Raw genomic sequence first — 57,671 nt, 5'->3', positions numbered from 1 at the left:
AAGCTGATAAGCCCCCGGCCCGACCTGGGTGAGGCCGGCGAAGGGCGGACGATGCTTGGTGACATCCGGTGCCGCCAGACTCAGGCCTCCCACCGGACGATGTCTCATTTCGAGGGCGTACGGCCACGGTCCGGGTCGACCGTCCGCGGCAATGACCCGGATGTCCGGGAAATCTGCGGTCCCTCCCACCGGAATGCCTGTGTAACAGTATATTTCCTCGCCGCTGAGATCGGCCAAGGCCTGCGCCAGGGTCTTTCCCGGAGGGAGCGCGATCGGACCGATGCCCGCCATCCGTGAACTGCGCCGCACCGTCTCGGGCAGCAGGGAACGCAGCCGATGGATCTCTTCCAGAGGAAGTGGACGGGCGCCCGGCAGGCCCAGCACCAGGGTCGGGAAGGCCCGGCGCATCGGCATCGCGGCCAGGAGCCGGTTCCGGATCGCCCGGACCCCGGCATCATCGGTCTCGGGACGGATCCAGGCTCCGGCCGGCAGCGGCTCGCAGGCCACTCCGGGTCCGGAGCCGGCGATCAGCGCCGTGAGTTCGTCGTCCCAGATCGGACGGGGAAAGCGGCGCGGACCAGGACGGGACTGATGACCGGGCACGTAGTCGCGCCACCGATGATCATGACGATCACCGACCAGCAGGACGCCCGGCCCGGCCACCACGGGACCGTCGGCCAGGGTGACCGGCCGGTCGAGTCGCTCGCTCAGCCAGCCGGCGGCCAGCGTCATGAGATCGCGGGAACGACCGTCGATGATCAGGCGGATCCCTCGCGGTCCGGGACCGATCGCAGCTGCCACCGACTCCCAGACGGCGATCGAGACACGACGGGGAAGATCCAGTACCACCATCGTGTTCTCGTGATCCTCAGGAGCCCGCGAGGCGATCATCCGGGCAGTGTCACCGGGCTCCGCGCGGGTCGAGATGACCACGGCGTGCCTGATCACCTGCAACGTGACCGGATCGGTCGGGGCGCTGTCCGGATCGGCGAACCGGGCGGGATCGATCCGGGGGGCGGTCGCGCTCATCAGTGATCTCCGGCGGTGGATCTGAGGGCTACTGCCGCGGGCCCGGACGTCGCCGGCCGGTCGACGTGCCCACCGGCGGGAGACCCCTGAGGGGACGACGAGGAGGGAACCGCGGTCGGTGAGGCCGTGGCGGTGACGGTGGACGTCGGCGTGGGCTCCTGCTTCGAACCGACCTGGCCGCGGATCAGACCCACCAGGAAGAAGCCGACCGCGATCAGCACCATCAGGCCGACGCCGACCATGAGCCCCAGTTTCGCCCGGCGGGCCGGTGGCTCGAGGAAGGCAGCCTCACCGGTGAGGAGGGCCGATGACAGACGACCCGCCTGAAAGCCGTACGCCTGAACATGATCTCGTTGTGTCTGCATTTCTCATCTCACCCGGAAAGACCTGAGGCCCAGCCGTACAGGTCAAATAGCTGCGCCAGCAGCGGAATCGTCGCCAGGGCGGTGAGCAGTTCCAGCCACTGATGGAGATATCCCCAGATCGGCGTCATCCGGCGACCGGCCGGGCGCAGGACGGCCGCCCCGACCGGCACCGTGACGACCATCAGGGCCACGACGACCACCACCAGCCAACTGTCGCCGATCCGGCCGGGAAGCCACAGCACCAATGCCGCGGACGCCCACATGCCACCGGCGACCAGGGCCAGCCGGGCCCAGACGCCACGGGTGGCCCCGGCCCGCACGAACATCGCCAGCACCACGAGAGCACCGAGAGCGTAGGCAAATCCGTCACCCCCGGAAATCAGTACCGGGACCGAACCGGCCAGAAGCAGAGCGGCCGCGACGAAGCCGGCGATCAACGTCTGATCGGCGACGAACGTACGCCGGATCATCTCCGGCGAACTCATCGGGGTGATGTCGTACTGCAGCTCGGCCGCTTTCCTGGGCAGTTGCGGAACCCGGACCCCCGACAGGCGGATGGCGATGCGAGCCGCATACGCCAGGGTCAGGGCTGTGAACACCGCAACCGTTCCGGCGGCCTGGACGGCCGTCATGAACCAGAACTGGTCGGCCGACACCGCCAGCAGAAGCACCAGACCCACGAGAATCTGAGCCAGCGCGGGGAACAGGGGATTTCGCGAATCGACACGACGATGGGCGAAAGTGAGCACCGCGCCGACGACACTCAGCGCCGCACCACCGGCCATCCATGGACCGGCCTGGAACGAGGTCAGTTCGGCTATACCGTGCGTCGTACCGGCCACCGCCGTTCCGGCCGCGATCGCGGCAGCCAGGCCCGAGGCAGTCGTCGCGATGATCACCGGCCCCGGAGCCGGTCGTTGAATCAGGGCGACGGAGACCGACAGCAGCAGTACCGCCGCTATCGGCGCGAGGAACGGTGTCGTTCCTTCCATCCGGTCGTCCAGCAGGAGCCGGCCCAGCAGACCGATCAACACGACCGCGACCGCCTGGAACAGCGGCGCGTTGTACTCCGCCTGCCAGCGCCCGGGTGAGGTACCGACAACCGTGGCCATACCGTCCGCGAGATCGTCGAAGACCATGGACGGCAGTACCTCGTCGGCCCGGCGCAGGTACAGCCGATCGCCCTCGCGCCAGTTCAGTTCTTCGGGAGTGTCACCCACCGACATCGGGCTCTCCCCCAGCCGCTGGAGTATCCATCCCTCGTCAGCGGCCCGTGCATCCCGTGCATCCCGTGCATCAGGAGAGGTGACGTGCTGCACCAGCGACGGCAGCAGCCCTCCCAGAGGTAGCGCCAGCGGAACCGCCAGATCGACCTGCCGATCTGGACCGACAATCGTCACCCGGCAGAGGTGATCGGTGCTCACAGTCCCATTCCCGTCATTTTCAGTTCTGATTCGGGTTCGCGCTCCTGAGGCGGCACGAATCCCGTCTGGATCAGGCGAACACCGCGACGGGTGACCAGCTGGGCCCGGCCCGGGGGCAGTTTTCGGGGCACTGCCTCACCGAGGAACTTGCCCTCTTCCTTCGGATACCCGAAGACCACACCGGGGGTGCCGAGTTCCCACAGGCGCCGCAGGGTCGAATCCATCATCGCCCGCATGGCGCCGGAGGTGCTGCGGGCCACGATGATGTGCAGTCCGATGTGCGCGCCCTGCGGCATCAACGGGAGGAGCGCCTCCAACGGCGACCCTCCGGAGCCGGACATCAGCTGGTAGTCGTCCAGCACGATGTACAGCTGCGGCCCTGTCCACCAGTCGCGGCGAGCCAGCCGATCGGCGGTGATCGCCTGATCGGGCACCCGGGCGCTGAGCGTCCCGAGAACCTGCTGGGTCAGGCTCCGCAGGGCGGATTCATCCACCACGTACCCCGACCGCAGGTTCTCCGGAACCTCCTGATCGAGCTGACGACTGGGGTCTCCGAGAATGAACCGTACGTCGGCGGCGGGATTGCCCGCCACGATCGACCGCAGGATCATCCGCAGCAGGTTCGTCTTCCCGGTCTCGTCATCGCCGAAGATCATCAGATGTCCGGTGGTGTCGAAATCGTGCCAGACCGGAGCCAGACGCTGCTCGTCCAGCCCGAGGGCGTACCGCTGCCCGGTGCCTGATCTCGGAGGCAGCTCGTGCATGGGTAGCGTGCTCGGCAGGAGACGTACCTGCGGTGCCCTGCTCCCGGGCCAGAACAGGGCGATCTCCTCGGCCACCGACCGGGTGGCCGAGGCCAGCTCGGCGGTCCGCGCCTCACCGTCCAGCCTCGGCAGGGCGGCGAGGAAGGGCAAGGCCTTCGCGGTGATACCGTGCCCCGCCCGGTTCGGCACCCGGGCCGCCTTGCGCGAACCCACCTCCGACTCCATCGAGTCGCCGAGCCGCAGTTCGAACCGCGTCGTGATGAGATCTCGCAGCCAGGGGCGGATCTCCGACCAGCGAGTGGCTGCGATTACCACGTGGATCCCGAAAGACAATCCACGCGAGGCCAGCTCACCGATCCTGGTCTCCAGGTCGGGATAGTCGTTCTTGATCGTGTACCAGCCGTCGATGACCAGGAAGACGTCACCGTAGACATCATCCATCTCACCGGCCGCGCGCATCTTCCGGTACGTCGACATGGAGTCGACACCCCGCTCGGTGAAGAGCGTCTCGCGGCGCTCCATCAGCTGGAGCAGTTCCTCCACCGTCCGGACCACCCGGTCGCGTTCGCGGCGCCCGGCCACTGAGCCGACGTGCGGCAGCATGCTGATCGAGGTGAGGCCACCGCCTCCGAAATCCATACCGTAGAACTGCACCTCGTCCGGGGTGTGCGTCAGGGCCAGTGCAATCAGGAGGGTGCGCAGGAGAGTCGACTTGCCCATCTGAGGCGCCCCGACGACGGCCACGTGTCCGGCGCCGGCCGACAGATCGGCGGTCAGCAGATCTCTGGACTGGTCGTACGGACGGTCGACCAGTCCCAGCGGAACCCTCAGCCGCCCGTGCAGAGCCCGGTCGGGAATGCTCATACCCCGCACCGGATCGGGAAGGACGCCGGGCAGCAGGGCATCCAGTGGAACCGGCGTCGTCATCGGCGGCAGCCAAACCTGCCGGGCGGCCGGTCCGGCCCCGCGCAGCCGGTGGATGAATACCTCGGCCAACGTCGCTTCGCTGCCTTCCCCGGCCTTCACCGGCTCCGCGTCCGTGGCGTCCGTGGCGTCCGTGGCGTCCGTCGGGTGGGTCGCGTCCATCAGGACGCCGGCATCCGGTTCCGTGCGGATGTCCAGCAACGAAGGACGATTCAGGTCGGGCCGGTCGAACGTGTAATACGGCTGCACCTCGGCCACCGGAGCCGATGCGTTCACCTCGTCCCGCACCGCCAGGTTCTCCGGGGCCGGACCCGAGACATAGGCCGCCTTGAACCGGACCAGGGTCGTCGTGTCCATCTTGAGATAGCCGTGCCCGGGTTCATTCGGCAGTTCGTAGGCGCCGGAGGCTCCGATCACCGACCTCGACTCCATCGACGAGAACGTCCGCAGGGCGATGCGGTACGACAGGTGCCCCTCGACCCGGTTGATCCGGCCCTCGTCCAGGCGCTGGGAAGCCAGCAGCAGGTGAACGCCGAGGCTGCGGCCGACCCTGCCGATCGAGACGAACAGGTCCATGAACTCGGGCTTACTGGCGAGCAGTTCACTGAACTCGTCCACCACGACCAGCAACGTCGGCAGGGGCGCCAGCTGCTTGCCCGCCAGGCGGGCCTTCTCGTAGTCGAACAGGGAGGGGTGACCACTACTGCGCAGCAGCTCCTGTCGCCGGTTGAGTTCCCCGTTCAGGGAGTCCTGCATCCGGTCGACCAGCGGCAGCTCGTCCGCCAGGTTCGTGATGACCGCTGAGGTGTGCGGAAGCGCGTCCATGCCGATGAAGGTCGCGCCGCCCTTGAAGTCGACCAGGACGAGGTTGAGGATCTCGGAGGAGTGGGTGGCGGCCAGACCGAGCACGAGTGTGCGGAGCAGTTCACTCTTGCCCGAACCGGTGGCCCCGATCAGCAGACCGTGCGGTCCCATACCTCCCTGAGCCGACTCCTTCAGGTCCAGCTCGACAACCTCACCCCCCTCGGTCACCCCGATCGGGACGCTGAGGCGGGCGCGCTGCGGCGTCCGAGGACGCCACTGGGCACCGACGTCGAACCGGCGCGCATCGGGAATGCCCAGCAGCGTGGTCAGCCCGAAATCCTGCTCCAGCGGCTGATCGACCAGGTCGACCACCCCGCTGACGCGTTGTGGAGCCAGTACCCGGGCCAGCTCCTCCACCGCGGGGGCCGTCAGGCCGTCGGCCCGGGCCACCTGCGGGGAGGCCGGGTCGCCGTACTCCACCTGGTCACCGGTCACGGTCAGGCGCAGCACCTTCGGCCCGCCCGGAAGCCGGCCGGTCACGTCGATCATCAGGACGTTGCGGATACCCTCGCCGTACAGGCGTGAGGTCTCCGGCACCTGGGCCCGGTCGGTCACCAGCACGATGAACGGCTCGTTCTGGTGGGGGCCGGCCTCCGGATCGTGGTCGGGACGATCCAGTACCTCGGCCCCGAGCAGATCGATCATCTCACCGTAGTCGCAGGAGAGGAGCCGTTGTGGCCCGGTCTCGGTCTGACGATCCGGATGTGCATTATGCGGAACCCATTTCACCCAGTCCCAGTCCGGCCGCTCAGCCTCGGCGCTGAGAACGGCCAGCTTGAGATCGTCGGGGCCGTGAAAGGTGAGGAGCTGGCCCAGGATCGCGCGCACCAGACCGAGCGCCTCCGGAAGGTCACCGGCCAGTTCGATGCTCGTGTAATGGCGCAGCTGAACGACCATGGGTACATCGGGAACCGTGCGGTAGGCCTCGACGAACCGGCGCAACGAGATCGCCGACAGCGGCTCGAGACTCTCGATCGGCTTGGTCGAGGGCGGCTCGAGGATCAGCGCCGCCGATCGGCGACCCACCCCGATCCGAACGGCGGCGAAGTCGTCGTGGTTGGCCCGTCGTTCCCACAACCGCGCACCGCAGGCGTGGCTCCACAACAGCTGCGGATCGGGGTTGTTCCACTGCAGGGCCTGGCGTTGCCGATCGGCCGCCTGCCGGGTCTGGGCCCTGGTCTGGGCGATATAACGCAGATAGTCGCGGCGTTCGAGATGCAGCTTGCGCCGCCGCTCGGCCGGGGCCCGGAGCATCTGGCCGATCGACATCGCCGCCATCGACACCCCCATGCCGCCACCGAGGAGGTACGTCATGGGAGAGGTGCCGGCCACCCCGGAGAACGAGATGCTCATCAGCACCGCGCCGATACCCATCGGCAGCATGGTCACCATCGAGTTCATGTCCGCCGGAGCCTGTTCCGGCAGCACCGGGGGTTCCTGGAGGGGAAGGACCCCCTCCAGCATCTCCGGACCGGGTTCACGGGGCCTGCGCCGCACGACCTCGGTGCTCATCGCCCCGCACCACCGAACTGATCGACGCCCCAGTCACTGTCGTTCCCGCTCAGCAGGTCCGAGATCGTGGGCTGTTTCTTCCCGTCGGCATCCCCCGGACCCGGAGCGGAATCGGCGTCATCCGCATCCTCGTCCTCCGGCGGAGGACCGTCGTCACCGCAGCCCAGTGCTCGTGGTGGGGCGATGTGCACCACCCCGACCTTCGAGCGGCCCATCTGAAACGTCGGGGCGGCCGTGCCCGGCGCGTCCGGCGCCGCAACGGACCCGTCCGGTCCACCGGCCTCCGGCACCGGGGTGCCCGAAGGGTTCGATTCTGTTCCCCAGGCCTGAGGATCCAGCCCCCAGGTGACACCCTCGCCCCGGAGGAAGGCTGACATCAATCCGGGATCGGTAGCTCCCCAACGGGAGAAGTCCACATCCGAGGCGTCGTCGTCCTGGTCCTGATCTTCGTCCTGGGAGACCCACAGGGGCTCGTCACCCAGTTCGACCGACGAGTGCGGGGCCTTCTCCCGCTCGTCCGGGCGGGAGGCCAGGGCGTACGCGGCCGCCGCAGCCCCGGCCGCCAGTTCCGCCCGACCGGGATCGAACGGCTGTTCAGCCGCCGGCCACGGCTCCACCACCGGTTCGTTCGTGGGATCGCTCAGCAGGTCGAACCAGTCGTCCGGCTGAGTCTCCCCCGCCGTCGGGACGGCAACACCGCCCTGGAGACGGTCGCCCCCCGACGGGGTGAGGGGTGCGACCGCAGGATCGTGCACGCCCTCGTCCACGGTTGACTGCTGCCGAACGGGATACCGATCGCTGTCGGACGATTCGGTGACCCCGGTCCGCAGCGGGGACGAGATCGGCCGGGTCGGGCCGGTCAAGCCGGTCGAGCCGGTCAGGCCTGCTGTGGCGACCGCTGCCGTCGCGGTAGCTCCGACCGTGGCCTCCTCACCGGAAACCGTGGACTCCTCACCGGAACCAGGATCTGTCGGTGCCAGACCGGCCCACACATCGTCCGGATTCTCCGCCAGCAGGGCGAAGGCGTCAGACGACTTCGCCGTATCGTCCGAGCCTCGGCCCGGGACGCCGGCCCCTGGCGCCCAACCGGCCGAGACCCCGGCTGCGACAGCGGTCGTCGGGTCAGCGGTCTGCTCGACGTCTGACGTGTCGTCCCAGGGATCGGACCCCGCGGAGAGCAGCGCCGAGGCATCGGACGGATCCGTGCTCTCCTGCTGGCCCGGTGCAGCCCCCGGAGGCATCATCGGCATCTGCGGGACGCTCGATCCCGTACCTCCCGAGGTCTCGTGCACACCCGTCCCGGGAGAGGAAGCATCTTCCGCGGTTGCGCCCTGGCCGCCGGCCGACCAGTCGGCCGGTATCGCGGCGTCGATCGGCCCACCCGATCCCTGAAGATCCGACACCGGATCCGTCGCGGCCCACGGATCAGGAGACTCACTCAGCAGAGCCGAAGCGTCCGACGGATCCGTCGAGGCCGCGTCCGACGCCCCGGCACCGGTCCCCGGCATCATCGGCATCCCCGAACCCAGACCCGAACCCAGACCGGAACCCAGACTCGAACCCGACCCGTCGTCGGACACCAGCCCGGAACCACCGCCCGCAGCGTCTTCGGCACCAGCATCCGTCGACCAGTCCGCCGGGGTCCCCGCATCCATCGACCCACCCGACCCCTGAAGATCCGACACCGGATCCGTCGCGGCCCACGGATCAGGAGACTCACTCAGCAGAGCCGAAGCGTCCGACGGATCCGTCGAGGCCCCCTCCGACGCCCCCGCACCGGTCCCCGGCATCATCGGCATCCCCGAACCCAGACCCGCGCCGTTCCCGTCATCCGTCGAGAGGTCTGAGGGAGCGAGTCCATCCGTGTCCTGACTGTCACCACCACTGTCACCACCGATGCCACCACCGATACTGTCCGGCGAACCGACGTCCAGACCGGCGGGTGAGCCCGCGGAAAGACCCGACTCATCCAGACCGCCGGAGTCGGCCCCCGAACCCGCATCCCATCCACTTCCGCTGCTCGGATCGCCGAGATCGGCGTTTGCGGGCAGCAGATCCTCCAGCCCGGACGAGGAACCGGAAGGCTTGTCCTTGTCCGCCGTATTACCGGTGTACGTCGGTAGCGTGCCGGGCGTGAAGGGCGCCGGTGTGGAGGTGCCCGGATCGGATCCGAAGGGGTCGTCCGCGGTCAGACCGCTGGAATCGGCGACCGGAAGTTCCGAGTTCGAGAGCCCGTCGGTCGGGAACGTGTCCGGTGACGCATCGGAATTTTCGCTCAGGTCGCCGGGCTCAACATTGATCGGGTTGTCACCGGATACGCCGTCGCCCGTGAAATTGGCGGGGGTGCCATCAGACATCCCGTCGTCCGTGAAACCGGCCGGGGCACTCTCGGACGAATCGTCGGCCGTGTCGAACGTGGGAGACGTATTATCGGTCGACGAGTCCTCGCCGTCACCATAGTCGGCAGGCGCGGATTCCTTGTCGTAATCGCCGTAATCGCGGTCTACGGTGTCATCGGTGCTGCCCGGTTCATCATTGACGTCATAGTCGGGATCGTCACTGGTCGGGTCAGTGGTGTCTCCGGTATCCGGTGAATCCATGAGCTTGACGACCTGGAAGGAGTCGATCGTCACCACGTTGCCCGCGGACAGCTTTTTGGCGACCACGCGCATGTCCTGGTTCATCTGCTCGACGGCCGCCGGAAATTTCGAGATCGGCACCAGACCGTTGTCCATGGCGGTGAGCCCTTGCTTGAGCGCCCAACCGGCATAGTAGCGGTCGATCTCCTGGACCGCCTTCTTGGCCCAGGCCAGCTCTAATCCGCGATTATACAGCTGATAAGGCATGTTATTGATGGCGGCGCTGTTGCCCCAGACCTGGTTCGCGTGCGCCCGGACACTGAGGCTCAACTGGTCCATGGACTTCTTGAAACTCTTGGCCGCGGTTCCCTGCCAGGGGCCGTCCGAGCCGGCCAAGGCAGTGGTCCAGATCGACAGATTATCGGCGACTTCCTTCAGCCTCAGGGCCGTACGCTGGAAGTTCTCCGCCGCGGTCTTCAGGCTCTGCGGGTCCGAGACACCGTCCGCCTGAGTCCTCATGTCAGCGGTGACCATCATGGAGCCACCGGCGATGGCCGCCTCGATGGCTTTCCATTCCATCGAGTCGAAATGGTCGTCACCGGCGGAGATCTCGCTCGGGTTACCGATCCAGCCGTTGTCGGAACTTTCCACCCCGGTGGGGGTATCTTCGTCACTCACGGGTTGTGTCGATCCTCCAGACGGAATAGATAGGAATCAGCTGAACGAGACGAGAGCCACCCGGGAGCCGAACCGGAAATCGGACTTCCCGGGAAACGCTATTTCCCGTCGACCGAACTCACGAGCGGCTCGTATGTGTTCAACGTCGACATGAGCTCGGTGAACTGGGTGGCAGCTTTTTGGTTCATTTCTTCAATAGTTTTGTAATCCTCGCCGATCTTGGTCATCTTGGCCGACAGATCGGTGAATGCACCGATCATGACGACCAGCGATGCCAGCAGAGCTTCTCTCGTTTCCTCCACCTTGGTGGAGAGCGCCACCGCCGTCGGGAACGCGCCGGCGGCAACCTTCTTCTGGTCGGTGAGTTCCTTGTGGGCGGCCGTCAGAATGGTGACGTACTCCTTCATCTGACTGGCAAATTGTTTGATCGCCGAGGTATCGACGGAAGTTCCCGACCCGGGCGAACCGAAGGTTTTCTTGCCACTCACGTAAGAATCTTCATAGTCCGCCTTGACTTTTTCTATACTATTGGTATCACTCTTTGAATCGAGCTTCGCCGGCTCATTGCCGACCTTTTCGTTCTGGAGTTTTTTGTATTCGTCGCTATTTTCGTCGGGCTTGAGATGCTTATCGCCCTTCGGGTAGTACGGGACCCAGGCATTCTTCTCCTTGTCCCAGATCTCATGATTAGCGGCATGCTTCAGTTCATTACGTTCCTGCAGGGACATCGTGTCTTCGTAAACCATCACCACTCCATTTCGATCGAGAGCTCGCGCCGGAGAATCGTGAACATTGCTGACCGCCGGAACGGCGGGACCACCACAGCGGCCCCGCCGAGCGGAACGACCGAGCGGAACTACTTGCCGAACGCCCCGGCCACCGATGCCTCGGCCGACTGATAGCCGTTCATGATCGACACCAGCGTGGCGCGCGCGTTCTCCAACGTCGCCGGCATGGCCTCAGCCTGCGCCATGCAGGCCTGATAGGCCTGCTGATAGGCGATCCGGGCGTCACCGGTCCAGCTGTCCAGACTGGCTCGGGTCGAAGCATCCATGCTCTCGAGGAGGTCCTTGACCCGCGCGGCCCGGACCTTCGCATCGGTGATCGCGTCTTCCATCAAGGCGAAGTTCACCGCATAGGTGACATCTCCCATGAGAAAAATCCTTTCAGGTTGATTCTGAGACCTGCCCCGGTCGGTGACACCGACCGGTCCCGTTCTAGAAGTTGGGGAGCAGCGGTGGAGCCTTGGGCAGACTCATGTGTGAAAGAAAGGCCGTGGCCTCGCCCGTGGCCGAGTCGTGAGTCTGCTGATAGGCGTCGGCAGAACCCTTGATGATGCTCGAAAGCGCTTCCAGGGTTTGGACGATGCTGTTGCACTCGCCATAGAAGTCTCCCATCGCGCCATCGAAGGTCCTGGCGCTGGTGCCCGTCCAGGTCGTCATCAGCTGTGAGACGGACGCCTGGACGCCGTTGCCCTCGGCCTTGACGTGGCCGGCCACGTCATTCACATTGCCTGCTGCCGTGCGCATCCCGCTGACATCGATCTGTGCCTGACTCATGGTGCTCCTCTCGTGACGATGAACTTCCCGACCCGGCTCTCTGTGAACGACACCGGGAAACCTGCTGCCACCGAGAATATCTTTGGCCGAGCCGAAAAGACATGACTGCCAGGTAAATACAAAAGCACCTGACTCGAACAACACCTGGCCATCGGCCAGACATCGTGGGAAATCCTTGTACAGAAGGCAATCTCAGAGACCCGAGGGAATTCGGCGACGCCCCGGAGAGGACCGGTTCAGGCAGTTGTGCCCGTCTGGCCACATAGCCGAGGGACATCAGTGAACTGCCGGCACCGACCCACCCGTCGAGCTCTCCAGAAAGACGGTCCGCGGTTCGGCCGCGCACACCTCACGGAGGATTCCCCAAAGGAGAGTCTGATGCCTCATGAATTCTTTATCCGCAAGAGCTTCCATCTCACCCAGACCATCCACCAGGAGGAGCGGCCCGGCCGGATCCATCGGTCGATGCCCGGTGGATCCGCCGTTGACCCTGCGCAGTAGCACGCCTCCCGGAACCGCCTCGAAAGCCCAATCCGCGTCCAGCGGTTCCATCTGGACGGACTCCTCACCCGTGACCCCGTCGTCGTCCAACCGCTCTTTCAGTCGACCGAGTCCGCGGTTGGCAACAACTTTCGCCGGTTGCCCGGACTCTCCGAGAGCCGGACACCAGCGCAGATGGGTCGCCACCGGCTGCCACCGCACCTCGATCTGACCGTCGCTGCCGAGCGCCACCACGCTGACGGTACGTTCCTGGTCGAACAGCAGCGGAAGACCGGTCAGCGCGACGACCTCCTCCTCCAGTACATCGACGATCTCCTGCCAGATCTGACCGGTCGGAGGCAGTCCGGCGGGGGCCAGGCGCAACTGCTGACGAAGTTCGGCCGGCAGTAGTGCCAGGTAACCAGCCACCTGATCCGCCTCGATCCCGGGCCCGAGCAGCCAGTGCACCACGACCAGAGGATGCTGCGGATCAACCGGCACGCTGTACACGACGTCATCCACGGGCAGGCTGTCGATTCCGTCGGGAACCAGCACGACCCCCGAAGGCACCGGCAGAACGCGCAGTCCGGGGATCAGGCCGGCCGGCGGGAGCAGGGCCGGCGCCGACCGCCAGCGCGCGGTGAAGAACCACGGACCCGTCGAGATGGGCTGCGGATGGCCGGGAACGAACTGCTGCCAGGTCGTGTGCCCGGTACCGTCCAGAGGAAAGAGAGTGCGGCCCGGGACGTGGAGCAGTCGCCCGGGCGAAATGACGACCCGGAGGCCGCGGCCGTCGGCCAGTCGATGTGCAGCGGCCCGGAGCTCGCCCTGGATCGTCGTTCCGGTCTCGACGATGATCCGTAGCTCCGCGACGACTTCGGCCGGGGGGAATTCCTCGGGTCGCCCCGCCAGATCCTCGAGCAGCAGTCGCGTCGCAAGGACCGACGGGGTGACGATCAGAACGGTCGGAGTCTGATCACTGCTGGCCAGATGCTCCGCCACCTGGCGAAGTTCGATGATGCGGGTAGCGATGGAGGGCGACGACTCCCCGTCCGTCGCCAGCAGGACGTTCTCGTATCGTTCGACCCGGAGACCGCCCAACGGGGCCACGTCGGTCCAGGTCGGCTGCTCGGATGTGGGTCTGGGGCCCCGGCCCCACGGCCTACCGATCATGTGAGATCACACGACACCTTGGAACCGGCGAAGGACCAGACCTGGTCGCTCCCGTCCTGACTGGCCAGCGACAAGGTGTACGAGCCGCTGTAGGTCGTGGTCCCGTCGACCACGATCAAGGACGAGAGTGACCAGCTCTGTCCGACCGGAGTGGACGCCGGCGGTGAGATGAGCTGGTGATGCAGCCGTCCCCCGTCCGTCGCGACGGACTGGTCCGGAGCGGACTCCGAGGCGCTCCAGGCACCGTCATGGCCCTGCGCGTACACCGCGGCGCTCGAGCCGGACACATCCGAGTAGACCGCGGTGAGCACGCAGCGATTCGGGTGGGCCGAGTACCAGGCGGCAGCGGTGTTGAAGGTCACGGAACCGGCCAGCGAACTCGTGACCGATTGCAGACGGCCGAAGTACGCCTTCACGGTCATCCCACCGCTGACGGGCACCCTGACGGAGACCACCTTCGGGACGACGGCCTGGGTGACCACCTTTTTCGTGGTTCTGGTGGCCTTCGGAACCTTCGTGGTCTCGACCGGGCGCTTCTTCGGCGTACGGGCCGGGGTCGACGTGGTCTCGGTCCGAACGACCACGGGCGCGGGCGCGACCCGGTTGCTCTTCGGTGTCTTCTCCGGCTCAGGCTTTTTGGTGGGGGCGGCAGTTCGCGTCTTCGAGACGGTGACCGACGGGGTCGGGCTCATCAGCACAGGCGCCAGCGCCAGCGGCGCGGCACCTGCCCCGGGGCCGCCTCCATCGCCGTCGCCGGGCCTGATCGTCATCCCGATCACCCCGGTGGCCAGGACGGCAGCGACGGTGCCGACCGCAACCAGCCCCAGCCGACCCGACCGTCGGGAGGCGGCGGGCCCGGCCGACGTCGCCGGGCCGGCGGACGACGCCGCGACATCGGCTGCCCCGGAGGCAGCCGCAACCCGGGGGGCACTCACAACAGCGGCCGGACCGTCGGTGCCCCTCCGCTCCGGACCTGCCGACCATGGTTCCGCTGCGGCCCCCGGAGCGACACCGCTGACTTTCTGCGGCTCGGTTCCCCCGTCCGGCCCGGTCGGAGCAGCCTCTACGGGCATCGCGGCCGGGCGCGCCGGGGTGACGTCCACAGTCGTGCCGGGCGCGTGGGACGGGCCGGCCGGGAGCGGCCGGGCTCGACTGAACCGCTTCACCACGACGGCATTTTCAGGAGCTCCAGCGGTCCGGTCAGATGCTTCTCCGGCCATCGATGTGTGCTCCCTCGCCGACCTACCAGGTGACTGCCGTACCGAGCCAACGCCGCTGGGTACCGACACGAGACCGTAGGGGTGCGAGGTTGCCGCCGCTCGGGTCAGCTTGATCTTCTATCCGAAAAAACGCTCTTTTCTGCCCAATCGACGCTCAACCCCCAGAAACGCGCCAAGCGGGCACGTGCCCGGCCACCGTCCCGTCGATCAGCGCGATCAGCGCGATCAGCGCGATCAGCGCGATCAGCGCGATCAGCGCGATCAGCGCGATCAGCGCGATCAGCGCGATCAGCGACCCGAGGGTCGGCCCCCACGCCCGGAGCGGCCTTCCCGGTGTTGCTGCCGGTACCGGCCGGCGGAGATCCCGTACTCACGTTTGAAGGCGTTGGCGAAGGCGTATGCAGATCCGTAACCGCTGCGCTGGGCGACCACGGAGAGCGGAGCATCGGTCGTCTGAAGCATGCGGGCCGCCGTGGTGAGCCGCCACCACGTCAGATAGGTGAGTGGAGGCTGCCCGACCATGGTGGTGAACCTGCGGGCGAAGGCGGCGCGGGACAGGCCCGCGTGGGCTCCCAGCGACTCCACGGTCCAAGGATCGGCGGGACGTTCGTGAACGGCCCGTAGTGATCGTGAGACCGCCTCGTCGTCGAGAGCGACGCACCAGCCGGTGCCCTGCCGACCCGCCCGTTCGCTGAGGCACGCGCGGATCAGCTGCACGAGGAGCACATCGAGCAGAGCCGGCAGCACCAGATCCCGGCCGTACATCTCTTCGTCGAGTTCGCTGCGCGCCAGGTCGATCGAGGCCCGAAGGCTCGGGAAGCGGCCCGCCCGCGCGAACAGGACGACCAGATCGGGAAGATCCTGGAACAGCGGGTGCGGACGCGCCTGATCGAGCCGGTAGGCACCGGACAGGAAGTGGGCCCTTTCGTCGGTGGCATTCACCAGTTCGTGCGCAGCGCCGTGCGGGAACAGAACGGCGTCGCCCGGTTCCAGGGTCACGGGCGGTTCGCCGGATCTCGTCACCTGGACGCTTCCCGCCGTGACCACGTAGAACCGGGCACCCTCCAGGACTCCGACCTTCATCTCCCCGGAGGGGTCCGCCGCCGACAGCGACATCGATGGGCGGCCCGCCCGCATGGCACCGATGGCGTCGCTGAGCACGTCCATCGCAGGATCCTCCTCTATCCGATCAGGCGTCCGCGAGCGCGGCCCATCCCCGGATCGAGAACGTCCCGTCCGACTGCGTCACCTCGGCGGCACCCGCCCCACCCAGGTGAGCCGGCACCACCAGGCTGTTCGTCGCGGCCGCCTGCTCCAGGACACGACGTCGCGACCGGGCTGCCCGGACCTGGTCCTCACTCGTGCAGATCTCGTGATCGGGTTCGATCAGCTGAAGGGGGGTGTGCACGAGATCGCCGACGAACAGGGCCCGGTCGGTGCCGGATTCGAGCCGCAGCACAGCCGATCCGGGCGTGTGCCCAGGAGCCAATTCCAGCACCAGGTCTTCGTCGATGCGGTGACTGTCGCCCTCCCACAGCACTGCCTGACCGGCCTGATGGATGGGCAGGATGCGGTGGTTGAACGCCGCCCTGATGTCGTCGGCCGACTGGAACACCGAGGCCGGGGTATGACCGTTGACGGGGTTCCAGAAATCGAAGTCAGCACGGCTGATCAGGTACTGCGCGTTGGGGAACGTCGGAACCCACTCGCCGTCGGCCAGCCGGGTGTTCCACCCCACGTGGTCGCTGTGCAGATGGGTGTTGATGACGAGGTCGACGTCCTGCGCCCGCACCCCGGCCTGCGCCAGCCGGTCGAGGAAGTCGCCGCCCCGTTCTTCGAGTACCCCGGCCTCACGTGGTTCCTCACTACCCAGGCCGGTATCGATCAGAACGGTACGACCCGCGCTGCGCAGCACCCAGGTCTGGGCGTTGGTCTGCCACTCACCCGTTGCCGCGTTCAGGAAGTCCGGTTCCAGCCAGGATTCGTGCTGGCGCCACAGGTCGCCGGGTACCGACGGGAACAGGACATCGACGGTGCCGAGCGCTCCGCTCCATTCGATCACTCGCGAGATTTCGACATTGCCAAGAGTGAATTTCTGCACTCACCGACCGTAGGCAGAAAGAACGAGACGCGAAATGCTCCGTCGTCTTCCCTGATTAAGGCAGCGTCTTGCCGCAGCCAGGCCGAACGGATCAAGGAGGCCGTCTCAGCGCCTGCGCCTTCGTCCGTGAGTCCGGGTCGAGCCGTCTGGATCTTCGACACTGGCTGACCGGGACGGTCCGTCCCTGGACCTCGTGCGGCGAGTCCCACGGGACCAGGGAATCCGCCAGTAGCCACGTACCCGCCCGTCGCCTGTGCACAGTCCGGTGGTCAGGGTGCAGCCACCCGTGGGTGGTTGCACCAGGCTGTGCCCTTCGGGGAGAGCCTGCCGCCGATCTTCCCCCCTGACGTCACCGGTCGGGCCGGTTCGACGTCGGTGCCCTGGACGACCTGCCGTTGCTCACGCTCGAGTCCTCCTCCCAGATGTCAGAAGTGTGCCATCGTCGCCACCCTCTATCGGAGGGTGGCAGAACTCTGACACCGCTAGCCCCACGATATCTGCGGAATCAAAGGCGCCTGCGCCCCAAATCGGGCAGTGGTTACAGAGTTGGAACGGTCAGGAAATGTCAGAGCAATGACACTTGATCAATCTTGCTCTCACCTGCAGCAGCCGACTGCACCTTGACGGCGACACCGGGCGGGGCGCTCGGGACGTCGGCGGTTCGGCGCGGGACATGCACATCCGCACCATCCGCTGTGCCGCGACCCCGGCGTCACGCTCCTTACCAGGAACGGAGTTCCGACATATGTCCACCACCAGGAACCGGCTGCGCACGCTTGTGGTCACGGGCGCCATCGTGACGACCGTCGCTCTCGTGCTCGCCGGCTGTGGCTCCCGCGCCGGCGACGTCGAGCCGGGCGGCGAGTCGGCCGGACCTAGCTGCGTCGACACCTCCGGCAGCACCGTCAAGCTCGGCTTCCTCAACTCCCTCACCGGCGGCATGGCGATCTCTGAGAAGACCGTCTCCAACGTGCTGCACATGGCCGCCGACGAGATCAACGCCGACGGAGGCATTCTCGGAAAGCAGATCGAGTACGTTCAGGAAGACGGCGCCACCGACTGGCCCACCTTCGCGGAGAAGACCGAGAAGTTGCTCACCCAGGACTGCGTCGCCGCGATCTTCGGCGGCTGGACCTCGTCTTCCCGCAAGGCCGTCAAGCCGGTGGTCGAGGCCAACAACGGCCTGTTCTTCTATCCGGTGCAGTACGAGGGCCTCGAGGCTTCGCCGAACATCTATTACACCGGTGCGACCACCAACCAGCAGATCATCCCGGCGATGGACTTCCTCGCCTCCAAGGGGGTGAAGAGGCTGTTCCTGGCCGGCAGCGACTACGTCTTCCCGCGCACCGCGAATGCGATCATCAAACTCTACGCGGCCGAGCTCGGCATCGAGATCGTCGGCGAGGAGTACGTGCCCCTCGACCAGGATGACTGGACCAGCCAGGTGGCGAAAATCGTGGCGGCCAAGCCCGATTTCATTTTCAACACCATCAACGGCTCGTCGAACGTCGGCTTCGTCAAGGCCTACTACGACGCCGGCCTCAAGGCGGCGACGACGCCGATCATCTCGGTGTCGATCGCCGAGGAGGAGGCGCCGGCCATGGGCCACGAGATCACCGGACAATACGCGTCCTGGAACTACTTCCAGTCGCTCAAGACCCCTACCAACCCGAAGTTCATCAAGGACTGGAAGGCATACCCCGGCAGCAGCGGCGTCACCTCCGACCCGATGGAAGCCGCGTACGACTCGATGTACCTGTACAAGGCCCTCGTTGAGGCGGCCGGCTCATTCGACGTCGACAAGGTGAACGCCGCGGCCAAGACGAAGGACATCACCTTCGACGCACCGGAGGGCACGATCACGCTCGACGGCGAGAACCACCACATCTCGAAACCGGGCCACATCGGCCAGATCAACGCTCAGAACCAGTTCGACATCGTCTGGTCCTCCGACGAGTTCATCGAGCCCGATCCGTTCCTCAAGAACTACGACTGGTTCCCGGAGACCGTCCGCGACCAGCTCGTCAGTTCCGCGGGCTGATCACACCACACCCACCCGAACGCGGGGTTGCGTGTCGCCTGCGGCAGGCAACCCCGCGTGCCCGGACCCCCTTTCCGTCCCCCGCACAGAGAGGAAGAGCACGTGGACGCACTAATCCCACCGCTGCTGAACGGCAGCGCACAGGGTGCGCTGCTCCTGCTCGCCGCGCTTGGCCTCTCGCTCACCTTCGGCCAGATGGGCGTGATCAATATGGCCCACGGCGAGTTCCTCATGATCGGTGCCTTCACCGCCTACCTCGTCCAGCAGGCCATCGGTTCCGGCGACCTGTCGATCCCGGTCGCGCTGCCGGTCGCGTTCATCGTCGCCGGCCTGCTCGGCCTGCTGCTGGAGGCCAGCCTCATCCAATGGATGTACCGCAGGCCCCTCGACACCCTGCTCGTCACGGTCGGTGTCAGCCTGATCCTGCGGCAGGCCGCACTGCAGCTCTTCCCGGCCCAGGGCGTCCCGGTGAAGACGCCCGACTGGCTCGACGGGCAGGTGAACATCCTCGGCTACCACTGGCCGATGCGGCAGTTGTTCACCGTCCTGCTCGCGATCGCCTGCGTCGCCGCACTGGCGGCTTGGCTCAAGTACACCTCGTTCGGCCGCCGCATCCGGGCGACCGTGCAGAACCGGGACCTCGCCGAGACCGCGGGGATCCCCACCCGCACCGTCGACCGCCTGACCTTCTTCGTCGGGTCGGGTCTGGCCGGGGTCGCCGGAGTGGCCGCCTCGCTCATCGGAGGTACGAACTCCCAGATGGGCACGCAGTACATCATCCCGGCCTTTCTCGTCGTCGTCGCCGGCGGCATCGGCCAGCTCAAGGGCACCGTCATCGCCGCGTGGGTGGTCGGCGTCGCGCTCTCGTGCTTCGCCTACTGGACGACCGGCAGCCTCGCGCAGGTGCTCGCCTTCATCCTCGTGATCGTCTTCCTGCAACTGCGGCCCCAGGGCTTGTTCACGGTGCGATCCAGGAGCCTGGTATGACCAAGCTGAAGCCATGGCTCTCCCTCATCGGCATCGCGGTGTTCGCCGTCCTGCTCCTCGGGGTCGCTCCCCTCGTGCTCACCGATCACTGGCTCAGCAACCTCGGAAAGTACTGCTGCTGGGCGATCGTCGCCGTCGGCATCGGACTGGCGTGGGGCCGGGGCGGGATGCTCGTGATGGGGCAGGGGGTGTTCTTCGCCCTCGGCGCCTACTCGATGGCCATGCACCTCACGCTGGAGACCGCCGGCGACGGGGTACCGGGGTTCATGGTGCTCTATGACCCACTCGCGCCGCTCCCGGCGTTCTGGGAGCCGTTCCGCAGCGCGGCGTTCACCCTGCTGGCCATCGTGGTGCTCCCGGTGATCGTGGCCGGCCTCCTCGGCTACGCGCTGTTCAAGCGCCGCGTCAAGGGCGCGTACCTCGCGATCCTGACGCAGGCGCTCGCCGTCGCGCTCGCCACCCTGATCAGCTCCACCATCCGCGAGACCGGCGGCGACACCGGGCTCAGCGACTTCAAGTACTTCTTCGGTTTCGTGCTCAGGGACCCGGCGAACCGGCAGATGGTGTACCTCATCGCGGCCGCGCTGCTCGTCGTGTGTCTCCTCGTGGTGTGGCAGCTCTATCGCAGCCGCTTCGGTGAACTCCTCGTCGCCACCCGGGACGCCGAGGAGCGCGTACGCTTCCTCGGCTACGACCCGGCCAACATCAAGCTCGTCGCCTTCGTCGGGTCCGCGCTGATGGCCAGCATCGGCGGAGCGATGTTCGTGCCCATCGTCGGCATCATCACCCCGGCCGAGATCGGCGCCGCCGCATCGATTCTCATGATCGCGGGGGTTGCCTTCGGCGGCCGCGCCTCGCTCTTCGGCCCCGTGCTCGGCGCGATGGCGGTCGGATGGGGACAGTCGAGCCTCGGCTCGACCTGGCCCGACGGCTGGACCTACATCATCGGCCTGCTGTTCATCGTCGTCATTCTCTTCCTGCCGCAAGGACTTTCGTCGGCACTCGCCAGGTTGACGTCAGCGATCCGGAGCACTGGCGAACGGCCCGCCGCGGCGACCGCCGCCCCGGAGCTCGAGGAGGCGAAGTCATGACCGACGCTTCACTCGTCGTCACGGACCTGCACGTCGAGTTCGCGGGCTTCGTCGCAGTCGGCGGCGTCTCCTTCGACGCGCACCCCGGCGAGGTCCGGTTCCTCATCGGCCCGAACGGCGCCGGCAAGACGACCTGCATCGACGCCATCACGGGGCTCTCCCGGGCCACCGGGTCGGCGAGGCTCGGCCAGCAGGAACTGCTCGGCCGGCCGGTGCACAAGATCGTCCGGCTCGGGGTCGGCCGCACGTTCCAGACCGCGAGCGTCTTCGACGAGCTCTCGGTGCTGCAGAACCTCGACATCGCCGCCGGACGCCATCGCCCCTGGACCTCGCTGCTGCGGACCCGGCGGGGCGTCGACCCCTCGATCGTGCAGGCGGTGGAGGAGACCGGGCTCGCCGACGAACTCGCCACGCCGGCCGGCATTCTGTCGCACGGCCAGAAGCAGTGGCTGGAGATCGCGATGCTTCTCGTGCAGGACGCGAGGGTGCTGCTGCTCGACGAGCCGGTCGCCGGCATGAGCCAGGACGAGCGCACCGCGACCGGCGAGCTTCTGCAGCGCGTCGCGGCGAAGCGGGTTGTGCTCGTGGTCGAGCACGACATGGACTTCATGCGCCGCTTCGCCACGCGAGTGACGGTGCTGCACCAGGGCAAGGTGCTCTCGCACGGCACGGTGGCCGAGGTGCAGGCTGACTCCAAGGTGCAGGAGGTCTACCTCGGCACTGCGGGAGCCGCGACCACGGCTGCCATGTCGGTCGTGCCCGACGTGCCGGCGGTCCGGCTCGCCAGCTCGCCGGACGGGGCAGCCGGGATACAGGAGGAGGACTGACATGCTCGAGCTCACCGACATCGAGGCCGGCTACGGGCGCACGCGGGTGCTGCACGGCGTGACGGTGCCGACCGGGAAGGTCGTGGCCGTGCTCGGCCACAACGGCGCCGGCAAGACGACGCTGCTGCGTGTCGCGATCGGGCTGATCAAGCCGTCGAAGGGGCGCGTGGTGTTCGACGGCGAAGACATCGCCTCGCTTCCCCCCAACAAGCGCGTCGCTCGCGGTATGGCGTACGTGCCGCAAGGTCAGCAGGCGTTCGGCCAGCTCACGACGCTCGAGAATCTGCAGCTCGTCGCCGACGGGCGCCGGCGCGGCAAGGCCCTCATCGATGCACAGATGGCTCGCTTCCCCGCCCTGGAGACGTTCGCGGCCCGGAGGGCGGGCCTGCTCTCCGGCGGGCAGCGGCAGCAGCTCGCGATCGCCCGCGCCCTCATCACCGAGCCGAAGCTGCTCATCCTCGACGAGCCCACCGAGGGCATCCAGCCCACGATCGTCGCCGAGATCGAGCACACCATCAAGCAGCTGGCCGAGGAGGGCATCCATGTGTTGCTCGTCGAGCAGCACATCGGCTTCGCCCTCGAGGCCGCCGAGCGCTACGTCGTGCTCGCCTCGGGCTTCGTCACCCAGACCGACGAGGGTGGCTCGGCTGCCACCTCCACCGTGCGAGCCGCCATGGCGATCTGAGCCGAGACCACCGACGTCCGGGTCCGCAATGCGGCCGTAACACCGGACCAGGAGGATTCCCCTGTGAGCTGCGTCTGGGGATGAGGCCGTTGTGAGGAGAATGGACAACGCGCGCGAGGCCGCGGAGGACAGCCTCGAGGACTATGCCTTCCGCTATGTGCCGCGCACCTTTCGGCGCTGGAGCGCAGCCTCCGTCGGCGCGACCGCTCTCGGGTCCATCGCGTTCCTCGCCGATTTCTCGATCGGCGCGAGCATCGGCATCGACCACGGCACCGGGAACGCCGTGCTCGGCATCCTGTTCGCGTCGGTCATCATCGTCCTGGTGGGTGTGCCCGTCGCCTACTACGCCGCCCGCTACAACCTCGACCTCGACCTCGTCGCCCGTGGCTCGGGATTCGGCTACTACGGCTCGATCTTCACGACCGTGATCTTCGCGGGCTTCACCTGCATCTTCTTCGCCCTGGAGGGCGCCATCATGGCGCAGGGGCTGCAGGTGGCGACGGGGATGCCGTTGTGGCTCGGCTATCTCATCTCGACGGTGATCGTGATCCCGATCGTCATCTACGGCATGCGTGCGCTGGAGCGCCTGCAGTTCTGGACCACGCCCCTGTGGCTCGCCCTCGCTCTGCTGCCGCTGCTCTGGATTTTCGTCTCCGACGCCGTGGCGGTGCGCGCCTTCACCTCATTCACCGGTAACTCCGACGGCTCGATCAGCTTCGGCGCCATTGCCTCGAGCGCGGCCGTGTGTTTCGCCCTCGCCCCGCAGCTGGCCGAGCAGATCGACTACATCCGCGCCATGCCGCCGCGTACGCCGTCGAACGCCCGCTCGTGGTGGACGTGGTTCGCCTTCTCCGGTCCGGGCTGGGTCATCTTCAGCGGCGCCAAGCAGGTGATCGGGGTGTTTCTCGCTGTCTACCTCCTCGTGAAGGTGGACAGCACCCTCGGACACCGCGCGACCGAACCGGTCAAGCAGTTCGTCGGTATGTACCAGACCCTTGTCCCCGACTGGCTCGCCATCATCCTCGCCCTCGGGCTCATCGTGATCGCGCAGGTGAAGATCAACGTGACGAACGCGTATTCGGGCTCGCTCGCGTGGTCAAACGTGTTCACCCGGGTGGTGAAGCACTACCCGGGTCGCACGATCTTCGTACTGCTCAACCTCGTGTGCTCGTACGTGCTCATGCTGCTGGACGTCTACACGTTCATCTCCTTCGTGTTGAGCCTTTACGCGAACGTCGTCATGGCGTGGCTGGTGACGATCGCCACCGATATCGCGATCAACAAGTGGGTGCTGCGCATCTCGCCGCGTTTTCCCGAATTCCGCCGCGGCATGCTGTACGACTGGAACCCGGTGGGGCTCGTGTCGGTGGGGCTCGCCTCGGCGCTGTCGCTGCTCGCGTTCGCCGGGTTGCTCGGTGCCGCCGTCAAGCCGTTCTCGGTGCTCATCGCGATCGGCGTCGCGTTCGTCGCTACGCCGGTCACGGCCCTCGCCACGCGGGGGCGCTACTACCTCCGCCGCCGCTCCGACGGCATCGACTCCCCCCTGTTCGACGAGAACGGCAACCCCTCGGGCGAGCGGCTCCGATGCCACGTCACCGGCTATACGTTCGAGCGGCCGGATATGCTGGCATCAGCCCAGCGAGGACCGAACGGCGAGGTTCAGTACGTCTCGTCGCTGGCGCTCACGCTCGACGGTTCCGATCTCTATGTGCTTCCGCCGGAAGACACCGGCCCCCCGCGCTGGGCGGCCACGCGAGGCAGGGAAATATGAAGCAGGAGCCAGTCGACACCGCGACTGCAATCCTCGCGAGCGCCGCAGTTCTGCTGCGCCAGCACACGTTCGACGACATCTCCTATCGTGCGCTCGCCGACGAGGTTGGCATCTCGGAGCGCACGATCTACCGCCAGTACCCCACGCGCGCGCACCTGCTTGCCGCTCTCTCGAACTGGATTGAGCAGGCCCACTTCCCGCTGCCGCCGTTCGTGACCCTGGCCGACTTCCGCGCCGCTGTGCACGAGCGCTTCCGCGCCTTCGACGCGTCACCCGCCTACGCGTACGTCAGCGCACGGGCGTCCGCGATCTCGCCGACGCTCGACGCTGAGCCTGCCTACATCACGCGTGCGATCAAGGCGATGCTCGATGTGGCGGCGCCGACGCTCAACCGACGGGATCGGCAGCGGGTCGCGGCATCCCTGCGATACTTCTCCTCGGCGATGTTCTGGGCGCGACTTCGCACGGGCTTCGACCTGGATGCCGACGAGATTTGCGACGCGTTCGACCGCGCCGTGGGCACCGTGCTCGCGAGGCTGCCCGACCCGACGTGGGCGGAGCTGTGACCGAGTCGATGGCCGTCCCGGCGCTGAGCGGCACGCAAGTGGCGGTCCTCGCCGCCTACGCCGAGCTGATCGAGGAGGTCGGCAGCGACGACGTGTCGTTTCGGCTCGTTGCGCGGCGGGCCGGCATCGCCGAGCGCACGGTGTTCCGTAATTATCCCACGCGTGTCGATCTGCTGCTGGCGACCGCATCGTGGATCGACGCGACAGTGTTCGCCCGCGAGCAGTCGCACTCGATCTTCGACATCCCCCTCGCGATCGGCGACGCGATGCGGCGGTACGACGCGCGGCCGGAGCTCGCGCACGTCGTCGCCGAGGCCGCAATGCGCGGCGTGAGCGGCGCGGCGCCGGCCGCCGGCCGGGCGCAGCTCGAGCGGCTGCTGGATGCCGAGGTGCCATCCCTCGACGCGGCGCAGCGCAGGGCAGTCATCGTGGCGCTGTCCCACCTCGACTCGGCCGGGACCTGGGTGACGTTTCGCCGCGAGTTCGCCATGGGCGGGCGTGACATCGCCGACGCCGCCGCGTGGGCGGCGGAGGCGGTGCTCGACAGCATCCGCAACCGCGTCGCCCGCCAGGGGTATGAGGGTTAGAGACGTTCACGCTGCTCCTGCTCGGGATGGTCCGGGGCCGGTCGACCCCTGGGCCCTCCCCGAACGAGACATCGAGGTTGTCGCCGATACGACCTACCACCACCGGGATGTCGCCACCCTGACCGGCCGGAGGCCCGAACGGGAGCCCGGCCGCAGATGTCGCAAACGTCGGCCTCAGCCTGCGGGTCCAGGACCATCTCGAGCAGAGTCATGGGCATGCAGAGACGCTGGAGGCTGAACGCTGCTCCTCACGGGACCAGCCGGCCCGGTCCCTCCAGCTCACGTCGAGGAGCCAGCTGATCTCAGGCTCCGCCCATCACCGAGAACCGGGTTTTGTCAGGCCGAACGAGCAGATTTTCTGACAGCGGACCCGACAGAACTGCTCAGACCGAGCCGCCGGAACCCGAACCCGAGTTCGGGCCCATTCAACATCTGACAGAATCAAACACCGCAGGTCAGATCCTGATCGACGGACTTGAACAGGGCACCTAAGGTGTCCCTCAAGTGGACCTGCTGGGACGTTATTCGAACTTTGTGCCCTGGTCAGAAGGGGTGCAACGTATCGGCCACCTATCTCAGAGTAACGAAGTTGACGTTGAGCTACTGCCCAGCCCGAAGCCGCCGCTGAGGCGGCTCAACGCCGAGCAGGTCCGCGTACTTGTGGACGGCTACCAGCAGGGGCAGACGACGTACGAGCTCGCCCAGCAGTTCGGCATCCACCGAGTGACCGTTTCTCAACACTTGCAGCGCAGCGGGGTCGCCATGCGACGCCAGGGCTTGAGCGACGGCGCTCTCCACGAAGCGGCGCGCCTTTACACAAGCGGTGAGTCTCTGGCCCGCGTTGCGGACCGATTCGGCGTCGACTCCAAGACCATCTGGTCTGGCCTCACCCGGATGGGGCTGACGATGCGAGACAGCCACGGCCGAGTCCGATAGCAACAGGCCGTAGGAACGCCAGCCTGGCTGCATCTGTTGGAGGTTCACTCCGTTCGAGGGACGGGCAACCATTGCAGCTCTTCTGCTGGCGATCACTCGGTGACGCTAAAAGCCTCTGCCGCCTGGGATTTTACCGCGGCGTCGTCCCCCATTCGGCCCACGAGCGCCTCGAGCAGAGTGCGGGCGGCCGCCTCTGCTGCCTGGTGAGTCGGTTGCGGCTGAGTGACCGCTCACCGGGAGCCGCACACGTGGATTTCGCCTCTGAATTGGCCACAAGTGATCGACTCAGTAAATGCTTGTGTGCCCCGAACCTTCTCATGCCACACGGCAAAGGGGCCCTCGCCCGCTCGGGGAGAGCGGGCGAGGGCTCTTCGAGTGCTGGTCCCTCGACAGCCTTCCCGGTAGCCGACCGGGTGTTTTCGTGTCTGGCTGAACCGTTTCGCTTTCGGCCGTCTTCAGAGCTCAGCTTGGTGGTCCGCTTGAGGCGTGAACTCAGCTGACGAGGGGCCACCGCTCCCCTGTGCGTGGGCGCAGGAGATGGTGCCCGCTGGACTCCAGCTCGTCCAGGCGTGCGGCGCTGATGTCGGGCTGCAGCTCGACGACCATGATGGCGGCCCACGTCCTGGCCTTGAGCGGGTTGCGCAGGTGCCCGGCCAGCCGGGCGCGCAGTGTCTGTCGGGTCTGCCCGACGTAGGTCCAGCCGTTGCCCGGCACCGCGTAGATGAGCGGCATGCTGGTGTGCGGCACATTCACGAGCGCTTGGGGCGCGAGCCCGATCGGGTACAGCTGCCATGGCTTGGCCTCGGGGTGCAAGTCTTCCCCCGCCACCTCCAGCAGCGCGCGCCAGCTGAACGCCAGGGGATGCTCAGCTTTGAGGATCATTCGACGTTCCCCTCGGCGGCGTCCTCGTCGAAGTCATCGAGTTCCTCGGGCTCGTCCTCGTCGAAGTCGATCAGGGACGGGGCCGGCGGCTGGGCCACGTACAGCTGCCCCATGATCTCCTGGACGGCGGACATCAGGCCCTGCCACAGCTCGTGGTCGCCCAGGACCGGCTGGACAGTGGGATCGGCGCCCAGCGCGATGAGCGCCCTGAGGTCTTCCTGGGAGCCCCGCACCTGCTGTGCGAGCGAGGCCCGCAGTCGCCGGACCTTCGCCGCAGTGGTCTCAGCCGGCTTCGGCTGCTTGGTCGTCTTGTCCTTCTTGGCCTTCTCGTCCTCGGCGCGCTGAGGGTTGGAGGTGTAGAGCAGCTCGAATGGGGTCAGCGCGACCGGCTGCTGAGCGTTGTCGAGCACGAGCTCGGACGGCCTACTCCGCTTGACCTGGGGGACGGTGTAGTTGTCCGGGCCGGGCGGGGTCCGCAGAACTTCCTGCCGGGTGAAGGAGTTGCTCGCGCGCCGGTCAGCCCGGAACGCGTTCGCGGCCCGAGCCAGCTGCCACAGGCCCGCCTCGTTGCTGGCCCTGCCCAGCTCGGCCACCACGTCGTTGACGTTCGAGCGGAACGGCGCCTGCCCGGAGTCGAAGGCGCTACCAGTGTTGGACATCAGGACCTTGTCGGCGACCAGCGCGATGCCACCGGCCACCTGCAGTGTGAAGCGCGCGTGGTCGTCCCCGGCCATGGCCTTGGGCACCAGGGTCGTGAAGTCGTCCGTTGCGACCGGTTCCCAGTTCAAGCCGATTGCCTCGTGCGGGATCGGACCGCCGTTGCCCCAGGCCCGGGTCGCCTGCTGACGGTTGGCGACCTTGGCGTAGCGCCAGGGCAGGTCGATCAGCGTCATCAGGTGCTCGGTGTAGAACAGACCATGAGAAGGGAGACCCGTTCCAGGAGGTAGACGAAAGGGCCGGCTGCGTGAGCGGTCGGCCCTTTCCCTGTTGCCCAGATCTGACCGCCGTGCCGTTGCGGAACAGAAAGCGATGCTCATGGCGAAGATTCGTGGGATCAGTCTGGACGGCAACGCCACGCTCCCGACGACACGACCCCGCCAACCCAGCAGCACCGGACAAGCAAGGTCACCGCAGTTCATCGGACCAGGGAACGCCTACCCTAGTTCCGGCCGTCACGATGCGAACGTTCCGCGCCCCATACGCGGGAGCGTCCTCCAAACTAGCCGGACAGTCACCCGTCACGGCAGCCCCTTTCCTGTCACGCGTCGACCGCACCCAGAAGACCACTTCCGCTGCGGTGAAAGGCGCCTACTGCCAGACTATGCTTCCAGCCCACATCCCGGCGAGAGCGGTTCTGCTGCAACGATAGTTGCCGGACTATGACTAGCTGCTCTCGCCACTGGACCGGGGCGCCAAAGTCCGCGGCGGGTATTTGGCGCATAACTCGGACTCCTCGCACCTGCGAAGGGCGGCGGCGCACGCCGAGCAGCCCAGGGAGGCGGGGTGGAGATACAGAACTCTATCGACAGGTAGCAACGCCAAGGACTAAGCCGCAGCTCGCATGGTCATTGCTGGTTCGCTGCTCACCATGGTTCAGCGCCCAAGTAGTCGGCGCCGGGACCGCCCGAAGATGCCCATGCGGGCTGCCCCAGAGGTTGCCGTACCAGCAGGCCCCAGAACTGCCGCACGTTCGGTACGCCGGAGGTTCTCAAGCCTCCCGTTCAGACCCGACAGAACCCCCAATATCAGATTTTTGGACGCTGCAGCAACCCTGTGTGCGCCCTCGACGAAACCATTGCCAGAGAAGCAAGATCAAGTCCACTGCCGTGCCATATGGGGTACTTCACCCACCGATTTGGTGGGATGAAGCCTTTCGTACCATTTCTATGTGCAGACTGTGAGGGCTTGTTACAGGGGCCCATCCGGTCCCGAACCCCATTCCTCACAAGGGATCCTGCATGCTCAGATGGTCGCACCATGCCTTTTTCCGTTTACTGCGTGTCCGTGTTGTGGACGGGTCGGTAGTGAAGGCGTCCACGCCCAGAGAACCTTCCCCGGGCGGTGGCGCCCTGGGCCCTCGGCCGTTGACATTCATGGCAGCCGGCGTCGGCGTCGCGGTGGCTTGCTCGCTGGTGCCAGTGCAAAGCGCCATGGCAGCCACCAACTCCTCTGCCGCAACATCGGCTGCCGCAGACCAGCGGCCCTCCAAGCCACCGACGTCCTACACGCCGATGAGCTCTGCCGATGAGGCAAAGCTGAAGGCCAAGGCACTTTCTGCCGCCAAACCCGACACAGGCAAGCAGGAACTGGTGGGTGACCGGACGCGGATGTCGCGCACGTTCGCGGATCCGGTGACGGGCACCCGCGTGACGCAGTTGTCGGCCGCGCCGATCAACTTCCAGAACGCTGGCGGTGACTGGCAGCCGATCGACAACACGCTGAAGGCTGACAAGCCAGCGGTGGGTGGACGAACGGGGCGAACGACTACGCCCTGGAGCTGCCGAAGTCACTGGTGGAGCCGGTAAAGATCGTGGACGGCAGCGACAAGGACGCGTTTGTGTCCTTGGAGTTGGCGCCGGACAAGACCCCGGTGGAGGACCTGGAAACTACTCCTGCGCAGCGTGGCGCAGCAGCGACCGAGCTGCCGGATGCTCCGAAGGTGTCCGACCAGGCCGCGACGGTGAAGAAGGCCGAGGCCTCCTATGCCGATGCGCTCCCGGGTGTCGACTTCTCCTATGTAGCCATGGGGGATGCGGTCAAGGAGACCGCGTACGTGGGTTCGCTGGCTGATGTGGATGCTCTGCCGGGTGGTTCGCTGAGTTTCACGGTGAAGACCGGCGCCGGGATGACGCTGAAGGTCAAGGAGTTCGGGGCGGTTGACGTCCTGGGCGCTGATGGCAAGGTCGCGTTCGAGATCCCGCGTCCGGTCATGAACGATGCCCACGGTGAGCCCTCAACGGCGATCACGACGCTGGTGAGCAAGGACTCCGGCGGTGATTCGTGGACGTTGACGCTGACCCCGGATCGGGAGTGGCTGGCGGCCAAGGACCGGGCGTGGCCGGTGGCGATCGACCCGACGATCGGGGTCGGGGCGCCGATGGCGGCGTGCACGCTGCAGTCCAACCGGCCCGAGGCTGAGGGCCCGTTGTGCTCGGGCTCGGAGATCCTGACGCAGTGGACGGCTGACTCGGGCAACGAGCGGCGGGCGCTGGTGCGTTTCGACCAGCTCCTGGACGTGGTTCCGGCTGATGCGCAGATCGCGACCGCGCGTCTGAACCTGTTCGTGGTCAACGATTCTGCCTACGCGGCCAGCACGGTTGATGTTCGGGCGCTCACCAGTGCGTTTACGACGTCGGCGACGTGGGCCACCCGCAATGGCTCGGCGAAGTGGAGCACGGCCGGTGGTGGCGGTGACGCCTCCGCGGATGTGTATGAGCGCAAGGCGCTGACGCCCAACGGGACCTCCCAGTACTTCGACGTTTCGCGTCTGGTGCAGGAATGGACCGAAGGCGGTTCGAAGTACAACGGTTTCATCCTGAGCAAGCAGGCCAAGAGCGATGACGGCGGGCTGCTGCGGTTCAGTTCGGCGCAGTCGAGCGTTCCGCCCTCGATGTATGTGGAGTGGGAGCCGCGTACCGGTGTGCGTAAGGGCAACACCGCGATCGTGACCGAGCAGCTGTCCGACCGCACCAGCATCAGCATCAACCCGGCCACCGGTAACGCCACGCTGACCACGAAGGAACTGTCGATCACCGGTTCCGGGATCGACCTGAACGTGGCCCACACGTCCCAGTCGCTGGACACCGACGGGATCGGTGTCAACGGCTACGGATGGACGTCCTCGCTGACCGGGACCCGCCTGTGGCCCTACGCCGGTGGCACCACGGGCGCGGCGCAGACGATGTTCTACCGCGACGGCGCCGGCGCCCAGCACACCTACCTGCGTAACCAGGCCGTCAACACCCGCTGGATCCGGCCGATGGGCCTGGACAAGGACCTTTCGGTTCCTGACACCAGTCACTACGAGCTGACCGACCGCAAATCTCAGACGGTCGAGCGGTTCAAGAACATCGGCACCACTGCGGACCAGATCTATGGTCTGGAGTCGGTGGCCGACAAGAACGGCAACAAGATCACCTTCAACTACGACGCCTCGGCGCGGTCGCAGATCGATGGCACGCTGATCCTGCGCTCGGTCACCGACACGCGGGGCCGGAACCTGGAGGTGACGAACTTCTCGGGGTACTTCAACGACTTCATCACCGATTCCTCGGGCCGTCAGGTCATCTACAACGGCTCGGACAACCAGCTGGACTCCATCACCGACGCCGCCGGCGGCACCGTGGCGTACGAGTACGACGCCGCGCACCGGGTCACCGCGGTCGTGACACCGGAGAACCTGCGCACCGAGATGACATACGACGGCAGGGGCCGGATCACGCAGCTGAAGCGGAAGAACTCTGCTGCTGCCGGGGACTCGGTCTGGACGTTCGACTACGGAACGTTCACCCGCAACGCCGACGGCAAGCCCACCATCAAGAACACGGTCACCGACCCCAACGGTCACACGACCGAATACACGGCCAACGGCCGCGGTCTGGTCTCCTCGACCAAGAATGCCCTGGGCAAGAGCGAGGCCAAGACATACTCACCCAACGACGACGTCGCCTCCACCACCGGGGCCACAGGTGGCGGTTCGCAGACCAGTACCAACACATTCGAGGCCGACACTGCCGGTGACACCTACCGGATGACGTCCACCAAGACCCCGACCGGCGCCGGGTACACCCTCGGCTACGGCACCGGGGCCGAGACGTACGACCTGAAGACGAGCACCGACTCCAAGGGCAACGCCACCGAGTACACGTACAACACCGCGCACAACCCGACCAGCGAGAAGAAGACCAACAGCACCAAGACCGAGAGCGCCACCACGGTCAGCGTCTACGAGGGTGACACCGATCCCTTGTACGGCGATGTGGTGCACTGCGGTCCCGGCACCACGCCGGCCGCGACGAAGTCCGGTGCGCTGTGCGAGGTCCGGGATGCCGAGTACGCCAAGGGCACGTCCCGGGCAGCCACGGGAGCGCACCGTACGGCTTACCGGTACAACGACAAGGGCGAGCAGGTCACGATGATCCCGCCCACGGGCGGATCATTGGCCAACCAGACGTACACCTACGACAGCCTCTCGCGGCTGCAGACCCTGACCGACGGCAAGGGCCAGCAGACGTACTACGGCTACGACGCCATGGACCGCGTCACCTACGTCCAGCACGCCGACGGATCCATCGAGTCCTCGTACTTCGGCGGTGGTACCACCGGTATTAATAACGGCTGGCTGCGCTCGATGACCGAGTACCCGGCCACCGGCGCCACCGCGAGCCGGGTCACGAACTATGGCCGCGACGACCTGGGCCGCTTGACGGCCACCACCGCTCCTGAGGGCACCGCGTCCCTGACCTATGACAAGGCCTCCAACCTCAAGGTGTACGACGACAACGGCGGCACCGTCGCTTACGGGTACAACGACGCTGACCAGCTCACTTCTGTCCAGTTGCCCGGCGGCACCTGCACCGGCCTGACCTATGCCTCACCCGGCACGGCTGCCAGCAAGTGCATCCTGCTGCAGGTCGATGACGACGGGCGCCGTACCGGGACTAAGTACCCCGGCGGCACGAACGTCCAGACCAACACCCTGGATGACTCCGGGCGGATCAAAAAGATCGTCGCCAAGGCCGGCGCGGCTGCGGCCACTCGCCTGGACCTGACCTACTCCTACATCGACACCAAGACCGACGGGACCAGCACCGACACCGGACTGGTCACCTCCGTCACCGACGCCCTCACCAGCAAGAAGACGACCTACACCCACGACAGCCAGAACCGCCTGACGGTGGCCTCCACCGCCCCCACGGCCGGTGGGACCGCCAGCACGTACGAGGCGTTCTGCTACACCGCAGCCGGGAACCGCACCAAGTACTACACCGCTGCCGGCGCCACCTGCTCCACCGCCAGCCCGGCCGCCAGCTACACCTACAACACCGCCAACCAGCTCACCGACGCTACCGGCAAGACTCCTACCGGCGACACCATTGCCGGGACCGGGTTCACCTACGACGCCAACGGGAACGAAACCACCGCCAAGAGTGCGACCGGCCGCACTACTACCTACGGTGACCGCGACCAGGCCACCAGCTTCACCCCCACCGGCGGCACCAAGACTGACCAGACCTACGCCGCCTCCGGCAACGGCAACCGCCTGACCTCCGGCGCCACCAGCTTCATGGCCTCACCGTTCTCACCCGCACCCGCATGGTCCAAGACCGGTACCACCACCACCTGGACCGTCCGCGATCCCCAGGGCCAGCTCCTGGCCATCCGCATCGGGACCTCTGCCACCTCGGCGAGCGAGTACTACCCGTTCACGGATAACCTGGACAACGTGCGCGCCATGGTCACCGCAACGGGAACCACGCCCGAAGTGGCGTACACGTACTCCGCGTATGGGGCCACCACCGCTACTACCGGATCGCTCGTACAGCCGTATCGGTTCGGTGGCGGATACACCGAGGGCAGTACCGGACTGGTCAAGCTGGGAATTCGCTTTTATGACCCCGTCCATGGCCGCTTCACGCAAACAGATCCAACTAACCAGGAAGATCACCCCTACCTCTACGCGAAGGGTAGTCCGGTCACGAGTTCGGATCCCACAGGTGCCTCCACAGCATCAGAGGTCATCGGCATTAGCTTTGGCGTTCTGGCCACCGGGTTTGCGATCTACAGCCTTGTCACTCTTGCACCCGCAGCAGGAATCGCAGCAGCTCTCGTTGTCGGTTTCGGGTTGCAGATCTCGGTAGGTGGCACCGCTCTGGCTATTGGCTGCACTTTCATCGAGGAGTGCTAAATCCATCGAGAGGGTACAATGACAAAAAAACCATCGTCCTGTCGTTGGCGACGATCATTACTTTCTCCGGGTTCCTGTTCGCTTTAACATTGGATAGCGGGCCGGCTAAGTGGATCTTCGGGGGAATGATGCTGCTCTTGGCGCTGGGTTTTCTCTACCAGGCGAGAGAGGCGGCGTATAGAAACCGCCTCTAGCTGAATGCCCAGGATGTTACGCCTGGGACGAAGCGCCGCCCCACCGGGGCGGCGCTTCGCGGGCCAGTTATTACCACCGTCACCACCCTGAACTAATCGTTGCCCATCGTGAGGCTTATTCAGCCCTGATCCACCGATCGGGTGCGTGATTAACGCCTGAAATAGGTGCGAGTGTCCCGCCTGAACTGCGACGATGCTCTCCTGGCCGGGACCGGTTTCGCCTACGACGCCAACGGCAACGAGACCACTGCCAAGTCCGCGACCGGGCGCACCACCACCTACGGTGACCGCGACCAGGCCACCAGCTTCACCCCCACCGGCGCTCCGAAGGTCGACCAGACCTACGCCGCCACCGGCAACGGAAACCGCCTAACCTCCGGCACCACCAGCTTCATGGCCTCACCGTTCTCACCTGCACCCGCATGGTCCAAGACCGGTGACACCACGACCTGGACCGTCCGCGACCCCGACGACGGGTTCGCTGCCGGGGCAGCACTAGGGTGCACCACCGGTGCAATCGGAGGAGGCATCTTAGGCGTTGGAGCGGGTGCCATTCCCGGCTGCCTCTCAGTCGGGGGAACTGTCGGCACCCACTTTGCAATCGCGGGCGTAATCATCGGCGGAGCGAAGGGTCTCTTTTCCTGATGGTACGATCGGGTATGGACCAATCATCCTCGCCATTTGTCCGTTTCAGATGGTTCGGCTGGCTGAGCTACGGCTTCCTCGGAGCCGTCATTGGCGTGGTGTTACTGCTCATGGACGACCAAAGTTTAGTGTCGTTCAAATCACTGAGTCTCATCATCTTCGCGATTTTCGTCGGTCTGATCATCTACCGAGTAGCCTACGGTAGAGGTAAGACGAAGAGCAGCAGATAACACTGCTCAAGATTGCCGCAACCGTTTAGTTTTTCTTGGCCACCCATGCTTCAGCGGACCCACCGGAACAGTGAGGCGTTGAAGAAATAGTCAAGGACGGCACCGTGAACAGCGCCCCCGTCTCCGCTTCAGATACGGAGGTGGGGGCGCCCGTATCCGCGAGCGATTACTGGTGCCACTTGCTGCAGTTCCGGGGGGGGTGCGTTGTCTTTGCTGTCTACTTGCTGGTCACGGTCTTCCTCAAACGTCGGTCCAAGAGAAACAGCTGACGGGATTCGCTCGATTGATTCGTAGCGATCAAATAAACGTTTCCAGGTAAGCCCTGACCACCGCATAAGGGTATAGTTCTCGTGTAATCTCCGGGCGCCATACCCTTATGAAGTTTGACTTCGTCGACGTCTCTCTGGGCATGAAACAACGACGCCCGTCAGCGATTTCCTGAAGCAGCCATATTGAAGGTTTCAGAGCAGAGTTAATAGGATCGATCGACATTTCTGACTGGGCATCAACCCAGGGTGCCATCAAGTCGACTGATGCGGGCTTGAGCTGGGGTTTTGGACGGCGACTCGGGCTGTCCGATAGGTGACGGATGAGGCCTGGGTGGCTTTGATGGAGGTTCCTACATCTTGATCCGTCCAAGCCAAGGCCTGGCCCGTCGATGTCATCCTCTCGTACTGCCGCTGTTGCTGCTGCCATGACCGTTGCGATTCCTGCCCCTCAGACTCTGATGGAGGTGTTCGCGCAGGTCAGCGACCCCAGAGCGTGTCGTGGAGTTCGGCATCGAGTGGCCGGGGTCCTGGCCGCCGGGCTGTCGGCGACGTTGACCGGGGCCCGTTCGTTCGCAGCGATCGCGCAGTGGTCGGCCGAGATTGATCCCGATCTGCTCGGGCAACTGGGCCTGACCCGGTCGCCGTCGGAGGCCACGTTCCGGCGCATCATCACCGCCGCTGACGCCGATGATCTGGATGCGTTACTGGGTGCGTATTTTCACACGCGGATCGCGAACTCGGGCAGACGCCGGGTGATCGCGATCGACGGCAAGACCGTCCGTGGCGCTCGAACCCACACCGGCACCGGCGCCACGGCCCCGCATCTGGTCGCTGCGCTCGATCACCAGGCCGGGGCGATGCTGGGGTAGGTCAGCGTCGAGGCACGCAGCAACGAAATCCCCGCGGCCCGAACACTCCTGAACACACTCGAGAACGCCGGGATGCCGACCGGAGCAGTCGTCACTCTCGATGCACACCCAGACCGAGACCGCCGCCCAGATCGTCGCTGCAGGCGCCGACTACGTCCTGACCATGAAAGCAAACCAGAAGAACCTTTTCCAGGCCTGCAAACAGCTGCCCTGGAAACACATTCCCACCCAGGAACAAGTTCAGGCCGATCACGGCTGGCGCGCTCACCGGGCCATCAAGGTCACGACCGTCCCGGCCTGGATCGAGTTCTCCGGCGCGACCCAGATCGCCAAGATCCGTCGCACGACCACCCGACTGAACCCGAAAATGCCTGGCCGGATGAAGAAGACCGTGGAGATCGTCTACGTGATCACCTCTGCCGGTCACCGTGAAGCACCCGCTGATGTTCTGGCCGGCTGGGTTCAGCATTATTGGTGCATCGAGAACCGTCTTCACTGGGTGAGGGACGTGACGTTCGAGGAGGACCGCAGCCAGATCCGCACCGGATCAGCGACCCGCGTCATGGCCACCCTGCGCTCAACCGCCATTAGCCTGCACCGACTGCATGACCCCACCATCAACATCGCCGCAGCCCTACGACACCACGCCCGTCATCCAGGCAAGACCATCATGCTCCTGACCAGCGAAAAGGGACTTTGACGGGGCCCTAGTTACCCACCTATCCCACCTGCTGACTGGTCCCACTACGACGCCGGCGAGTACTGGGACGAGGACGATTACTGACCCAATGCTGGGATGACCCACGCCACCTCTAGAAGAAAGGTTTTCGTCAGTGCTGGCCGCTGAAGCGGCCAGCACTGACTCGTTCCATTTTGCCATCGAACGAATCCCCCACACAGAACAAGGAGTCCAAGGTGTTCATATTCCTAGACCGCGATGCCCTTGCCCGCAGGACTTTGAACCACGAAGAGTTCTCCTTGAGCTCTCTACGCCCTGCCCGGGCGCTATCCCGGCGTCGCCGAAGCTCCCTCGGGAGGTCTCATGGCGAAAAGAGTTCGGATCGAAGCCATCTACAGAAGAAAACTCGATGCCCGCCGCGTCATCCTGGCGCTCCGAGAAGTGGCAGAACAGAACCCCGACCACACAAAGCCATTCAGCCGAGAACACTCTCACGAGGAGTCCGAAGAAGCACAGCACCAGGGATCGAAGCCACCGAAACCAGATGCAGCGAATGCCAATTAGCCTTTCAATCAGTGGCCATTCAGGCGCTAACCGGCAGGACCACCGTCCTATGACCACGGACCGCCCGTGGCCCATATCCGGTAGAATATTTCTGAAACCCGTTTTCCTATAGGGGGTATCGAATGAGCGCTATGGACAATCCGCAAAGCCCAATAAGTCCAAGTGAGCCCACTGCAGTCCTCTACCTCCGGGTGAGCACCAAGGGGCAGGTAGCCACCGACTTCGATCCAGAGGGCATCTCGATCCCGGCCCAGCGCAAAGCATGCCTGCAGAAGGCCGCCCAGTTGGGCGCTCGCGTGGTCGAGACGTACATCGAGCCCGGCAAGACGGCCACCACGATGGACAAGCGGCCCGCCTTCCAGGAGATGCTCGAGCGGATCCGCACCCAGAAGGACGTAACCTACGTCATCGTCTACAAGCTGTCGCGGATGAACCGCAACCGAGTCGACGATGCCCTCGTCCTCGCGTCGCTGCGCAAGTACAAGGCCACGCTGATCTCCGCGACCGAGAGCATCGACGAGACCCCGGTCGGGCAACTGATGCACGGCATCCTCGCCGCCTTCAACGAGTACCGATCCGCCGAAGACGGCGCCGACATCAGATACAAGATGCGCCAGAAAGCGACCAGCGGAGGAACCCTCGGCAAGGCGCCCTTGGGCTATCTCAACGTCCGGGAACGCTTCGAAGGACGTGAGGTCCGCACCGTTGCCCTCGACCCCGAACGCGCGCCCCTGATCAAGCTCGGCTTCGAGCTCTACTCCACCGGCACCTACGGCCTGCAAGCCCTCGCCGACGAACTCACAGCCCGCGGGCTACGCACCCGCCCCGGCCGCTACCCCGCCGGACCGGTCTCCGACTCCAAGATCCACAAGATGCTCAGCGACCCTTACTACCTCGGGGTCGTCACTGCGGACGGCGCCCAGTACCCCGGCCGCCATGAACCCCTGGTCAGCCCCGAGCTCTTCGCCAAGGTCCAGACCGCCCTCGCTACCCACAGCACCGCAGGTGAACGCCGCCGCACCCTCCACCACTTTCTCAAGGGCAGCCTCAGCTGCGCCCGATGCCATGCCCGCGGCACCCAGACCCGCCTGATCTACACCGAGGCCACCAACCCATCCGGCGCCACCTACGACTACTTCAAGTGCATCCGCCGCGGCAAGGGATGCGACCTCCCCCACCTCGCCGCCCACCTCGTCGAAGACGCCATCACCGCCTTCTGGCGCACCCAGCGCCTCCCCCAGACCTTCATTGCCCAGGTCCGAGCCGACCTCAAGGACGTCCTCCGCGAGGAGGCCACCAGCCGGCACCTCCTCCACGAACAACTCACCACCGAACTGGCCCGCATCGACCGTCAGGAAGAAAACCTCATCGACCTGGCCGCCAACGCAACCGACACCAGCAACAACGCCCGCATCCGCACCCGGATCACCGAACTACACAGCCGCCGCCAGGAGCTCAAAGCCCGGCTCGAAGACACCGGCGAACGCCTTCAACAGGGCGCCGACGTCCTCAACACCCAGCTCGACCTGCTCGAGCGCCCTGACGAGCTCTACCGACGGCTCCCCCGTAGTGGCAAGCGCCAGCTCAACCAGGCCGTCTTCGAACAGCTGCTCGTCGACCTCGACCCCGAAGACCCCGACGTCACCATCGCCGGACAGAACTACACAGATCCTGTCCACGACCTCATGACCGCCGCTCACCCCGAGCAGGCCAGCAAATCCTCCAAACGAGACAGAGGGACCGTCATCGACGGTCCCTCTGTCGCCTTCTCCGCTGGCCGCATGGAGCACGACACATGTTCGAATAAGGCTCCTCTGGTGGAGCTGAGGGGATTCGAACCCCTGACCCCCTCCATGCCATGGAGGTGCGCTACCAGCTGCGCTACAGCCCCGCCACGCGAGCAGGTTCCGCGTGAAGCGGGCCCCTCGTTCGGCGTGATGAAACTTTATCGCAAGACCGGGGGGCAACTACAAATCGAAATCTCCCGGGCGTGCCGATCCAGGCTGATCCAGGCCGATGCAGGCCGATGCAGGCCGACGGCGGCCCGGGCACGGACGAGACACCGAACCCGGACCACCGTCATCTCCGTCCTGGCCGACGGAGGTCTTCAGCGGTCCACGCGGGCACCGCCGCCGGCCGCCAGCTTGAGCACATCGGCCTTCGTGGCCATCGATGTGTCGCCGGGGGTCGTCATCGCCAGGGCCCCGTGAGCGGCCCCGTACTCGACGGCCGTGCTCAGCGGCTGCCCTTCGAGCAGGCCGAAGGCCAGGCCCGAGGCGAAGGAGTCGCCGCCCCCGACCCGGTCGAGGATCTCCAGGCCCGGGCGGTGGGTGGCCTGGACCAGTCCCTCCTTGCGCGACCAGGCGATGGCGCCCCAGTCGTTGACGGTGGCCGAGCGCACCGTGCGCAGAGTGGTCGCGATCACCCGGAAGTTCGGATAGGCGACGGCCACCTGATCGATCATCGCGGCGAAGGCCCCGACCTCGAGGGCGGAGAGGTCCTCGTCCACCCCCTCGACCTGGAAGCCCAGGGAGGCGGTGAAGTCCTCCTCGTTACCGATCATGACGTCGACGTACGGCGCGATCTCCCGGTTGACCTCACGGGCCCGTTCCTGACCCCCGATGGCCCGCCACAGGCTGGGGCGGTAGTTGAGGTCGTAGGAGACCACCGTGCCGTGCCGGCGGGCCGCCCGGACGGCTGTCAGCACGGTCTGCGCCGCATTGTCGGACAGCGCCGCGTAGATCCCGCCGGTGTGGAACCAGCGCACGCCCAGCTCGCCGAAGAGATGGTCCCAGTCCACGTCGCCGGGCCGTAACTGGCTCGCCGCGCTCAGCCCCCGGTCGGAGACGCCGACGGCACCGCGAACCCCGAAGCCACGCTCGGTGAAGTTCAGGCCGTTGCGGACCTCCCGGCCGATGCCGTCGTAGGGCACCCAGGTGATCAGGCTGGTGTCCACCCCGCCCTGCAGCACCAGATCCTCGACCAGGCGCCCGATCTCGTTGTCCGCCAGGGCGGTGACCACGGCGGTGCGCAGACCGAACGCCCGGCGCAGCCCTCGCGCGACGTTGTACTCACCGCCGCCCTCCCGGGCACAGAAGGTGCGGCTGGTGCGGATCCGCCCCTCCCCCGGGTCGAGGCGCAGCATGATCTCACCGAGAGATACTGCATCGTAACGGGTCTCGGAGGCCGGTCGGATGGTCAGGGTGGGCATCGGAAGTCCTCTCGGATGCGGTCGGGAACTACGGACGAAGGGCCCGGGCGAGCCGGACGGCTTCGGCGACGAGGTCGCGGATCCCGGCGGCGTCGCCGTGTCTCACGAGCTCGCGGGGCACCATCCAGGAGCCGCCCACTGCCGCGACACACGGCAGCGCCAGATAGTCCGCCAGGTTGCCCGCGCCGATGCCACCGGTCGGCACGAACCGCACCCCCGAGAAGGGCGCGGCGAGCGCCGAGATGGCCCGGGCCCCGCCGGACGTGGCCGCCGGGAAGAACTTCACCGTCTCGATCCCGAGTTCCAGGGCGGCCTGCACCTCGGTGGCCGTGACCGCGCCGGGCAGGGTCGGGACACCGTGTTCCCGGGCCCGTTCGACGACCGCGCGGTTGGTGCCGGGTGAGACCAGGTAGGCGGCACCGGCCGCGACGGCCTGGTCCACCTGCGCGGGAGTCAGCACCGTGCCGGCGCCGACCAGGACGTCTCCCCGATCGGCCATCACCCGAATCGCGTCGGCGGCCGCGGCGGTGCGAAAGGTCACCTCCGCGACCGGCAGACCGCCGTCGACGAGGGCCTGTGCGAGCACTCCGGCCCGGTCGGCATCGTCGATCACCACGACGGGTACCAGCCGATGCGCCGCCAGCTGGTCCAGGACGGTCATCAGAGCAGTCCCGTCACCGGGGCGGGGTCCATGTCGTCGAACGACTGGTTCTCCCCCGCCATCGCCCACACGAACGAGTAGGCCGCCGTGCCGACCCCGGAGTGCACCGACCAGGACGGTGAGATCACGGCCTGGCGGTCGGCGACCACCAGGTGCCGGGTCTGCGTGGGCTCACCGTGCAGGTGCACGACTCGCGCGTCCTGCGGCAGGTCGAAGTACAGGTAGCACTCGGTGCGCCGGTCGTGGGTGTGCGCGGGCATGGTGTTCCACATCGAGCCGGGGTGCAGCTCGGTCACTCCCATGACGATCTGGCAGGAGCGGATGCCGTTCTCGTGGATGTACTGGTTCAGGGTGCGCCGGTTGCTGGTGACCTGGTCGCCGAGCTCCCGTACGGTGCCCTCGCCCTTGCCCACCAGCTGTGCCGGGTAGGTGGTGTGGGCGGGGGCGCTGAACAGGTAGAACTGGGCGTCCTGCCCGTCGAACACCACCTCTCGGGTGCCCTTGCCGAGGTACAGGCAGGCGCCCTGGGGCAGGGTGTAGGTCTCGCCGTCCGCGGTGACCGTGCCGGGACCGCCCACGTTGACGATGCCGAGTTCGCGGTTCTGCAGGAAGTACTCCGCCCGCAGCTCCTCGAAGGACGGCAACGGCAGCGGCCGGCCGGCCGGCACCGCACCACCGAGCACGATGCGGTCGTGGTGCGTGTAGACGACGTTCACCTCGCCCTCGACGAAGACCTTCTCGACGAGGAAGCGGCTGCGCAGCTCCTGCGTGCCGAACGAGGGCAGCTGGTCGGGACTGGTCGCGTATCGCTGTTCCATGGTTGTTTCTCCTTGCTTGAAAAAGCTTTTCAGCGGACGAGCCAGCCGCCGTCGACGGGGATGATCGCGCCGTTCAGGTAGTCGGACGCAGGTGAGGCGAGGAAGACGAACGGCCCCTGCAGATCGCCCGCGGTGCCCCAGCGACCGGCCGGGATGCGGGCCAGGATCGACTTCTCGCGGGCCTCGTCGGCCCGGATCTGAGCCGTGTTGTCGGTGGCCATGTAGCCGGGGGCAATCGCGTTGACGTTGATGCCGTGCTGGGCCAGCTCGTTCGCGAACGACTTGGTGATCCCGGCGACGGCGTGCTTGCTGGCCGCGTAACCCGGCACCAGGATGCCGCCCTGGAACGAGAGCATCGACGCGATGTTGATGATCTTGCCGCCGCCCTGGGTGACGTAGCGACGGGCCACGGCCTGCGACAGGTGGAACACCGCGTCCAGGTTGATCGCCAGCACGTCGTCCCAGTCCGCGGCGGTGTGCTCGAGAAGCGGTGCGCGCCGGATGATCCCGGCGTTGTTGACCAGGATGTCGACGCGGCCCAGGGTGTCGACCACGGCCTGCACGCAGGCGTCGAGCTCGGCCGGTGTGGCCTTGATCAGATCCTGCTCGAGGATCTGGGCCCGTCGGCCGAGAGCCTCGATCTTCCCGGCCGTCTCCTTGGCCGCGACGTGATCGAGCAGGGCCACGTCGGCGCCGGCCTCGGCCAGTGCGAGCGCGGCCCCCTGACCCAGCCCTCGCGACGAGCCCGTCACCAGGGCGACCTTTCCGTCCAGCCGGAACGAGTCCAGGATCATCGGTTTTCCTCCATCGAGACGAAAGGGGTGGTGAGCTCGCCGAGACCGGTGACGCGGATCGTCACGGTGTCTCCGGGGGTGAGCGGGGTGTGCGCGGCCTGGGCCTGCGGAAACCGGCCCGGGGTTCCCGTCGAGATGATGTCCCCGGGCTCGAGGGTGATGATCTGGGACAGGTAGTGCACGAGGAAGGCGACGTCGTAGACCATCGCGTCGGTGCTGGCGCTGACCGTCACGACGCCGTTGCGCTCCACCTCGACCGTACGGCCGCCCAGACCGGTCACCTCGTCGGTGGTGACGATCCACGGGCCGAGCGGGCCGAACCCGTCGGCGCTCTTGCCCAGCGCCCACTGGTCGGTGCGGTGCTGCCATCCACGGTCGGACACGTCGTTGAACAGCGTGTACCCGGCGACGTGGGCCATGGCGCCGGCCTGCGGGACGCGGCTCGCCCGGGTGCCGATGACGACGGCGATCTCGCCCTCGTAATCGACGTCGGTGCAGGAGGGCGGCATGACCACCGCGTCCCCCGGACCGCAGATCGTGTTCGGCGTCTTGATGAACACGTTCGGGAAGGGTGGAGCCTGTTCCTGGGTGTGCCCGGCGTAGTTGTACCCCAGGCAGAGAATCTTCCCCGGGCGCACCGGTGGGGCCAGCTTCACCTCCGTCAGCGTCGGCAGCGCGGTGATGTCCGCGCTGCCGGCAGCCGCCGCGATCCGGGGCCCGTGCTCGAGGATCTGGGCCAGGCTCAGGTCGCCGAGCGCCACCACCCGGTCCGTGCCGTCCGGCCCGGTCACCACCGCACCCGGCTGTTCCCGGCCGTCGGCCTCGAAACTGATCAGCCTCATCGTCTCCCCGCCCGGATCAGTAGTAGGTGCGCAGGTACTCGGCCAGGCAGAGAATCGCCATGGCCTGCCCGTACGGCATCGAGGTCCGGGGGATCTCCCGGTAGAAATCCAGGTCCGGACCCATCCCGGTGCCGAACGAGACCTGTTGCAGCTCACCGTCGGTGGAGATGTTGCCGATGACGGCCCGCACCGCCTTCTCGGCCGTCTGCGCGTACGTCCCGGGCAGGTAGCCCTTCCGCACGCCCTTGAGGATTCCGTAGGCGAACCCGGCGGTCGCCGACGCCTCCAGGTAGGAATCCGGGTCGTCGAGCAGGGTGTGCCAGAGCCCCGACGGATCCTGCAGTCGCGCCAGCGTCGCCACCTGGGCCTCGAGCACCTCGACCAGGAACCGGCGCACCGGGTCGCCGGCCGGCAGGCCGGTCAGGTCGAGGAAGTCGGGAATCACCATGGTCAGCCACGAGTTCCCCCGTGCCCAGCGGGCCTTGGCGAAGTTGTGGTGCCCCTCGAACGTCCACCCGTGGAACCACAGGCCGCTCTCGCGGTCCATCAGGTAGGCCACGTGGGTGAGGAACTGGAACGTGGCCTCCTGCACGTACTCCGGACGGTCGAGCAGCAGCCCGATCTTGGTCAGCGGCAGCACCGTCATCATCAGGGTGTCGTCCCACAGCTGATGGTGGTTCTCCTGCGCCAGCGTGATGTGCTGCATGCCACCGTGCGGGGTGCGGGGCATGGCCCGCATCGCCCATTCCGCCCACGACTCCAGCCAGGGCAGCAGGGTGCGGTCGCCGGTCTCCTCGTACCGATGGGCGAGGGTGAGGAACGGCGCCATCGTGTTGACGTTCTTGACCGTGCCCTCGGCCAGCCGGGCGGCGAACCAGGAATCGACGATGTCGCGCATCGCGCTCTCGCCGGTCTGGTCGTAGTACTGCCAGATGCCGTAGAGACCGATGCCGTGCGTCCATTCCCAGCCGTCCCAGCCCTTGGTGTCGATCACCCGGCCGTCGTCGAGCCGGAGCAGGAACTCCCCGGTCTCGTCGGCGATGTTCACCAGGTTGCCGGTGAGCCGGCGCACGAGCTCCTTCAGGTCCTCGTGGGCGATGAAGCGCTCCGGTGCCCGCAGCAGCGCGCTGTGGGCGACCGGCCAGACCTTGTACCCGGTATCGGTGGGCATCTCAGATCCAGGGCGATTCGATACCGAACTCCGCCGCCACGGCCGCGATCTGTGCGCGGCTCAGGCCTTCCGCACGACCACCGGCGGCGAGGTCCAGGTACTCGTACTTGGCACCGGTCTCGGCGTACTCCACCCGGTCGACGGCGCGGGTGACGGACAGGTCGGAGCGGGACATGGTGCCGTGCTTGGACCACAGCACGATCTCGTGCCGGCGCAGCCCGGCGACGTTGGCCGCCTGCAGCTCGTCCGACCCCGGGATCATGAATTCCAGCACCCCGATGCCGGCCGGGAGCGAGACGATCGCCTCCGGTTCCCAGCGCAGGATCCGCTCGTTCATCGCGGCGGTGCTGCGGTAGTCCGCAATGTGCGACAGGTAGGTCAGGTGCGGCGGCTGGGCGTGCACGAGGGCCTGGAAGCTCAGCCCGCGCCGATCGACCTGGTCCTGGTGCACGGCCAGGTGCGAGTTGAATTCCGAGGTGAGGCGCTCGAACTGACGGCGCGGCGAGGTGAGCAGCGTGGCCTTCTCCCCACCCGGGTGCACCCGCACGGCACCGATGGCGGCCTCGGGGTCGTCCTTGATCTGGCGCAGGCGCCGCCCGGAACCGGTGGAGAGCACCGTGTGCCCGGCCAGGGCCGGTGCGGGGACCGGCAGCACGATCTCCTCGGCCACCGGGAAGCGCTCGCCAAGGTCAAGGTCCCAGCCGAGGTACAGGGAGATGTTGCCGGCGCCGGCCTCGGATGCGTCGATCTCGCAGATCCGGGCCCCCGCCACTCCCATGGAGATCAGCAGCTGGTCGAGGGTGGGGCGTTCTTCGTGGAGCTCTTCCGCGGACATGACGGTTCTCTCTTTCAGCGGGTCTCGGAAAGGACTACCTGCGGCGAGGAGTCGAGGTCGGCCAGGCAAGCCCCCCGGGTCTCCCCGGTCAGCAGGGCGGCGACGGCCCCGGCCACGCAGATGCCGAAGGTGGTCAGGCCGATGATCAGCGGGATGTGTGAGGCCCCGGGAGGCGCGATGGCGGTGAAGATGCTCGGGAAGAACGCCGCGAGCATGAGGCCGATGTTCTGCGACAGGGCGAAACCGGTGACGCGGATCCGGGTCGGGAAGTGCTCCTGGAAGAACGCGGCGTAGGTGGCGTTCCACATCTGGAACAGGCAGCCGTGGACGACGATGGCGGCCAGGAAGACGAGTGCCAGGCGGCCCTGCGAGACCGACCACAGGTACAGCCCGGAGAAGAGGCCCGCCGAGAGCCCACCACCCACCATGAGAATCCGCCGGCCGATCCGGTCGGACAGGGCCCCGAACAACGGAATGGTCAACACTGCGGTCAGGTTCGCCACGAGGGTCACCCAGAGAGTGGTGTCCTTGGAGAAGCCGTTGCCGTAGCCGTCCTGGGTGGCGTACGAGATGCCGAACACCAGGACCGTCATGCCGACCACGTTGGTGAAGGTCATGATGATGCAGCGGATGGTGAGACCCAGGTGGTCACGTAGCAGCTCGACGGCCGGGAACCGGCTGTCCTGGTTCGACTGCTCCAGGAACACCGGCGGTTCCTGCACCTTCCGGCGGATGATCCAGCCGGCCACGATCACGACGGAGCTGAGCAGGAACGGCACCCGCCAGCCCCAGCTCTCGAAATGCGCGTCATCGAGAAAGGTGGCCATCGGCAGCATGATTCCGGTGGCCAGGATCGAGCCGACCTGGGTGCCCTGCAGGCTGAAGCTGGCGAAGAAGCCACGCTGGGAGTCGGGACTGTGCTCGACGATCATCGCGGTGGCCCCACCGAGCTCGCCCGCGACCGCGAAACCCTGCACCACGCGCAGGACGACGAGCATGATCGGGGCGAGCACCCCGACCTGTGCGTAGGTGGGCAGCAGACCGACCGCGAGAGTGGCGACACCCATCAGCAGCATGGCGAAGGTGAGGACGTTCTTGCGGCCGTGCCGGTCGCCCCAGGCACCGAGGACGACGGCACCGATCGGGCGGGAGACATAGCCCACCGCATAGGTGGCGAGCGAAGAGATGATCGCGACCGTCGAGTTGCCGGAAGGGAAGAATATCGTCGGGAAGACCAGGGCCGCGGCCTGTGAGTAGAGCGCGAAATCGTAGTACTCGAGAGCACTTCCGATCCATCCGCTCAGCGCGGCAGCCTTCGGGTTGTACTCGGTGACGCCGCCGCCCTCGGGCTCTTCGGCTGCTCTGTTGCTCATTCGTCCATCGCCTCGTCGTCAGTGACGAGGGACCGGCGTGGCCCCTCTGGATGGTGGATGCGGAGAAAGCCTGACCAGAGTATTGGAACGTTTCAAAAGGCGTCCAGGAGCCAGCCGACCCATGAATGCGACCGCATCTTCGCCATATCGACCCTTCGACCCCAGGGAAAGGCGACCAAAGAAAGGGTTTCAAGAGGCAGTGGATGACCGATCGAGAGGACGTTCGACAGGGACCGGGAGGAGGCGACCGGATCGGTACATCCAAATAATGAATCGTTTCATATCGTGGTTGCGATTGCCGAACACGGAAAGCCACGCGTCGCCGACGGCGACGCGGGGCCCCAGGACCGTCCCGGACCCGGCGTCTGCCGGGGCTTCTCGAAGGCGGCTACTCCTATGGGACCTTCAGCCGTCATTGATGCCTGAGGTCACCAGGACCGGGTGCCGGGCGCCCTCGGAAGCCGGCGACGAGGCGGCCGTTCTTCCCTGGCGCGGCGACCTTCTTCCGCCATCAGGACCATGGCCGGACCGGCTCGACGGCCCCGGCCGCCCGCCGGTCGAACCCGCCGCCACGGGCGTCCTTGCTGCCGGGGCATCGCCCACGGCGTCCGCCCGCTCGACTATCTCGCGCCCATCGCACCAGAGACCGATCTGATCTCTCGCCGAAGAGATCAGATCGGGCGACAGCTGAGGAGCAGCTCAGGAAACGTTGTAGCGGCTCAGCCGCCAGCCCCGGTTGCCGTTCTGCAGCTCGGCCCAGTGCGCGTTACGCAGGCCCTCAAGAGCGTTCCAGGGCCAGTCGGGGGTGCCGAGCAGGGTGAAGATGGCCCCGCGCAGAGCACCGCCGTGGCCCACGCAGATCAGCGTGCCGTGATCCATCGCCTTCTCGTGCTCGATGATCGCAGACGCGCAGCGCTCGGCGGCCTCGCTGCGGGTCTCCCCGTTGCCGCCCAGCCGCACGTCACGGCCCAGCCGCCAGGCCTCGAAGTCTTCCGGCCAGCCCTGGGTGATCTCGTCGCGGGTGCGGCCCTCCCACTCGCCGGCCGAGATCTCCCGCAGGCGGGGGTCGAGATCGACCTCGACGTGCAGCTTCGTGGCCAGGGCGCGGGCGGTCTGCGCGGCGCGCGACAGGTCGGAGGAGACCATGCGCACCTGCGTGCCGACCAGCTCGTCGTAGAGCGCGTCGGCCGTGCGCCGGGCCTGACCCACACCCACGTCGTCCAGAGCTATGTCGGTCTGACCCTGGAAGCGCGCGGTGGCGTTCCAGGTGGTGCGGCCGTGACGGACCAGGATCACCCGGTCAGCGGTCACGCCTCGTCCTTCTGCGCGTCGTCCTCGTCTTCCAGCGCCCAGCTCTGGGAGATCGAACCGGCCGAGGCCTCGTCGTTCGAGCGCTTGACCTCTTCCGGGAGCTCGATGACCGGGCAGTCCTTCCAGAGGCGCTCGAGCGAGTAGAACTCCCGCTCCTCCTCGTGCTGCACGTGCACGACCACGTCGCCGAAGTCCAGCAGCACCCAGCGGCCGTCGCGCTCACCCTCACGGCGGATCGGCTTGGCCCCGACCTTCAGCAGCGCTTCCTCGACACCGTCGACGACACCCTTCACCTGGCGGTCGTTCGCCGCCGAGGCCACCAGGAAGGTGTCGGTGATCACCAGGTGGTCACTGACGTCGATGGCGATGATGTCGGTAGCGAGCTTCTCCGACGCCGCCAGGGCGGCGCGGGTCGCGAGGTCGATGGCACGGTCAGACGCTGTCACGCCCAAACCCTCTCATGAACGCGAGGGTTGTTGTCACAGCCGGTAGAGGCCGTGCTTGTTGATGTACTGCACAACGCCGTCCGGCACCAGGTACCAGACGGGTTGTCCGGCGGCGACGCGGTCGCGGCAGTCGGTGGACGAGATCGCCAGCGCGGGCACCTCGAGCAGACTGATGCGGTCGGCGGGCAGTCCGGAACCGTCGAGCCGGTGACCGGGCCGGGTGACCCCGATGAAGTAGGCCAGCTGGAACAGCTCGTCCGGGTTCTTCCAGGACAGGATCTGCGTCAGGGCGTCGGCGCCGGTAATGAAGTAGAGGTCGGCATCCGGGTACAGCGCGGCCAGGTCGCGCAGCGTGTCGGTGGTGTAGGTGGCACCACCGCGGTCGATGTCGACCCGGCTGACCGTGAAGCCCGGGTTCGAGGCGGTCGCGATCACCGTCATCAGGTAGCGGTGCTCCGCCGGGCTGACCTGGTGGTCCGCGACCTTCTGCCAGGGCTGGCCGGTGGGCACGAAGACCACCTCGTCCAGCCCGAACCGGCTTCCCACCTCGGACGCCGCCACCAGGTGACCGTGGTGGACCGGGTCGAAGGTGCCGCCCATCACGCCGATGCGCCGCCGCGGGGCGGCGTCACCGGCCGACTCACTCATGTGGGGTCAGTGCTTGCGCGCGACGTTCCGGAACGAGTAGGTGAGCAGGAAGAGCGTGAAGAAGAGGGCACCGGCGATCAGCGGGTAGACCCACGCGTCCAGCGGCAGGTCGATGTGCTCCTCAGCGGCCTCAGTGGCAGCTGAGACGAACGCGGCGGGGACGGTCATCGTCGGAACCTCTCATCGAACGGGTGCTCCGGGTCGATCTCCCCGAGCCAGGGCCGAGTCTGCCATGCCGCCCCCCGGGCGGCACGCACACCCCTCCGGTCCGGACAGCTCCTCCACAGCGGCCGGCCGACAGCCGATCGACCTGTCACCTGCTCGGGCCACTACGCTGACCGGGATGAAACCGGGATCCGGCACCGACGCAGACCTCGTTCAGCCACCGGAGCTGAGCGTGGTCGTGCCGATGTTCGACGAGGAAGCCGTGATCGGCCTGTTCGTCGAGCGCCTGCGCCCGGTCCTCGACGACCTCGGCCAGACCTACGAGGTGCTGGTGGTCGACGACGGCAGCCGTGACACCACCCCCGCGCTGCTGGAGAAGGCCCGCCGCGACTGGGAGCAGCTACGGGTGGTGCGCCTGCGCGCCAACGCCGGGCACCAGGCCGCGCTGTCGGCCGGGCTGGTGCGGGCCCGGGGCGCCTGGGTCGCGACGATCGACGCCGACCTGCAGGACCCGCCCGAGACCATCGCCGACATGCTCACCGCCGCGCGCGAGCAGAGCGCCGACGTGGTCTACGGCGTACGCAACGACCGCTCCACCGACTCGGCCTTCAAGCGGCACACGGCCGGCGTCTACTACCGGATGATCCGGCGGCTGGTCGGCCATCACGTGCCCGCCGACGCCGGGGACTTCCGGCTGATGTCACGCGCCATGGTAGACGCGGTGAACCGGCTGCCCGAGCAGAACCGGGTGCTGCGGCTGGTGGTCCCGGCCCTCGGCTTCCCCAGCGCCCAGGTCGAGTACCGGCGCGAGGAACGGGCCGCCGGCACCACGAAATATCCACTGTCGCGGATGATCCGGCTGACGGTGGACAGTCTCACCGGCTTCTCGATCGCTCCCCTGCGCCTGGCCACCTGGTTCGGCCTGGGCGGTGCGGCGGTCACCTTCCTGCTGCTGGCCTTCGCCCTGCTCGCCTTCATCACCGATCACACGGTGCCCGGCTGGACCTCGACGTTCGTCGCGGTCGCGGCCGTCGGCGCGGTGCAGTTGCTGTGCCTGGGCATGCTCGGTGAGTACGTGGGCCGGCTCTACACCCAGTTGCAGGGCCGGCCCACGTATCACATCGCCTACGACTCGCAGGACGACCGCAACGGGTAGAGCGCCCGCAGCCGTTCCAGGTCGTCGGGCTGCAGCTCCCGCAGCGTGGAGTGCCCGGCGATCGCCGGGTACATCACGGCCCCGGCCACCGTGGTGTGGGTGAGCCCGAGCAGGTGCCCGAACTCGTGCAGGGCCACCGTCTCCACGTCGAAGGCGCCGCGGATCGCCCCGTCGACCCAGATGTGCTCGGAATCGTCGAAGTGCAGCGGTTTCGGCGGATTCTCGGCAATACTCCAGCAGGATCCCGGGAAATCGGCGTGAGCCAGAACTTTTCCCACCATGCTGTGGTCCGGGTCTTGCGCCGGGCGCCATTCCACCAGAACGTCCGGGTTGTCGCCGGCCCCGACCCGCTCCAGTTTCAGGGGCAGCACGGCCGCCCAGGTCGAGATCGCCCGCTCCACCGCCCCGAAGGCACCCTCGTAGTCGCCGCACGGCGTCCCGAAGGCATACCGGAGCTCCCCCGAACCCCAGGTACAGGTCACCCGCAGCGCCAGGCCGTCGGCCTGGTCGGGCATCCCGCAGCGGTCAAGTCGCAGCGCCGCCCGGGTGGTCTCGTCGTCCAGCCCGGTGACCGGGAGGTTCAGCCGGGCCTGGAACCGGGCCAGGGCCAGCGCCGTCGAGTCCGGGGCCAGGGGCCTTCCCGCGGGAAGGTAGCCGTAGCGTTCCAGGTACCGGACCGAGTCCGGGAGTACGGCGGCCATCAGCCGAAGATCGAGGTCCAGAGGTCGGAGAGTGCGCCGCCGGCCTCCTGGACCACGTGGACGATCGTGACGATGGCCTCACCGATCTCCACGATCGTGTCCACCACCGAATCTACCGAACTGTCGGCGTCCTCGGCGCGCGCGGTCGCGGCGACGGCGACGCCGCGCAGGGCATCGTAGACGGCGGAACCCGCCCGCCCGTCCACGAACGGAAGCGCCGGCAGGTCGACGAATCCGTCCCGGCCGGTGAGCAGGCTCCACAGGGCGTCGGCCTGCTCGGTGCTGAGGTAGCCGAAACCGACCAGAAAGGTCAGGCACTCCCGCAGCAGATCGGTGTCGACGGCGTAGACGGCGTTCGACTTGGATGCGTCGAGGGACCGGGCGATCTCCTGGTGCATGCGGTAGACCCGGGCGGCGTTCTGGAATCCAGACGCGGTAGACGTATCGGTAACGGTCATCGGGTGCTCCATCCATCGGTGGCCACCACCGCGGTGGCCGATGTACCGACGTTAGGAACCGCCGGGTACCGGTTGACGGAACCTGACGAAGGCTGACGGACCCTGACCGATCGGAGAACCGATGGGCGTCCTGGCCAGGCCGGAACTGCCGCCCGGCGATCTGCGCACGTTGTCCCGGGCCCTGCACGAGGCGCACCACCGGGCCGGGCGCCCCAGCCTGCGCGATCTGGCCCGGGAGGTGGGCTGCAGCCGCACCACGGTCTCCGCGGTGTTCTCCGAGCCCCGCCCACCGCGCTGGGGCCTGCTCGAGCTGGTGGTCGAGGCCCTCGGAGCAGACCCGGAGCCGTTCCACCAGATGTGGTTACGCGCCACCGGGGACGAGCCCCCCGACGGCGGCCCACCGGCGTCCGTCATCCCGACCCGCCCGGTGACCCCGGCCGCGACACTCCGCCAGGCGCCCTCGGCCGTGAACGGTTTCATCGGCCGGGACGCGCTGATCGACGGTCTGGACGCGCTGCTGCGGCCGGAACCCTTCACGGCGGTGCCGATCGGGGTGCTCACCGGCACCGCCGGAGTGGGCAAGACGTCGCTGGCCCGGCAGTGGGCGCACCGGCGGGCCGACCGGTTCCCGGACGGCACCCTGTACGTCGACCTGCACGGTTATCACCGAGGTCCGACGGTGGCCGCGCACGATGTGCTGGGTGAGTTCATCCGGGCCCTGTCCCCCGCCACCGTGGCAGTTCCCGAGGGCACCCGCGAACGCGCGGCGCTGTACCGGTCGCTGCTGGCTGATCAGCGTGTCCTGGTTCTCCTCGACAATGCCCGCACCGCGGAGCAGGTCGACGACCTCCTGCCCGGGAACCCCGGATGTGCGGCGGTGGTCACCAGCCGCGATGCCCTGGGTGAACTGGTGGTGCGCTACGGCGCCGAGCGCTTCGAGGTCTCCCTGATGACGGACGAGGAGGCCCGGGAGCTGCTGTCGGCCCTGGTCGGTGACCGGGTGCCGGCGGAGCCCGGGCCGGTCGCGGCGCTGATCGGCGCCTGCGCGCGGCTGCCCCTGGCGCTGCGGATCGCGGCCGAACTGATCACGTCCCGGCCGCAGGAGTCGCTCGCCGACCTGGTGGACGAACTCCAGGCGAGGGATCTCCTGGACGGCGTGCGCACGGTGTTCTCCTGGTCGTACGAGCACCTGGACCCCGCGTCGGCGTTACTGTTCCGTCGGCTCGGCCTGCATCCCGGCCCTCACTTCCAGCTGGCCGGATGTGCCGCACTGCTCGACTGCGACCTGCGCACCGTCCGGGCCGCCGTGGATGGCCTGACCCGCAGCCATCTACTGGAAAGGCTTCCGGGTGGCCGATTCCGGATGCATGACCTACTGAGGGGGTATGCCTGCGAATTGTCGTCGGGCCCCGACGGCCCGGACGGCACGGACGGCATGGCCGCCCGTACCCGCCTGTTCGACCTCTGCTGCCGTGACGCCCGATCGGCCGCCACCTACAGTTCCGCCCGGGCCGATCCGAAGAACCGCGGTCAGCAGTGGCTCTCGACCGAGCGTGCCACTCTGATGGCCGTGGCCCAGGCCTCGGGGCGACATGCGGTGGAACTGTCCGGAATCCTCGCACCGTTCCTCGATGCCGGAGCTCACTACGACGACGCGGAGATGCTGCACGGTCTGGCATTCCAGGCGGGCGGGCAGAACGCGGGTGTGCGGGCGGGCGCGCTGGACCGTCTGGGCCTGGTGCACCGGCGGCGCGGATCGTTCGACCGGGCGCTGGGCGAACACCAGCTGGCCATCGACCTGTTCACCGAGGCCGGGGACGACGCCGGGCTGGGCCGGGCGCTGCAGAACACCGGGATCATCCACTGGCGGTGCGGCCGCTACCCCCAGGCCCGCCAGGCCCTGGAACAGGCCTTGGCCCTGCACCGGGCCGTCGGCGAACGCAGCGGCGAGGGCTCGACCCTGTTCAGTCTGGGCATCGTGCACCGTCGACTCGGCGACTACCCGCGCGCCGCAGCCTGTCACGGGCAGGCGGTGGCACTGCTGGAGGAGATCGGGGATCAGGTCGGGTTGGGCAAGGCCCTGAACAACCTGGCCGCGCTGCTGCTGTACCGGGGTGAGCCCGAACCGGCCCTGACCGCACTGGATCGCAGCCTGGCGATTCAGCGTCGCCTCGGCGACCGAGCCGGTGAGAGCGCCGTACTGGCCAATCTCGGCCTGGCGCAGGAACGCCTCGGGCACCTCGATGAGGCCCAGGCGTCGTTCCGTCTGGCACTCCGGATCGCCGACGAAATCGCTTACCCGGTAGGCCGGATCGACGCCCTGCGCGGCCTGGGTCTGGTGCTCGCCCGGCGCCGCGACCTCGATGCCGCCATCGGCCACCTCCGCGAGGCGGTGGCCCTGGCCGGGTGGCTCGGTGAGGGCGGCGCCCACATCGGTGCCCGCCGCGAACTCGGCGAGGTGCTGTGGGCCCACGGCGCGCACGACGAGGCGACGGCCGTGCTGACCGACGCCCTGCAGGCGGCCGAACAGGCCGGGGACCGCTACGAGCAGGCCATGACGCTGGTGGCCCTGCGCGATCCGCAGGGCCCCCCTCTCCTGGTTGCGCTCGGCGTTACCGCGGTCGTTTGGCCCGCACCAGCAGGGTGACGCCGGGCAGCTGCTTAACCGGCAGGTAGCGCTCCAGCGTGATGACGGCCCGCAGCGCGTTGTTGAGCAGCGCCGACGGGTCGTCCAGGTCACTGCCGGTGCTGCTGCGGCGGCGCAGACTCACCAGCGGACGCATCAGCACGTTCCAGCTGGTCATCGGTTCAAGCTGGAAACCCGCGCCCTGCAACAGATCGGTGAGCGTGGGCCGGGTGTAACGGCGCACGTGACCGACCGCGTCGTCGTGCGCCGACCACAGCTTCGGGTCGCACGGCACCGCCACCAGGAAACTACCCCCCGGCTTCAGTGCGTCGAAAACGCCACCGGCGGCGGCCTTGTCGTCGTCCAGGTGCTCGAGAACGTCGAACGCGACCACCAGGTCGAGACTGCCCGGGGCCAGCGGCAGCGCGGTCGCGTCGCCACGCAGCACCGGAATGCCCCGCGCGGCACATACTTCCGCGCCGGTCGGGCCGTACTCCAGGGCTGACGCCTGCCAGCCCAAAGACTGCAGCACGCGGGTGTTACCGCCACCCGCAGCGCCAACGTCCAGTGCCCGGCCGGGCGTCAGGTCGGCGACGGCCTTCGCGAGCAGGTGCCTGCGCTCGCGGTACCACCAGTGCCGTTCCTCCAGCTCGGTGAGCTTGCGGACCTCGGTCGCCTCCATGCGATCAATACTCCTCTAGGGACGTGTCTGGCCGTCACCGGTGACGATCCACTTGGTGGACGTCAGCTCGGCGAGACCCATCGGGCCGCGGGCATGGAGCTTCTGGGTGGAGATGCCGACCTCGGCGCCGAGCCCGAACTGGGCCCCGTCGGTGAACGCGGTGGACGCGTTCACCGCGACCACGGCCGAGTCGATCTCGGCCGTGAAGCGAGTGGCCGAGCGCAGGTCGGAGGTCAGGATCGCCTCGGTGTGGCCGCTGGAGTAGGTACGGATGTGTGCGATCGCCTCGTCGAGGTTCTCCACCACCCGTACCGCGATCTCGGCGGCCAGGTATTCGGTGTACCAGTCGTCTTCGGTGGCGGCCTCGGCCTTGATCCCCAGGGCCGTCGCCGCCTGGAGCGCCCGGGCGTCGGCGTGGACCTTCGCACCGGCCCCGTCGAGAGCCGTCAGCGCCGCCGGCAGGAAGTCACCGGCCACGTCGGCGTGCACGAGCAGGGTCTCCGCGGCGTTGCAGACGCTGGTGCGCCGCATCTTCGAGTTCATCAGGACCTCGAGGGCCATCGCCTGGTCGGCGGACGCGTCGACGTAGACGTGGCAGTTACCGGTGCCGGTCTCGATCACCGGCACCGTGGAGTTCTCCACCACGGTGCGGATCAGCCCGGCACCACCGCGCGGCACCAGCAGGTCGACCAGGCCGCGGGCACGCATCAGGTGCTGCACACCCTCGCGACCCCAGGGGTCGATGGTGGCGACGGCGTCGGCCGGCAGACCCACGCTCTCCAGCGCACCCCGGATCAGTTCGACCAGCACGGTGTTGGTGCTCTCCGCCGCCGAGCCACCCCGCAGTACCGCCGCGTTACCGCTCTTCAGCGCCAGGCTGGCGGCGTCGATCGTGACGTTGGGCCGGGCCTCGTAGACCATGCCGATGACGCCCATCGGCACCCGCACCTGCCGCAGGTGGAGCCCGTTCGGCAGGGTGGAACCGCGCACCACCTCACCGACCGGGTCAGGCAGGCGCACGATGTCGTTCACCGCCTGGGCGATCGCGGCGATGCGGGGAGCGTCGAGCCGCAACCGGTCGGCCAGGTTCGGGGCCAGACCGGTGCGCTCACCCCGCTCCAGGTCTTCGGTGTTCGCCGCGATGATGCGCCCGGTGTTCGTCACCAGCGCCTCGGCCAGGGCGGTCAGCGCCCCGTCCTTCTGCTCGCGCGGGGCGGTGGCCAGGGCGCGCGCGGCCTGCCGGGCGCGACCCGCGACCTCACGGACGGCGTCGCGCACAGGGTCTGCGCCGGCGTTCGGGCCGTCGTCGGGCGACGTCGCGGCGGCGGGCTCGATGGTCGTGCTCACCAGGCCACTCTAATGGGCTCCACACAGGCGACCGACCGGATCCGGGCAACATCCGGCCGACCCTCCCCACGGACGGACCGCAGTGGTGACCATGCGAACCGGTGCGGTGACGCGTCCTCAAGCAGTGCGTGCCCCCGTCCGAACTTTCGTGATCAGGCAAAGTGTCAGTCGTCGAAGGGGACGATCTCGCCGAGTGCGTAGACGCGGGGGTGGGTGTCGTGGTCCCACTGCTGCTGGGCGGTGACCAGGTCGACGACCTCCAGGCCGCTCACCCGCCAGCCGGGCAGCTCGGCGAAGACCTCGTCGCCGCCCCACAGGGACAGCGCCTGATGAGTGGCTTCTGCGGCGTCGCCGCACTCGTCCCAGTAGCGCACCTGGGCATGGTTGCGGTCGTAGCGGATGCTGACGACGAAGGCTCGCTCCACGCTCAGCCGTTCCAGCGCGTCACGAACCTCGTCCTGAGCGAGGGCGCCGCCGCCGACCGTGACCGTGACGAACCACAGGTCGCGAGCACTTTCGGCGTCTTGCGCGCGGGCGATGTACGGCTGCTGCTCGAGAGCGGCCCGCCGCACGCACGACGTGGAGGGGACGTCGCGACGTGATCCGATTGACACACCTCTAGTTGAGCAGATGCCGACGCGAACGTCTTGGGAATCGGCCATGAACCGCGGAATTCGTAGGATCAGCACATCAGGGCGGCCTGATTGAGTGGTGTGCGCGAATAGCCGCGGGGCAGATGATCTGCCCTTTATCAGGCGGGCAGATGATGATCAGCGACGACCGAGAAGCACGATGTCGTCGCGGTGCACGATCTCCCGGGCGTAGTCGGGCCCCATCTCGGCGGCCAGGTCACGGGTCGATCGTCCGAGCAGCGCCGGTAGCTCAGCGGAGTCGAAGTTGACCAGGCCTCGAGCTATCGCGGTGCCATGCGGGTTCACCAGATCGATCGCGTCACCGGCAGTGAAGCGGCCGTCCACCTTCACCACCCCGGCCGGCAGCAGCGACATCCGGCGCTGCACCACCG

50 protein-coding genes, 1 tRNA gene and 1 pseudogene (2 of these 52 only partly in view) are annotated in these 57,671 nt (G+C 67.1%); 17 read left to right on the top strand and 35 right to left on the bottom strand.

Annotated elements, in window-relative coordinates:
- From QSK05_RS24000 to QSK05_RS23945, 12 genes are all read right to left on the bottom strand, one after another.
- Positions 1–1,029, bottom strand: the start of a protein-coding gene (locus QSK05_RS24000) for a hypothetical protein (protein ID WP_285599556.1). The gene continues 1,425 nt to the left of window position 1, outside the view; 1,029 of the gene's 2,454 nt are visible here — the first part of the coding sequence; it begins with the start codon at positions 1,027–1,029; its stop codon lies beyond the left edge, outside the window.
- Positions 1,029–1,394 (bottom strand): type VII secretion protein EccB, encoded by a 366-nt coding sequence (locus QSK05_RS23995; protein ID WP_285599555.1) that lies wholly within the window; start codon positions 1,392–1,394, stop codon positions 1,029–1,031. Before QSK05_RS23995 ends, QSK05_RS24000 begins: the two co-directional genes overlap by 1 nt.
- An 8-nt stretch (positions 1,395–1,402) precedes the next feature.
- The gene (eccD, locus tag QSK05_RS23990; RefSeq protein ID WP_285599554.1) at positions 1,403–2,818 is read right to left on the bottom strand and encodes a type VII secretion integral membrane protein EccD; all 1,416 of its coding nucleotides are present in this window, start codon (positions 2,816–2,818) and stop codon (positions 1,403–1,405) included.
- A complete protein-coding gene (gene eccCa / locus QSK05_RS23985; RefSeq protein WP_502879821.1) occupies positions 2,815–6,915 on the bottom strand; it encodes a type VII secretion protein EccCa in 4,101 nt (1,366 codons plus the stop codon). The genes eccD and eccCa overlap by 4 nt, the downstream gene beginning before the upstream one ends.
- Entirely contained in the window at positions 6,879–10,139 is a 3,261-nt protein-coding gene (locus QSK05_RS23980; protein ID WP_285599551.1) for a hypothetical protein, read from the bottom strand. The genes eccCa and QSK05_RS23980 overlap by 37 nt, the downstream gene beginning before the upstream one ends.
- Before the next feature lie 98 nt (positions 10,140–10,237).
- Positions 10,238–10,867 carry a hypothetical protein gene (locus QSK05_RS23975; protein WP_285599550.1) on the bottom strand — a complete coding sequence of 210 codons (630 nt, stop codon included), beginning with the start codon at positions 10,865–10,867 and terminating at the stop codon, positions 10,238–10,240.
- A 128-nt stretch (positions 10,868–10,995) separates the two neighbouring features.
- Positions 10,996–11,292, bottom strand: a complete 297-nt coding sequence (locus tag QSK05_RS23970; RefSeq protein WP_285599549.1) for a WXG100 family type VII secretion target — start codon at positions 11,290–11,292, stop codon at positions 10,996–10,998.
- 64 nt (positions 11,293–11,356) lie between these two features.
- Positions 11,357–11,698: a WXG100 family type VII secretion target gene (locus QSK05_RS23965; RefSeq protein ID WP_285599548.1), complete on the bottom strand. Its 342-nt coding sequence runs from the start codon at positions 11,696–11,698 to the stop codon at positions 11,357–11,359.
- 276 nt (positions 11,699–11,974) lie between these two features.
- Positions 11,975–13,351, bottom strand: coding sequence for a hypothetical protein (locus tag QSK05_RS23960; RefSeq protein ID WP_285599547.1), 1,377 nt, complete (start codon positions 13,349–13,351; stop codon positions 11,975–11,977).
- On the bottom strand, positions 13,348–14,286 hold the full coding sequence (locus QSK05_RS23955) for a hypothetical protein (protein ID WP_285599546.1): 939 nt from the start codon (positions 14,284–14,286) through the stop codon (positions 13,348–13,350). The genes QSK05_RS23960 and QSK05_RS23955 overlap by 4 nt, the downstream gene beginning before the upstream one ends.
- A gap of 573 nt (positions 14,287–14,859) precedes the next feature.
- Positions 14,860–15,738, bottom strand: coding sequence for an AraC family transcriptional regulator (locus tag QSK05_RS23950; protein ID WP_285599545.1), 879 nt, complete (start codon positions 15,736–15,738; stop codon positions 14,860–14,862).
- A 22-nt stretch (positions 15,739–15,760) separates the two neighbouring features.
- Positions 15,761–16,633, bottom strand: a complete 873-nt coding sequence (locus tag QSK05_RS23945) for an MBL fold metallo-hydrolase (RefSeq protein WP_285599544.1) — start codon at positions 16,631–16,633, stop codon at positions 15,761–15,763.
- 784 nt (positions 16,634–17,417) lie between these two features.
- On the opposite strand from QSK05_RS23945, the gene urtA reads away from it, so the two are divergent.
- The 9 genes from urtA (at position 17,418) to QSK05_RS23900 (ending at position 26,163) form a co-directional block, all read left to right on the top strand.
- Positions 17,418–18,713: an urea ABC transporter substrate-binding protein gene (gene urtA, locus QSK05_RS23940; RefSeq protein WP_285599543.1), complete on the top strand. Its 1,296-nt coding sequence runs from the start codon at positions 17,418–17,420 to the stop codon at positions 18,711–18,713.
- 102 nt (positions 18,714–18,815) lie between these two features.
- Positions 18,816–19,700: an urea ABC transporter permease subunit UrtB gene (urtB, locus tag QSK05_RS23935; RefSeq protein WP_285599542.1), complete on the top strand. Its 885-nt coding sequence runs from the start codon at positions 18,816–18,818 to the stop codon at positions 19,698–19,700.
- Positions 19,697–20,791 carry an urea ABC transporter permease subunit UrtC gene (gene urtC, locus QSK05_RS23930; RefSeq protein ID WP_285599541.1) on the top strand — a complete coding sequence of 365 codons (1,095 nt, stop codon included), beginning with the start codon at positions 19,697–19,699 and terminating at the stop codon, positions 20,789–20,791. The genes urtB and urtC overlap by 4 nt, the downstream gene beginning before the upstream one ends.
- Positions 20,788–21,618: an urea ABC transporter ATP-binding protein UrtD gene (urtD, locus tag QSK05_RS23925; protein WP_285599540.1), complete on the top strand. Its 831-nt coding sequence runs from the start codon at positions 20,788–20,790 to the stop codon at positions 21,616–21,618. Before urtC ends, urtD begins: the two co-directional genes overlap by 4 nt.
- Position 21,619: 1 nt before the next feature.
- Positions 21,620–22,303 (top strand): ATP-binding cassette domain-containing protein, encoded by a 684-nt coding sequence (locus tag QSK05_RS23920; protein ID WP_285599539.1) that lies wholly within the window; start codon positions 21,620–21,622, stop codon positions 22,301–22,303.
- Positions 22,304–22,403: 100 nt separating this feature from the next.
- Positions 22,404–24,074, top strand: coding sequence for a purine-cytosine permease family protein (locus QSK05_RS23915; RefSeq protein WP_285599538.1), 1,671 nt, complete (start codon positions 22,404–22,406; stop codon positions 24,072–24,074).
- Entirely contained in the window at positions 24,071–24,640 is a 570-nt protein-coding gene (locus QSK05_RS23910; RefSeq protein WP_285599537.1) for a TetR/AcrR family transcriptional regulator, read from the top strand. The genes QSK05_RS23915 and QSK05_RS23910 overlap by 4 nt, the downstream gene beginning before the upstream one ends.
- Positions 24,637–25,227 (top strand): TetR/AcrR family transcriptional regulator, encoded by a 591-nt coding sequence (locus QSK05_RS23905; protein ID WP_285599536.1) that lies wholly within the window; start codon positions 24,637–24,639, stop codon positions 25,225–25,227. Before QSK05_RS23910 ends, QSK05_RS23905 begins: the two co-directional genes overlap by 4 nt.
- A gap of 504 nt (positions 25,228–25,731) precedes the next feature.
- A complete protein-coding gene (locus QSK05_RS23900; protein WP_285599535.1) occupies positions 25,732–26,163 on the top strand; it encodes a sigma-70 RNA polymerase sigma factor region 4 domain-containing protein in 432 nt (143 codons plus the stop codon).
- 492 nt (positions 26,164–26,655) lie between these two features.
- Here QSK05_RS23900 and QSK05_RS23895 read toward each other — a convergent pair whose 3' ends face one another.
- Together QSK05_RS23895 and QSK05_RS23890 are read right to left on the bottom strand one after the other, a co-directional pair.
- Entirely contained in the window at positions 26,656–27,045 is a 390-nt protein-coding gene (locus QSK05_RS23895; protein WP_285599534.1) for a GIY-YIG nuclease family protein, read from the bottom strand.
- Positions 27,042–27,938, bottom strand: coding sequence for a hypothetical protein (locus QSK05_RS23890; protein WP_285599533.1), 897 nt, complete (start codon positions 27,936–27,938; stop codon positions 27,042–27,044). Before QSK05_RS23890 ends, QSK05_RS23895 begins: the two co-directional genes overlap by 4 nt.
- 1,257 nt (positions 27,939–29,195) lie before the next feature.
- Between QSK05_RS23890 and QSK05_RS23885 the strand changes: the two genes are divergently transcribed.
- From QSK05_RS23885 to QSK05_RS36450, 6 genes and pseudogenes are all read left to right on the top strand, one after another.
- Entirely contained in the window at positions 29,196–29,570 is a 375-nt protein-coding gene (locus QSK05_RS23885; RefSeq protein WP_285599532.1) for a hypothetical protein, read from the top strand.
- 32 nt (positions 29,571–29,602) lie between these two features.
- Entirely contained in the window at positions 29,603–33,952 is a 4,350-nt protein-coding gene (locus QSK05_RS23880) for an RHS repeat-associated core domain-containing protein (protein WP_285599531.1), read from the top strand.
- Between the two features lie 359 nt (positions 33,953–34,311).
- Positions 34,312–34,791 (top strand): hypothetical protein, encoded by a 480-nt coding sequence (locus QSK05_RS23875; RefSeq protein ID WP_285599530.1) that lies wholly within the window; start codon positions 34,312–34,314, stop codon positions 34,789–34,791.
- A gap of 1,014 nt (positions 34,792–35,805) precedes the next feature.
- Complete coding sequence (locus tag QSK05_RS23870) at positions 35,806–36,159, top strand: transposase family protein (RefSeq protein ID WP_352302375.1); 354 nt, start codon at positions 35,806–35,808, stop codon at positions 36,157–36,159.
- 100 nt (positions 36,160–36,259) lie between these two features.
- A complete protein-coding gene (locus tag QSK05_RS23865) occupies positions 36,260–36,859 on the top strand; it encodes an ISAs1 family transposase (RefSeq protein WP_285599529.1) in 600 nt (199 codons plus the stop codon).
- A gap of 665 nt (positions 36,860–37,524) precedes the next feature.
- Positions 37,525–38,331 (top strand): annotated as a pseudogene (locus QSK05_RS36450) (recombinase family protein); the annotation flags it as partial.
- On the opposite strand, the gene QSK05_RS23860 reads toward QSK05_RS36450, so the two are convergent.
- The 15 genes from QSK05_RS23860 to QSK05_RS23790 all read right to left on the bottom strand — a co-directional run bounded on the left by QSK05_RS23860 (position 38,215) and on the right by QSK05_RS23790 (position 49,680).
- Complete coding sequence (locus tag QSK05_RS23860; protein ID WP_285599528.1) at positions 38,215–38,718, bottom strand: hypothetical protein; 504 nt, start codon at positions 38,716–38,718, stop codon at positions 38,215–38,217. The pseudogene QSK05_RS36450 and the gene QSK05_RS23860 sit on opposite strands and share 117 nt — an antisense overlap.
- A 117-nt stretch (positions 38,719–38,835) precedes the next feature.
- Positions 38,836–39,102 carry a hypothetical protein gene (locus tag QSK05_RS23855; RefSeq protein ID WP_285599527.1) on the bottom strand — a complete coding sequence of 89 codons (267 nt, stop codon included), beginning with the start codon at positions 39,100–39,102 and terminating at the stop codon, positions 38,836–38,838.
- A gap of 115 nt (positions 39,103–39,217) precedes the next feature.
- Positions 39,218–39,293: transfer RNA gene (locus tag QSK05_RS23850), tRNA-Ala, on the bottom strand.
- A 216-nt stretch (positions 39,294–39,509) separates the two neighbouring features.
- The gene (locus QSK05_RS23845; RefSeq protein WP_285599526.1) at positions 39,510–40,613 is read right to left on the bottom strand and encodes a sugar kinase; all 1,104 of its coding nucleotides are present in this window, start codon (positions 40,611–40,613) and stop codon (positions 39,510–39,512) included.
- 28 nt (positions 40,614–40,641) lie between these two features.
- Positions 40,642–41,274, bottom strand: a complete 633-nt coding sequence (gene eda, locus QSK05_RS23840; protein WP_285599525.1) for a bifunctional 4-hydroxy-2-oxoglutarate aldolase/2-dehydro-3-deoxy-phosphogluconate aldolase — start codon at positions 41,272–41,274, stop codon at positions 40,642–40,644.
- Entirely contained in the window at positions 41,274–42,092 is an 819-nt protein-coding gene (kduI, locus tag QSK05_RS23835) for a 5-dehydro-4-deoxy-D-glucuronate isomerase (protein ID WP_285599524.1), read from the bottom strand. Before kduI ends, eda begins: the two co-directional genes overlap by 1 nt.
- 29 nt (positions 42,093–42,121) lie before the next feature.
- The gene (gene kduD, locus QSK05_RS23830; RefSeq protein WP_285599523.1) at positions 42,122–42,886 is read right to left on the bottom strand and encodes a 2-dehydro-3-deoxy-D-gluconate 5-dehydrogenase KduD; all 765 of its coding nucleotides are present in this window, start codon (positions 42,884–42,886) and stop codon (positions 42,122–42,124) included.
- Positions 42,883–43,728: a fumarylacetoacetate hydrolase family protein gene (locus tag QSK05_RS23825; RefSeq protein ID WP_285599522.1), complete on the bottom strand. Its 846-nt coding sequence runs from the start codon at positions 43,726–43,728 to the stop codon at positions 42,883–42,885. The genes kduD and QSK05_RS23825 overlap by 4 nt, the downstream gene beginning before the upstream one ends.
- Before the next feature lie 16 nt (positions 43,729–43,744).
- On the bottom strand, positions 43,745–44,899 hold the full coding sequence (gene bglB, locus QSK05_RS23820; protein ID WP_285599521.1) for a beta-galactosidase BglB: 1,155 nt from the start codon (positions 44,897–44,899) through the stop codon (positions 43,745–43,747).
- A gap of 1 nt (position 44,900) precedes the next feature.
- Positions 44,901–45,734 carry a class II aldolase/adducin family protein gene (locus QSK05_RS23815; protein ID WP_285599520.1) on the bottom strand — a complete coding sequence of 278 codons (834 nt, stop codon included), beginning with the start codon at positions 45,732–45,734 and terminating at the stop codon, positions 44,901–44,903.
- Between the two features lie 14 nt (positions 45,735–45,748).
- Positions 45,749–47,107, bottom strand: a complete 1,359-nt coding sequence (locus QSK05_RS23810) for an MFS transporter (RefSeq protein ID WP_285599519.1) — start codon at positions 47,105–47,107, stop codon at positions 45,749–45,751.
- 699 nt (positions 47,108–47,806) lie between these two features.
- The gene (locus tag QSK05_RS23805) at positions 47,807–48,418 is read right to left on the bottom strand and encodes a histidine phosphatase family protein (RefSeq protein WP_285599518.1); all 612 of its coding nucleotides are present in this window, start codon (positions 48,416–48,418) and stop codon (positions 47,807–47,809) included.
- Complete coding sequence (gene rsfS / locus QSK05_RS23800; protein WP_285599517.1) at positions 48,415–48,864, bottom strand: ribosome silencing factor; 450 nt, start codon at positions 48,862–48,864, stop codon at positions 48,415–48,417. Before rsfS ends, QSK05_RS23805 begins: the two co-directional genes overlap by 4 nt.
- A 33-nt stretch (positions 48,865–48,897) precedes the next feature.
- Positions 48,898–49,512, bottom strand: coding sequence for a nicotinate-nucleotide adenylyltransferase (gene nadD, locus QSK05_RS23795; RefSeq protein ID WP_285599516.1), 615 nt, complete (start codon positions 49,510–49,512; stop codon positions 48,898–48,900).
- A 6-nt stretch (positions 49,513–49,518) separates the two neighbouring features.
- Positions 49,519–49,680 carry a hypothetical protein gene (locus tag QSK05_RS23790; protein WP_231481232.1) on the bottom strand — a complete coding sequence of 54 codons (162 nt, stop codon included), beginning with the start codon at positions 49,678–49,680 and terminating at the stop codon, positions 49,519–49,521.
- Positions 49,681–49,855: 175 nt separating this feature from the next.
- Here QSK05_RS23790 and QSK05_RS23785 point away from each other — a divergent pair, with 175 nt between their 5' ends.
- Positions 49,856–50,833, top strand: a complete 978-nt coding sequence (locus QSK05_RS23785) for a glycosyltransferase family 2 protein (RefSeq protein ID WP_285599515.1) — start codon at positions 49,856–49,858, stop codon at positions 50,831–50,833.
- Here the strand turns inward: QSK05_RS23785 and QSK05_RS23780 are convergent.
- Complete coding sequence (locus tag QSK05_RS23780) at positions 50,803–51,534, bottom strand: matrixin family metalloprotease (protein ID WP_285599514.1); 732 nt, start codon at positions 51,532–51,534, stop codon at positions 50,803–50,805. The genes QSK05_RS23785 and QSK05_RS23780 overlap by 31 nt on opposite strands.
- The gene (locus QSK05_RS23775; protein WP_285599513.1) at positions 51,534–51,992 is read right to left on the bottom strand and encodes a hypothetical protein; all 459 of its coding nucleotides are present in this window, start codon (positions 51,990–51,992) and stop codon (positions 51,534–51,536) included. Before QSK05_RS23775 ends, QSK05_RS23780 begins: the two co-directional genes overlap by 1 nt.
- Positions 51,993–52,113: 121 nt before the next feature.
- On the opposite strand from QSK05_RS23775, the gene QSK05_RS23770 reads away from it, so the two are divergent.
- Positions 52,114–54,639, top strand: a complete 2,526-nt coding sequence (locus tag QSK05_RS23770; RefSeq protein WP_285599512.1) for an ATP-binding protein — start codon at positions 52,114–52,116, stop codon at positions 54,637–54,639.
- Here QSK05_RS23770 and QSK05_RS23765 read toward each other — a convergent pair.
- From QSK05_RS23765 to proB, 4 genes are all read right to left on the bottom strand, one after another.
- Complete coding sequence (locus QSK05_RS23765) at positions 54,605–55,300, bottom strand: class I SAM-dependent methyltransferase (protein ID WP_285599511.1); 696 nt, start codon at positions 55,298–55,300, stop codon at positions 54,605–54,607. The genes QSK05_RS23770 and QSK05_RS23765 overlap by 35 nt on opposite strands.
- 15 nt (positions 55,301–55,315) lie before the next feature.
- On the bottom strand, positions 55,316–56,647 hold the full coding sequence (locus QSK05_RS23760) for a glutamate-5-semialdehyde dehydrogenase (protein ID WP_285599510.1): 1,332 nt from the start codon (positions 56,645–56,647) through the stop codon (positions 55,316–55,318).
- 164 nt (positions 56,648–56,811) lie between these two features.
- Complete coding sequence (locus QSK05_RS23755; RefSeq protein ID WP_285599509.1) at positions 56,812–57,261, bottom strand: DUF8830 family protein; 450 nt, start codon at positions 57,259–57,261, stop codon at positions 56,812–56,814.
- 156 nt (positions 57,262–57,417) lie between these two features.
- Positions 57,418–57,671 carry the final stretch of a glutamate 5-kinase gene (gene proB, locus QSK05_RS23750; protein WP_352302430.1) on the bottom strand. The gene runs 871 nt beyond the window's last position, so only the last 254 of its 1,125 coding nucleotides appear in the window; its start codon lies beyond the right edge, outside the window; its stop codon occupies positions 57,418–57,420.

The sequence above is a fragment of the Kineosporia sp. NBRC 101731 genome (genome assembly GCF_030269305.1).
GTDB lineage: Bacteria > Actinomycetota > Actinomycetes > Actinomycetales > Kineosporiaceae > Kineosporia.
This window is presented reverse-complemented; position numbering and strand designations above follow the sequence as displayed.

Bases quoted from the DNA above. Each gene is read 5' to 3' on its own strand.
- kduI (WP_285599524.1), bottom strand. From the start codon at position 42,092: ATGGAACAGCGATACGCGACCAGTCCCGACCAGCTGCCCTCGTTCGGC.
- eda (WP_285599525.1), bottom strand. From the start codon at position 41,274: ATGACCGTCCTGGACCAGCTGGCGGCGCATCGGCTGGTACCCGTCGTG.
- nadD (WP_285599516.1), bottom strand. From the start codon at position 49,512: ATGAGTGAGTCGGCCGGTGACGCCGCCCCGCGGCGGCGCATCGGCGTG.
- QSK05_RS23970 (WP_285599549.1), bottom strand. From the start codon at position 11,292: ATGGGAGATGTCACCTATGCGGTGAACTTCGCCTTGATGGAAGACGCG.
- QSK05_RS23960 (WP_285599547.1), bottom strand. From the start codon at position 13,351: ATGATCGGTAGGCCGTGGGGCCGGGGCCCCAGACCCACATCCGAGCAG.
- bglB (WP_285599521.1), bottom strand. From the start codon at position 44,899: ATGCCCACCGATACCGGGTACAAGGTCTGGCCGGTCGCCCACAGCGCG.
- QSK05_RS23890 (WP_285599533.1), bottom strand. From the start codon at position 27,938: ATGACGCTGATCGACCTGCCCTGGCGCTACGCCAAGGTCGCCAACCGT.
- QSK05_RS23910 (WP_285599537.1), top strand. From the start codon at position 24,071: ATGAAGCAGGAGCCAGTCGACACCGCGACTGCAATCCTCGCGAGCGCC.
- QSK05_RS23810 (WP_285599519.1), bottom strand. From the start codon at position 47,107: ATGAGCAACAGAGCAGCCGAAGAGCCCGAGGGCGGCGGCGTCACCGAG.
- QSK05_RS23815 (WP_285599520.1), bottom strand. From the start codon at position 45,734: ATGTCCGCGGAAGAGCTCCACGAAGAACGCCCCACCCTCGACCAGCTG.
- QSK05_RS23770 (WP_285599512.1), top strand. From the start codon at position 52,114: ATGGGCGTCCTGGCCAGGCCGGAACTGCCGCCCGGCGATCTGCGCACG.
- QSK05_RS23825 (WP_285599522.1), bottom strand. From the start codon at position 43,728: ATGAGGCTGATCAGTTTCGAGGCCGACGGCCGGGAACAGCCGGGTGCG.
- QSK05_RS23765 (WP_285599511.1), bottom strand. From the start codon at position 55,300: ATGGAGGCGACCGAGGTCCGCAAGCTCACCGAGCTGGAGGAACGGCAC.
- QSK05_RS23885 (WP_285599532.1), top strand. From the start codon at position 29,196: ATGGCAGCCACCAACTCCTCTGCCGCAACATCGGCTGCCGCAGACCAG.
- QSK05_RS23895 (WP_285599534.1), bottom strand. From the start codon at position 27,045: ATGATCCTCAAAGCTGAGCATCCCCTGGCGTTCAGCTGGCGCGCGCTG.
- urtD (WP_285599540.1), top strand. From the start codon at position 20,788: ATGACCGACGCTTCACTCGTCGTCACGGACCTGCACGTCGAGTTCGCG.
- QSK05_RS23975 (WP_285599550.1), bottom strand. From the start codon at position 10,867: ATGTCCCTGCAGGAACGTAATGAACTGAAGCATGCCGCTAATCATGAG.
- kduD (WP_285599523.1), bottom strand. From the start codon at position 42,886: ATGATCCTGGACTCGTTCCGGCTGGACGGAAAGGTCGCCCTGGTGACG.
- QSK05_RS23780 (WP_285599514.1), bottom strand. From the start codon at position 51,534: ATGGCCGCCGTACTCCCGGACTCGGTCCGGTACCTGGAACGCTACGGC.
- QSK05_RS23995 (WP_285599555.1), bottom strand. From the start codon at position 1,394: ATGCAGACACAACGAGATCATGTTCAGGCGTACGGCTTTCAGGCGGGT.
- QSK05_RS23915 (WP_285599538.1), top strand. From the start codon at position 22,404: ATGGACAACGCGCGCGAGGCCGCGGAGGACAGCCTCGAGGACTATGCC.
- QSK05_RS23785 (WP_285599515.1), top strand. From the start codon at position 49,856: ATGAAACCGGGATCCGGCACCGACGCAGACCTCGTTCAGCCACCGGAG.
- QSK05_RS23920 (WP_285599539.1), top strand. From the start codon at position 21,620: ATGCTCGAGCTCACCGACATCGAGGCCGGCTACGGGCGCACGCGGGTG.
- urtA (WP_285599543.1), top strand. From the start codon at position 17,418: ATGTCCACCACCAGGAACCGGCTGCGCACGCTTGTGGTCACGGGCGCC.
- QSK05_RS23845 (WP_285599526.1), bottom strand. From the start codon at position 40,613: ATGCCCACCCTGACCATCCGACCGGCCTCCGAGACCCGTTACGATGCA.
- QSK05_RS23775 (WP_285599513.1), bottom strand. From the start codon at position 51,992: ATGACCGTTACCGATACGTCTACCGCGTCTGGATTCCAGAACGCCGCC.
- urtC (WP_285599541.1), top strand. From the start codon at position 19,697: ATGACCAAGCTGAAGCCATGGCTCTCCCTCATCGGCATCGCGGTGTTC.
- QSK05_RS23865 (WP_285599529.1), top strand. From the start codon at position 36,260: ATGCACACCCAGACCGAGACCGCCGCCCAGATCGTCGCTGCAGGCGCC.
- QSK05_RS23790 (WP_231481232.1), bottom strand. From the start codon at position 49,680: ATGACCGTCCCCGCCGCGTTCGTCTCAGCTGCCACTGAGGCCGCTGAG.
- QSK05_RS23950 (WP_285599545.1), bottom strand. From the start codon at position 15,738: ATGGACGTGCTCAGCGACGCCATCGGTGCCATGCGGGCGGGCCGCCCA.
- QSK05_RS23965 (WP_285599548.1), bottom strand. From the start codon at position 11,698: ATGAGTCAGGCACAGATCGATGTCAGCGGGATGCGCACGGCAGCAGGC.